Source organism: Catellatospora aurea, assembly GCF_042663325.1.
In the GTDB taxonomy this organism is placed as follows: domain Bacteria; phylum Actinomycetota; class Actinomycetes; order Mycobacteriales; family Micromonosporaceae; genus Catellatospora; species Catellatospora aurea.
This window is the reverse complement of record NZ_JBHTAC010000032.1, coordinates 1-55,212: the sequence shown is the minus strand read 5'-3', so window position 1 is coordinate 55,212 and position 55,212 is coordinate 1. Positions and strand designations below refer to the sequence as shown.

Below are 55,212 nucleotides of genomic sequence, written 5' to 3'. Positions count from 1 at the left end.
CAGCGATCAGCCACCACATCCAGAACACCAGCCCCAGCGACGCGATCAGGGCGGCGAGCGCGATGCCGAACGGCCAGTAGCTGCCGGGACTGAAGAAGCCGATCTCGCCCGCGCCTTCGGCGATGTCGCCGTCGAGCCGGTCCTCGGGGCGCAGTTCGATGCGGCGGGAGACGAACCAGAAGTAGCCGCCGCACATCAGGCACAGCAGGCCGCTGAGGGTCAGCGCGGTGGTGCCGATCCAGTCGTACTGCGGCAGCGCCGCCCCGCTCCAGAACCAGTACACGACCGCGGTCACGAACAGGAACGCGGCCACCCCGAGGAACAGCCGGTACTCGGTCTTCATCGCGGGTCCCCCGGAAGGCTTGCGGAAACGCTGAGGCGGGCGTGGGGGGCGAGTGCAAACTAGCACCGGTCCCATCACGCCCGCCCGGGTTCCGGCGGTTCGGCGTGTCAGCCGACGAACAGCTGCTCGGACTGCTCCTTGTTGTGGCTGAGCTGGCGGCGCAGCGAGGCGACCGCCTCGTCCACCGGGTGCCCGCGCAGCAGCTCCGCGACCGCGAAGCCGGCCAGCGCGCCGATCCCGGCGGCCGCCACCACCCATCCCCAGCGCATCGGAGCAGGCCTGCCCGCGAGCGCGTCCAGGGCCAGCGAGGCCCGGTGCCGCGCCTCGGAGCCGGTGTCGGACAGCGTGCTGCGCATGCTCCCCGCCTTCTCCTTCGCCCGTTCGGCTGCCACGTCACGGGTGCTGCCCAACCCGTGCAGGAACTCGTTCCAGGTGGCCGAGGCGACACTGTCGTTGTTCCGGGTACGGAGGAACATCATGATCTCCTGACGTCAGACGTCGTGCGACATCGTGTCGATACCCCGGCCGGCGCCCTGCGAAACGGGCGTTCGGGCCGGTGGGGCCGCTTCCAGCTGATAGACGCTGTAGGCCTGACGGATCACCGGGTGCGCCACGTTGCGCACGCGTACCCCGCCCGGGGTCACCCCGCGCTCCACGCCCGCGTGCGCGTGCCCGTGCACGGCCAGCGAAGTGGGGGCCGAGTCGATCGCCTGGCCCAGCAGGTACGAGCCCAGGAACGGGTAGATCTCCAGCGGCTCACCCAGCAGCGTGTCCGGCACCGGCGCGTAGTGCGTCAGCGCGACGAGCACGTCGGCGTCCAGCGACAGCAGGGCGGCCTGCAGGCGGGTGGCGGCCTTCTCGGTCGTCCGCACGAAGTCCTTGATCTCCTGCTCGCCGAACATGGACGCGCAGCGCCCCGCGAAGCCGCCGCCGAAGCCCTTGATCCCGGCCACGCCGAACTTCACGTCCCGGCAGCTGATGGTGATGCCCTCGCCCTCCAGCACGGTGATGCCGCCGGCGGCCAGCACCTTGGTGACCTCGCGCTGCTGGTCGCTGTGGTAGTCGTGGTTGCCCAGCACTGCCACGACCGGCACCGGCAGGTCGCCGAACTCGCGGGCCACGCACTCGGCCTCGTTGACGGTGCCGTGCCGGGTCAGGTCACCGGCCAGCAGCAGCACGTCGGCGCGCTCGCCGAGCTGCTCCAGGGACGGGCGGTACCGGCCGAGCACGTCCACGTCCATGTGCACGTCGCCGACCGCCGCCACCCGGATCACGTGATCACCTCGGGCTCGGCCGGATCGGCGACCGCGGTCACCACGATGTCGTTGTGCACGTGCTTGTCCGGGAACATCGCCGCCACCCGCTCCCCGATCGCGTCGCGCCGGTGCGCCGTCTCAACCTGGCCGCGCAGCAGCACCGCGCCGTCCCGGCGGATCACCTCGATGCCCTGCTCGCAGATCGTGCCGTCCTCGGTCAGCATGCGGTGCACCTCGGCGTCGGCGTACTCGTCGACCACTCTGGGCTCGCTCACCATGCCCCCGTCCTGTCCGCTCCGGCAGGCACCGACGCCTGCGTGGGTCGCTCGTGCTGCTCGTGCGCGCCGCCCTCGGCCGCCGGCGGGATGATCTCCAGCAGGCTCAGCAGGTAGAGGCACGCCTCGGCGTACACCGAGTGGGCCGTGTCGCGGCGCACCTGCTCCCAGTCGATCTGCTCGCGCAGCGAGCGGGCCAGCGGCAGCGCCCGGGAGTAGTCGCAGTGGTGCTGGGAGAACGTCAGCAGCTTGTGCTCCATCAGCATGGTCGCCGACAGCACGGGGATGTGCAGCGCGCCGACCGGCACGATCGAGCTCTCCGCCAGCACCTCCTCGGTCACCTGACGCTGCACCGGCCGGAAGATCAGATCCACCAGCCGGTCCTCGTCGTACACCTTCACCAGCCAGTCCTCGGGGGGACGCTCGGTCCGGAAGCCCTCCTCGGCGTACGCCTGCAGGGTCCGCTCGACGTCCTCCTCACGGATGACGAAGTCCACGTCATGCTCGCTGGAGGTGCCGCCACGGGCGTAGACCGCGAAACCGCCCGCCAGTGCGAAGGGCACCTCGGCGCGGCGTAGCACGCTGGCCGCACGCTTCATCGTCTCCAGGAGCTCTGCACTGATCTCGCTGAGCATGGGGTCGCTATACCCCAACCCCCCTCCCCTCACACCTGACGAAGGAAGGGCACCTTCTTATCGCCGGTAGAGCAAGGGCACCTTCTTAACCCTGCACCGCCGCTGACCGGCCGTGAGTGGCATGATCGCTTGCTGTGGCGGTCGAGATACGGCAACGGCGGGACGAAGACCTCGACGGGTGCGTGGCGGCGCTGTCCGCGGTGCACCACGGCGGCGGCGGGTACCCGACGCGCTGGCCGGACAGCCCGCACCGGTGGCTCAGCCCGCACGACGCGGCGCGAATCTGGGTCGCCGTCGACGGCTCGGCGATCGTCGGGCACATCATGGTCCGCGTCGGCGAGCACGGCGGCGCGGAGATCAGCCGCCTGTTCGTCGCCCCCGCCGCGCAGGGCGCGGGACTGGCCAAGGCGCTGCTCGCCGAGGCACGGGCGTACTCCGACGAGCGCGGCCTGGCCCTCACTCTCCAGGTGACCACCGGGCAGGACGCAGCCATCGCGCTGTACGAGCGCACCGGCTGGCGCCGCACCGGCACCGTCTTCGGCTGGACCACCCCCTCCGGCGAGGTGTACCTGCACCAGTACACCGCCTGACCGGTACACCGGCTGACTGGCGCGCTCCGCACCACCCGGGCCGGGCCGCCGCCGCCTGGACCGGCGGAGAGTGTCGGACCCGCGTGTTTGACTGGCGCGATGGCCACCGAGACACCGACGCTGACCTTCGCCGACGCCGCCGCCTTCGAGCAGTGGCTCGCCGCCGAGCCCGCCGGCAGCGCCGGCGTCTGGCTCAAGCTGGCGAAGAAGGGCTCCGGGGTGCCGTCGGTGGACTACCCGCAGGCGCTCGACGTGGCGCTGTGCCACGGCTGGATCGACGGGCCGAAAGCCGGCGTCGACGACGTGTACTGGTTGCAGAAGTTCACCCCGCGCCGGGCCCGCAGCCGCTGGTCGAAGATCAACCGCGACAAGGCGGCTGCGCTGATCGCGTCGGGCCGGATGCGTCCGGCGGGGCTGGCCGAGATCGAACGAGCGCAGGCCGACGGGCGCTGGGACGCCGCCTACGACAGCATGCGCACGGCCGAGGTCCCCGACGACCTCGCCCAGGCGCTCGCCGCGAATCCGGCTGCGCAGGACTTCTTCGCCACCGTCGACCGGCAGAACCGGTACGCGATCCTGTACCGCGTCCAGGACGCCAAGCGACCGGAGACCCGGGCCAGGCGGATCGCCCAGTACGTCGAGATGCTCGCGGAGGGCCGCAAGATCTACCCATGACCACCGGCGCCCGGTGGGCCGCGGGCCAAGCGCACCGGGGCCGCGGGCTCGCCGGTAGCATGGCGATCATGGCAACGGTAAGGGTCGAACGCACCGACGACGGTTTCATCGCCACCAACGAGCGCGGGGCCTCGGTCGCCGTGGGCAGTTCCGATCAGGATGGCGTGTTCTCGCCGGTCGAGCTACTGCTCGTGGCCCTGGGCGGCTGCGAGATCGTCACCGTCGAGCCGCTGACCGCCAAGCGCGGCCACCGCCTGGTCAAGCTGGCGGTGCGCGTCGACGCCGAGAAGGTCGCGCCGACGAAGCTCGGGCCGATCACGGCGACGTACGAGATCGAGCTGCCGCCCGGCGACGACAAGGCCGCCGAGGTCTTCGAGTCCGTGGCCCACCGGGTGCACGAGAACCACTGCACCGTCGGCCGCGCCCTGCGCGAGGGCACCGAGACGATCCAGATCCTCCCGCCCCGCGCCGCCTGACTGCGCGGGCCCGCCCGCGCCGTTTGATCGTCGGACTTGCCCGGCACCTGTGCGTATCTTGAGCGCTCATACCCACGACTGCCTGGCAAGTCCGACGATCAAGGCGGGGCGCGGCGTAGCGTGAGGGCACACAAGGGACCGGTGGGGGCGGTCGATGGAGCAACCGTGGGGCCAGGCCGCGCTGGCCGACCTGGTCGATCTGCTGGTCACGCTGGTCGAGGCGGCCGGCGCGATCGTCATCTTCATCGGCGCGAGCGTCGCGTTCGTCCAGTTCGTCGGCTCGGCGATCCGCGGGCGGCACACCGTCGACTTCGTACCGATCCGGCTGGGACTCGGCCGCTTCCTCACCCTCGGCCTGGAGTTCCAGCTCGCCGGCGACATCCTGCGCACCGCGGTCTCGCCGACCCTGCGCGAGATCGCCGAACTGGCCGCGATCGCCACGATCCGCACCGCGCTGAACTACTTCCTCACCAAGGAGATCCAGGAGGCCCGCGCCGAGCTGAGCGGCCGCGTCGACGTCACCGCGCCCGGCCCGGCGCGGGGCACGCCGTGACCCTGCTGCCGGAAGAGATGGTACGCGGCGCGGCACAGCTCTGCGTGGCGGCGGGTTTCGCGGCCGGGGCGCTGATGTTCGCGCGCTGCCGATCCGGCCGGATGGCCCTGGCGGTGGCGCTGGACTTCTGGCTGGCGGCGGGACTGCTCAACCTGTCCGTGGCCACGACGTGGACGGTGATCCTGGCCGCGACGGCGATCGTGGGGCTGCGCCGCCTGCTCAAGGTGGCCCTCGCGCAGAACGCATCCGCCGCCGCCGGAGACCGGCCGGGCTGAGCCGACCGGGTGCTCTCGACGAGGTCGCCGGAGCGGCGCGCACCACGCCGTGGCATCCGGCGGGCGCCGCGGGGACGAGGACTGACGGGGGTCGCCGGTACGGTGCCTCGCATGCGTGATGAGGACCTGCTGCGGCAGATACGGGACGAGCAGTGGATCGCCGAACTGCTCGTCCGGTTCGACTTCGACCTTCGGCGGGCCGCGCACGGGCCGGTCGAGGCGGTGCGGCTGGCCGACGGCGGTGCTCTGGAGATGATCGCCGGTGACGCGTCCGGCGGCGCGTTCCTGCTGGCCGGGCCGCCGGCCGACAACCGGCCGGTGGTCTACGCGGGCTCCGAGGGCGAGGGCGGGCTGATCGCCGCGGATCTGCGTACGGCGCTGGCGCTGGTGGTCGGGCTGCCCAGCCTGCACGACGCCACCTCGATGCCGCACGGCGACGGCGCTGCGCTGCGCGAGTGGCTCGCGTTCGCCGACGACGAGATCCGCGAGGACTGGCCCGACCTGGACGACGACCGGGCCCGGTTGCGTGAAGCGCTGGGCCTGCCCGAGGCGGCCGGCCTGCTGGCGGGGCTGCACGCCGCGGCGGCCGACGAGCGCTACCTGCCGGTCAGCGACCTCGGCGACGTGTACGAGCCGCTGACCGCCTGACCCCGGCCGGCCCGCGTTCTCGAACCCGCACCCGCAGGCCACAGCCTTAATCGGTTAGGAAGGGCACCTTCTACATCGCTACGCGATGTAGAAGGTGCCCTTCCTTTCGCACATTCCGGGGGTGCGTCCGGACGCGACGTGACACGATCCGGAAAGGGCCGTGACCTGCCGCGCGACGGCGCTCGGCCGGATGGCGACCGCGGCCCGCCCCCGTCGCCTGGCTGTCCTGATCGGGAGGTCCTGTGGGCAGTGTCGAGTCGCAGCCGGTGCTGACGGGCATCACCGAGGCCGCCGTGTTCCTGGTCGTCACCGTGCGCGACGGGGCCGAGGACGACGTCCGGGACCTGCTCGGCGATGTGGCGAGCCTGGCCCGCGCGGTCGGGTTCCGGGTGCCGGACGGGCAGTTGCAGTGCGTGGTCGGCATCGGGTCGCTGCTGTGGGACCGGTTGTTCAGCGGACCGCGGCCGGCGGGCCTGCATCCGTTCCAGGAGCTCACCGGGCCGCGCCACGTCGCCGTCGCCACCCCGGGCGATCTGCTGTTCCACCTGCGGGCCCGGCGCATGGACCTGTGCTTCGAGCTGGCCAAGCAGTTCATGGCCCGGTTGGACGGGCGGGTCGACGTGGCCGACGAGACGCACGGCTTCAAGTACTTCGACGAGCGCGACCTGCTCGGCTTCGTCGACGGCACGGAGAACCCGACCGGCCTGGCCGCCGCCAGGGCCGCCCTGATCGGCGACGAGGATCCGGACTTCACCGGCGGCAGTTACGTCATCGTGCAGAAGTACCTGCACGACATGGCCGCCTGGAACGCGATCTCGGTGACCGAGCAGGAACGGGTCATCGGCCGGACCAAGCTCGACGACATCGAGTTCCCCGACGAGGCCAAACCGGCCGACTCGCACCTGACCCTGAACACGATCACCGACGCCGACGGCACCGAGCGCAAGATCGTGCGGGACAACATGCCGTTCGGTTCGCCCGGCACGGGCGAGTTCGGCACCTACTTCATCGGGTACGCGGCCACGCCCGAGGTCACCGAGCAGATGCTGCGCAACATGTTCCTCGGCGACCCGCCCGGGACCACCGACCGCATCCTCGACTTCTCCACCGCGGTGACGGGCGGCCTGTTCTTCGTGCCGTCGGCGGACCTGCTCGACGACCTGCCCCCGTCCGTCTCGGCCGAGCCCGGCCAGGCGGCGGACGCGGCCCCGGCGGTGGAACTCGGGCCGGTGGGTGTGCCCGGCGCGCTGGCCGTCGCCCGGGGCACGGCGGCGACGGCGGAACAGGCGGAGCCGGGCGACACCTCGCTGGGCATCGGGAGTCTGAAGGGAAGCCGGGCATGAACAACCTGCATCGCGAACTCGCCCCGATCTCGGACGAGGCGTGGGAGGACCTGGAGGCCGAGGCGCGGCGCACCTTCACCCGGCACGTGGCGGGCCGCCGCGCCGTCGACGTGATCGGGCCGGGTGGGCTGGCGCAGGCCGCGGTCGGCACCGGGCATCTGCGCCCGGCCGGCGGCTCCGGCGGCGCGGTGCAGGCACGGGTACGCGAGGCCCGGCCGCTGGTCGAGTTCCGGGTGCCGTTCACGGTGAGCCGACAGGCGGTCGACGACGTGGCCCGCGGGGCGAAGGACCCGGACTGGCAGCCGGTCAAGGACGCCGCGAAGCAGATCGCGTTCGCCGAGGACGGCATGGTCTTCGACGGCTTCGCCGACGCCGGGGTGATCGGCATCCGGCAGGCGGCGTCGAACCCGCCGATCGCGCTGCCCGCCGACGCCGCGATGTACCCGGACGCGGTCGCCCAGGCGATGACGGAGCTGCGCCTGGCGGGGGTGGCCGGGCCGTACACGCTGCTGCTCAGCGCGGACGCGTACACGGCGGTCGCGGAGACCACCGACCACGGCTACCCGATCCGGGACCACATCTCGCGAGCCCTGGGCAAGGAGAGCCACATCATCTGGGCTCCGGCGCTCACCGGCGGCCTGCTGCTGTCCGCCCGCGGCGGCGACTACGAGCTGCACCTGGGCCAGGACCTGTCGATCGGCTACCTGTCCCACGACGCGTCTGAGGTCCAGCTGTACTTCCAGGAGTCCCTGACCTTCTTCACCCAGACCACCGAAGCCGGCGTCGAACTCACCCCGGCCTGACCACCCCCTGCCGCAACTCTTAAAGACTTGCGGTCTCACGGGGCGCTCGAGACCGCGCCTTTTTAAGAGTTGCGGCAGGTGGGGGGCGGCGGACGTGGCACGATTCCGGTGAGGAGGCGTGTGGTGACGCGCCGCCCGCGTGAGGGGATTGAGGATGATGCTCTCCGGCAAACGCGCCCTGGTCTTCGCCGCCGACGAGCGGCTCGCCGAGACCGTGGCCCGGCACCTGGGCAAGCTGGGCGCCGAGGTGTGGGTCAGCGGGCTGGACACCGAGGCCGTCGAGGCGCTCGCCGAGAAGATCCATGCCGACGGCGGTGAGGCGCACCCGGCCACCGTCGATCCCTGCGACCCGCACCACGTGCGCGAATACGTCACCGCCGTCGCGTCGAAGGGCCCGGTCGACGTGTGCTTCAACGGCTTCGAGCTGCCCGCGCACGCCGCGGGCGTCGGCGTGCCCTACCGCGACCTGGACCCGGCCGTGCTCACCGGGGCCCTCGGCGAGGTGATCGGCGGGCAGTTCCTGACCGCGCGGGAGGCGGCCCGGGTGATGGTCCCGGCCGGACGCGGTTCGATCATCACGGTCGGCTCGACCAACGGCAGCAGCGGCCGCCCGCACACCGGCGCGCTCGGCGCGGTGGCCGGCGCGCTGGAGGCGCTGTCGCGCAGCATGGCCAGCGAGTACGGCCCGGCCGGCGTGCGGGTCAACCACGTGCGGGCCACCCGGCTGTCCGGCGGCCCGATGTACTACGAGAACGCGCTGGGTCGGCCGGTGACCGTGGACGAGGTCGCCGGGGCGGTGGCCTGGCTGTCGTCCGACGCGTCCGGCGGCGTGACCGGACAGGTGATCGAGGTCAGCGGTGGGGAGCACGGGCTCAGCGAGGCCGTGGCCGCCCGCGGGCCGAGGAGGGAGCGCCATGTCGAACTCGATCTACCATGACGAATACGGCACGATAAGCCGCGACGACGGCCGTTCGCTGCTGGAGCTGACCTGGTCGGCGGCCACCGACCACATCAGCGAGGCCGAGTTCAAGGCGCTGATGTCGCGCTTCGCGCAGACCGCCGAGCAGCTGCCCACCCGCTACGCGGTGGTCGACGCGCGCGAGCTGCACCACCGGCCCGACGCCGACTTCGACAGCTGGTACGACCAGCACGTCGTGCCCTCGTTCGACCGGGCCGGGCTGGCGAAACTCGCGTACCTGACGCGTCCCGCCGAGGCGGCCGAGGCCGAGCCGGTGCCCGAGGGACCGGCCTCGTTCCCGACCGGGTACTTCGACTCGATGCAGTCCGTGGAGGATTGGCTCAAGACCGGCTGAGAACTTCTCCGCTGACGCTGCAACAGGCGGCCTCCGTCCGGCGTAGTTACCGGGTGGAGGTGGCGACTGGTGCCGGATCATTCGTTCGACGACTTCGTCCATGCCGCCCTGCCCGCGCTCAGCCGCTACGCGTACGCCCTGACCGGCGAACGGGTGGCCGGCGAGGACCTGATCCAGGACACCCTGGTCAAGGTCGCCGGAGCGTGGCGGCGGGTGCACCGCGACGGCAGCGCGCTGGCGTACGCGCGCACGACGATGCTCAACACGTACCTGAGCGCGTGGCGGATCCGCCGCAGGCGGCCCGCGAGCGTGCCGTTGGAGGTCGACTGGCCTGGGCCTGACGCGTACGGCCCGGTCGATGTGCGTGATCAGTTGCGGCGGGCGCTGGACGCGCTGCCGCGGGCCCAGCGGGCGGTGCTGGTGCTCGGTTTTCTCGACGATCTGTCCGATGAGGAGATCGCCGCGATGCTGGACCGCCGCCCGGCCACGGTGCGCTCACTGCGCCACCGGGGCCTGGCGGCGCTGCGCCGGCAGCTCGACAACGACCAGGTGGAGGGCGGCTCGTATGCACGACGTTGAACAGCTGCTGCGCGACGAGCTGCACCGGCGCTCGGCGCTGCCCGCCCCGTCCGGGGCCGCGGTGGTCACCGCGGTGCACGGCCTGCGCCGCCGGCGGCGGATCACTGCGGTGGCGGCGCTGGGCGCGGTCGCGGTGCTGGCCACGCTGGCCGGGACGATCTCCGCGTTGCGGCCCACTGCGGGCTCGGTGCCACCGGCGTTCCCGCCGTCGTCACCGGCCGCCGAGGTGTCGCTGACCGAGTCGCCGGAGGTCTGGTTCGCCGACGCCGACCACGGGTTCGCGCTCGCCCGTGCTTGCCCGGCGGACCCCTGCCAGCTCTATCTCGCGCGGACGGAGGACGGCGGCGTGTCCTGGCAGCGGCACGCCGTGCCGGGCGAGACGATGCCCGCCGAGCAGCGCAGCCCGCTGCTCAACCTGCGTGTGCTCAGCGCCACCACGGTCGCGCTGGACAGCTACGACGGCACGCGCCGCAGGTTCACCACCGACGGCGGCCGGACCTGGACCTCGCCGCCGATGGAGCCGCAGGGCACGGTGACGGAGATCCCGGAGGGCGGGCTCGCCGAGGTGCGGTCGAACACGGGCAGGCCCATCGACATCGTGGTGCTGCGACCGGACGGAAGCTCCGCGCTGCTCGCGACGCCACCGCTGACCAGGCCGCTGACCTCGATGTGGACCAAGGTGGTGCGCGGCGACGACGGCAGCGCCTGGGTGCACGGCGGGGACGACACCAAGACCTGGCTGTGGGTCAGCCGTGACCGTGGCCGCACCTGGCGGGACGTGCCGCTGCCGGGCGACGCCGCGCGGGCGGGCACGGGCCAGCGGCCCTATATCGATCACGGCCGGATCCTGTACGTCGTCGAGCCGTCACCGGTGCGCCGGGTGTGGCGCACCACCGACGACGGCGCGCACTGGGCGGACCTGGGCAAGGACCTGCCACCGGACCCCACCGGCGACGCCGGGCTGGGCGCGGTGGTCTGCTTCGACGGCACCCTGCTGGTGTACGAGCCGCTTTCGGGCGCGGTCTACCGGGCCATGCCGTCCGAGGCGACGCTGGGCAGGGTGGGCGACGCGCCGCTCTGGGACCGGTTCGGCGCCCGCTACCTGCGGGGCGCCGGGCGCAAGACGTTCGAGCCGCCCTTCGAGCACTCCCTCGACGGGCTGACCTGGACCGAGCTCAAGCTGTAGCCGGGCACCGATCAAGGCTCCGTTCACGCCGCTCACCCGGCGGGGACGGAGCCTTGGTCATGTCCGGGGGCGGCCGCACCCTAGCAGAGCAGGATCACCACTTCCAGACCTTTCGTTCATACCACTTGAACACTAAGAATTAGTGCGAACCGGACACACCGGCGGGAAGACTCCCGCCGGTTCGTACTACCAGAGGTGGGTGATGGTGGTGTCTGTGGATTCCTCCGCGGAAGTCGAGAGTGGACAGGCACGATCGAGTCTGGCCACGGCCGCGGCTCGCAACCTGGCGACGACGACGAAGTCGGCGCCGCAGATGCAGGAGATCTCGTCCCGGTGGCTGCTGCGCATGCTGCCGTGGGTGCAGGTCAAGGGCGGCACCTACCGGGTCAACCGGCGGCTGAGCTACGCCGTCGGCGACGGCCGGGTCAGCTTCACGACGGTCGGCGCGCAGGTCAAGGTCGTGCCGCCGGAGCTGTGCGAGCTGCCGCTGCTGCGCGACTTCGAGGACCTCGGCGTGCTGGGCGCGCTGGCCGACCGCTTCACGCAGGCGGAGTACGCCCCCGGCGACGTCATCGTGGAGGCCGGCCGCCCCGCCGACCAGGTGCACCTGATCGCGCACGGCAAGGTCAACAAGATGGGCACCGGCAAGTACGGCGACCGCATCGTGCTCGGCGTGCTTGCCGACGGCGAGTACTTCGGCGACCAGTCGCTGACCAAGCTCGGCAGCACCTGGGACGTCACCGTCAAGGCAGTGACCAGCTGCATCGTGATGTCCATGACCCGGGCGGCGTTCGACGAGGTCGTCGGCCAATCCGAGCTGCTGCGCGACCACGTGCGGCGCTTCCAGGCCTACCCGGTGCCGCCGCAGAACAAGCACGGCGAGGCCGCGATCGAGATCTCGGCCGGCCACGTCGGCGAGGCGCAGCTGCCCGGCACGTTCGTCGACTACGAGCTGACGCCCCGGGAGTACGAGCTCAGCGTCGCGCAGACCGTGCTCCAGGTGCACACCCGCGTCGCCGACCTCTACAACGAGCCGATGAACCAGATCGAGCAGCAGCTCCGGCTGACCATCGAGGCTCTCAAGGAGCGCCAGGAGCACGAGCTGATCAACCACCGGGAGTTCGGCCTGCTCCACAACGCCGACCTCAAGCAGCGCATACACACCAGGTCCGGGCCGCCGACCCCCGACGACCTGGACGAGCTGCTCAGCCGCCGCCGCAGCTCGCACCTGTTCCTGGCGCACCCGCAGGCCATCGCCGCCTTCGGCCGCGAGTGCACCCGCCGCGGCATCTACCCGCAGGGCGTGGAGATAAACGGCAGCACCGTGCCCGCCTGGCGCGGCGTGCCGCTGCTCCCGTGCAACAAGATCCCGGTGAGCCCGACCCGGACCACCTCGATCCTGGTCATGCGCCTCGGCGAGGCCGAACAGGGCGTCATCGGCCTGCACCAGACCGGCCTGCCCGACGAGTACCAGCCGAGCCTGTCCGTGCGTTTCATGGGCATCAACGACAAGGCCATCCTGTCGTACCTGGTCAGCGCCTACTACTCGGCCGCAGTGCTGGTCCCCGACGCGCTCGGGGTGCTGGAGAACGTGGAACTCGGCCACTGATCCGCCGCCGGGCACCTTGCGGGCGTGTGCGCACGTTGGACAGGGTGCCCGGCGTTTTCCTGTCGTAAGCCTTTCGGAGAGGTGGTAGCACCATGAGCACAGTGGAGATGGCACGCGGTCAGTCCGCACGGGACGTGCTGGCGTGGAGCCGCACCCTCGTCGACCCCGCGTTAAGAACCGCGGTCGGCACGCTGCGGCCCTCGATGCGCCGCATCTCGGGGTATCACTTCGGCTGGTGGGACGCCGACGGCACCCCGGCCAGCGGTGACGCCGGCAAGGCGATCCGGCCCGCGCTGGCGCTGGTGGCGGCCGAGGCGGTGGGCGCCGACGCGGCCCAGGCGGTGCCCGCGGCGGTGGCGGTGGAGTTGATCCACAACTTCTCGCTGCTGCACGACGACATCATGGACGGCGACGTCACCCGTCGGCACCGGCCCACCGCGTGGACGGTGTTCGGGCAGGCCCCGGCCATCCTCGCCGGGGACGCGCTGCTGGCGCTCGGCTTCGACGTGCTCGCCGGCTGCGGGCACCCGGCCGTGCCCGAGGCCGGTCGGCTGCTCAACGTCGCGGTCCAGGAGCTGCTCGACGGCCAGAGCGCCGACCTGGAGTTCGAGGAACGCGACGACGTACGCCTGGCCGAGTGCCTGTCGATGGCCGAGGCGAAGACGGCCGCGCTGCTGGGCGGGGCGTGCGCACTCGGCGCCCTGCTCGGCGGCGGCAACGCCGACCAGGTCGCGGCGCTGACCGAGTTCGGCCGCCGGACGGGGCTGGCCTTCCAGTTCGTCGACGACCTGCTCGGCATCTGGGGCGACCCCGCGGTCACCGGCAAACCGGTGCACTCCGACCTGGCCAGCCGCAAGAAGTCGCTGCCGGTCGTCGCCGCGCTCACCTCCGGCACCCCCGCCGGCCACGAGCTGGCCCTGCTGTACCAGCGCCAGGGCCCGCTCGACGGCCCGGACCTCACCCGCGCGGCGGAACTGGTCGACGCCGCCGGCGCCCGCGCCTGGGCCCGCGCCCGCGCCGACGCCCTGCTCGCCCAGGCCCTGCGCCGCCTGCACGCCGCCGACCTGGCCCTGGCCCCGGCATCGCAGCTGCACGCCCTGGCCCGCCTCGCCACCCACCGCCACCACTGACCACCCGGACCGCCCCCACCGTGCCCGCGGTGGGGGCGCGCTCAGGTGAGGAGGGCGGCGAGTTTGCTGACGGTGTTCCAGTTGCGGGCGGTGGCGACGGTGACGCCGAGGCGCTTCTGGAAGAGCAGATGGGTGAGTTTGGTCTCGGCCGCGCCGTCGGGCAGCCACATGTGGACCTCGCGCTCCCCTGCCGCGAGCCGCTCCCCCGGTTTGGCCAGCGCTTCGACCTCGGTCAGCTTCGCCGGGTCCACGGGGCCGGACAGGAACACCACGAATTGGCGGGACGGGTTGTCGGCGATCTCGCCGAGCGGGTTGGCCGTGATGATCCGGTCCAGGTCGGCACCGTCGCGCACGAGGCAGCCGACGGACAGACCCAGCTCGGCCTCGATGGCCCGTTCCAGCTCCGCGGCCAGGGCGGCCTGGTCCGAGGAGTCACTGCCGAACACCACGTTGCCGCTCTGCAGCAACGTCTTCACGTCCGCGTGGCCCAAACCCTCGACCAGCTTGCGCAGGTCGGCCATGGCGATCTTCTTGTTGCCGCCCACGTTGATCCCGCGCAGCAATCCGGCGTACCGCGTCACGCCGCTCCCTTCTGACACGTCGCGCACCAGTACGAATTGCGTCCGGCCAGCTCCCCGCGGCTTACCTCGGTGCCGCAGGCCAGGCACGGCAGGCCGGGACGGCGGTACACGTAGACCTCGCCGCCGTGCCGGTCGACCCGGGGCGGGCGTCTCATCGCCTGCGGCTCGTGCTCCGGGCGTACCGTGTCGATCCGGCCGCTGACCACGGCCTTGCCCATCAGGTCGACCAGGTCGGCCCACAACTCCCGCCACCCGTCGGGGGTGAGCCTGCGGCCGGGCGTGGTCGGGGCCAGCCCGGCCCGGAACAGCGCCTCCAGCACGAAGATCAGGCCGGTGCCCGCCACCACCGACTGGTCGAGCAGCAGCGCGGCGAGGGCCTGGTCACTGCGGCGGATGCGCTCGTACGCCTGCTCGGGTTTGGCGTCGGGGCGCAGCGGGTCGGCGCCCAGCCGGGCCCGCAGCGCGTCGACCTCGGGCGGGTCGAGCAGCTCGCAGGCGGTCGGGCCGCGCAGGTCGAGCCAGTGCCGGGTGTTGGCCATACGCAGCCGGATCTGGCCGACGGGCGGCGGCACGGGCAGGTCGCCGTCGGCGAACTTGCCGTAGAGCCCCAGGTGCACGTGCAGGCTGACGTCGCCGTAGTGGTGCAGCAGGTGCTTGCCGTACGCCTCGGTGTCGAGCAGGACCGCGCCGCTGATGCGGGCCGCGCCCTCGGCGAACCTGCCCTGCGGGCTGGTGACGGCGACCGGCGCCCCCGCGAACAGCTCGCGGTGCCGCTCGGCGAGCCTGCGTACGGTGTGACCCTCGGGCATCGGTACACGATATCCGGGGGCGGATCAGGGCCGCAGATGCGCCCGCATCCGGGTGTACGCCGCGCGGATGTGCTCCTGTTCGGCCTGGCTGAGGTGGTCGAACATGTGCTCGCGCACCGCGCCGACGTGGCCGGGCGCGGCGGCGGCGAGCTTGGCCGCGCCCGCCTCGGTCAGCTCGGCGTGCATGCCGCGCCGGTCGGCGTCGCACTCGACGCGGCGCACCCAGCCGGCGTCCTCCAGCCTGGTCACCGCGCGGGTCACCCCGCTGCGGGAGGTGAAGCTGGCGTCGGCCAGATCACGCATGCGCAGCCGGTGGCCGGGTGCTTCGGAGAGCAGGACGAGCAGCTCGTAATCGGCGAAAGAGACCCCGGAGTCCGTTTCGAGCTGCCGGTCCAGCGCGTGGATCAGCAGCCGGGTGCCCTCCAGGTACGCCCGCCAGGTCGCCTGCTCATCGTCGTCCAGCCAGCGCGTCTCAGCCATGCCTGCAGTCTACCGGGAATAGTTGACCGCGCAACAATGTCATGTATGCTGCACTCGTTGACAACGCAACGACCCGATCGAAAGGCACGGCCGTGAAGACCTCCACCGCCAAGCCCCGCCGCGAGCTCATCGACGTCCGGTACGCCGACGAGCGGGCCAAGACCCGCATCGGCTGGCTGGACTCCAAGCACTCGTTCTCGTTCGGTCGCCACTACGACCCGCGCAACACCCACCACGGGCTGCTGCTGGTCAACAACGACGACATCGTCAAGCCCGGCATGGGCTTCGAGACGCACCCGCACCGCGACATGGAGATCGTGACCTGGGTGCTGCGCGGCTCGCTGGTGCACCAGGACTCCACCGGGCACTCCGGCGTCATCTACCCGGGCCTGGCCCAGCGGATGAGCGCGGGCAAGGGCATCCTGCACTCGGAGAAGAACGACTCCTGGCGGCTGGAGGGCAGCAAGCACGCCGACCCGGTGCACTTCATCCAGATGTGGGTGGTCCCGGACACCGACGGCATCAAGCCCGGCTACGAGCAGCTGGAGATCGACGACGAGCTGCTGCGCGGCGGCCTGGTCACGGTGGCCTCCGGCATGAAGCAGCACGACGGCGCGGCCGCGATCCGGATCAAGAACCGGCACGCCGCGCTGCACGTCGCGCGGCTGGAGGCGGGCGGCAGCGTCGAACTGCCGAACGCGCCGTACCTGCACCTGTTCGTGGCACGCGGCTCGGTGACCATGGAGCAGGCCGGCCCACTGGCCCAGGGCGACGCCGTACGCCTGACCGGCAGCGGCGGCCAGCGCATCACCGCGAGCGGACCCGCCGAGGTGATGATCTGGGAGATGCACGCCGCCATCGCCGGCTGACGGCCCCACAGCTGCCGGATCTCCGACCCTGCGCCCCAACGCGGCCGGAGGTCCGGCCTCCACCCCGGATCGGGTGATCGACGTATTGACGTACGTGCGATGACCGGTCTTTGATGACCTCCTACCCGGACATCGCGCGACGTGGTGCGGCGTCCCCCCTGGAAGGTCGATGTCCGTGGCCAATCCCTCGCAGCGGCGCGTCGTCGTCGCGGCCGCCGTGCTCGTCGCCACCGCGCTCACCCTGGCCGTCGCGTGGGGCCGGTCCGGCTCGCCGGCCGAGGCGGCGCCCGGCGAGGGCTGGGTGGGCACGTGGGCGGCCGCGCTGGCCCCGGCCGGAGGCGGCATCGCCGGCAAGGGCTTCACCAATCAGACGGTACGCATGACGCTGCGCACCTCGGTCGGCGGCGACGAGACCCGCATCCGCCTGTCGAACGCGTACGGCACGCAGCCGCTGACGGTCGGCCGGGCGACGCTGGCACTGCCGGTCGCCAACGACACCCCGCAGATCCAGCCGGCCACCCTGCGCGAGCTGACGTTCGACGGCCGCCAGCAGGTCACCGTGCCCAAGGGCGGCCAGGTGCTCAGCGACCCGGTGCCGATGCCCGTGCAGGCGCTGCAGGAGCTGACCGTCAGCGTGTTCCTGCCGGTGGCGACCGGCCCGGTGACGTTCCAGTTCAACGCGCGCGAGCCGGCGTACATCGGCGCGGGCGACCAGGCCGCGAAGGCCGAGTACACGGTCACCGACAGCCGCAACTACTGGTTCTTCCTCAGCGGCGTCGACGTGCGCACCCGGCACGCGGCCGGGTCCGTGGCAGTCCTCGGCGACTCGCTCACCGCGGGCAACGGTTCCACGCTCGGCCTGCACCGGCGCTGGACCGACTACCTGGCGACCCGCCTGCACGACGACACGGGCGAGGCCGACCCGGCCGTGCTCAACCTCGGCCTGGCCGGCAACGCGCTGACCCACGACGGCTCCGAGATCGGCTTCCCCGAACTCGGTGTCAACGGCCTGGCCCGCTTCCTGCGCGACGCCCCCGGCCAGACCGGCGTGCACACGGTCGTCATCGCGCTGGGCATCAACGACATCCAGATCTACGACGACTCCCCCGAGCGCATCATCTTCGGCCTGCGCCAACTCGCCACCCAGGCCCGCCAGCTCGGGCTGCGCGTGCTGGCCTGCACGCTGGGGCCGTTCCAGGGGTTCAGCTCGTGGACACCCGGCAAGGAGAACACCCGCCTCGCGGTGAACGCGTACCTGCGCGACAGCGACCAGTTCGACGACGTCATCGACCTCGACGCCGTGCTCCGCGACCCCGACGCGTCCGGCAAACTGCGCGCGGCCTTCGACAGCGGCGACCACATCCACCCCAACGACGCGGGCAACGAGGCGATCGCGAAGGCCGTGCCACTGGATCTGTTGACCGGATCGTAATCAATCTAAATATAGAGTTGCTTGACACTTTGTTGCGGGGGCAGGAAGCTGAGTCCACGCACGTCAGGCAGTCCTCGGAAAGGTGGTGTTCGCCATGTCCGCATTGGAGTTCGCTCTCGAGTACGCACTGGAGTTCGCACTCGAGTAGGCCGCTCAGGGCCTCTGACACAACGGCGGCGGCGCACCCCCTCGGGGCTGCGCCGCCACTGCATGAAGGAAGGGCACCTTCCCATCGTTTTTCGTAGAGGAAGGGCACCTTCTTATCTCCTCGCCTGCGGTGAGCTGCGTGCTTGCGCCCCCACGGCGGGCGGGCGACGCGGTACCGTGCGGCGTCGCGACGGAGCAGACGGGGAGACCATGACGGAGTTGGAAAGCCTGCAGGAGCGAGCGCTGCAGATCTGCGGGATGTACGACGAACTCAACCTGCGCACCACGGGCCGGGCGTGGACCCGGGAAGACCTGATGCTCGGCTTCGTCGGCGACGTCGGCGACCTGGCCAAGCAGGTGATGGCCGCCGAGGGCCGGCGCGAGCTGCCCGGCGGGCGGGAGGCGCTCGCGCACGAGCTGGCCGACTGCCTGTGGTCGGTGCTGGTACTGGCCCGGCGGTGCGACTTCGACCTCGCCGCCGAGTTCACCCGCACCATGGCCGGCGTCGAGCGGCGCGTGGCCGCCCGCTTGGACGCGCTCCCCCCTGCGGACTGACTGCGCGAACACCCCGTCGTCGGTGGCTCCGACGACGCCATGTCCGAAGATGTTGCTCGACGCGCCCGGCTCCGCGAATTCACCGCGCCCGTGAAGATCTGTTTTGTGGACGATGGACGCTGCCCTGACGACGTCCATCGTCCATAAAAACAGATCTTGCGCCGGCGAAGACGGCGCGACGCGCGGCCGCCTACCTGCGACCGCGCGCCTGCCCTCCCCCGCGCCGCCCACGCCCTACCCACCAGCGGCGTGCTTCCACCGCAGCCCAGCAGGCATGCCACGTTAAGAAGGTGCCCTTCCTCTACCTATGGCGATGTGAAGGTGCCCTTCCTTTCCACGAGGTGGTGGCCAGGGGTGAGGGGGATGGTGCGGTCGGAGAGGGCGAGGGTGATGGGGCCGTCGGTGTCGATGGTCAACGTCAGGTCGTCGGCGATGAGGGTGACGCGGGTGTCGGCGAGGCGGAGGTTGCGGATGCCGGTGCGGCCGGGGAGGTGGGGGCGGTAGTGGAGGGTGCGGGTGAGGGCGTCGACGCGGAAGCCGAGGACGTGTTCGATGAGCATGGAGATCGGGGCCAGGGCTGACCAGCCGCAGAAGTCGGGGCGTACGGGAGTGCGGTCGTCCTTGGCCGTGGAGGGGGCCGGGCGGGTGGGTGAGTAGGCCTCCCAGATCGTCGGGGGCGAGTAGGACGACCAGGTGGCGGCCATGTGCCGGATCAGGTCGAGGGACGCGCGGTGGGCGACGTCGTGGTGGCCGGAGTCGGCCAGCGCACGGGCACTGGCATAGGCGACGGGGACCCAGACCCCTCCCCGCCAGTACATGCCGTCGGGGCGGAACTCCGGGTCGTCGCGGGCCACCGACGGCCAGGGCACCGTGCCGCCGAAGCAGGTCGGGTCGGCGAGCGCGGTGGCCAGCGCGGCGGCCTGCTCGGCGTCGCACGCGCCCGCCAGCAGGGGCCAGTACACGGCGGGCGTGCGTACCCGGTGGAAGTTGTGGGGCTCCTCGGCGAAGCGGTCGAAATAGAACCCGTGCTCGGCCGACCAGAAGTCGTCGACCAGCGCGACGAGCCGCGCGTGATGCGCGTCGTACTCCTCGGCGAGGGCCGAATCCCCGATGAGCCGGGCGAGCGTGGCGATGGAGCGGGCCGACAACGCCTGCTGGGCGGCCACGTCGAACCACAGGATGCCGCCGGAGGTGCCGTGTTCGCCCTGGATCGGGGCGCGGGGCGTGTTGTCCATGCCGCTGGTCACGCCCTCCCACAGGTAGCCGCGCGGGACGCGCTCGACGGTGGTGGGAATGTTGCTGTGCGGGAAGCGGCTGCCGGCCGGGGTCCCCTCCATGAACGCGAAGTGCTGCTGCAGGTAACGCTTGTCGCGCAGCAGCCGGCGGACCCGGTCCAGGTCGCCGGTGTGGCGGACGTACTCCTCCTCGGACCAGGCGAACAGCGGCGGGTTGTCCGGGTGATGGATCTTCAACGAGGTCGGCGAACCGTCGTACATCGGCCGGTAGAAGTTGTCGAAGCTCTCCACCCCGGGGAACAGGTCGGGGGCGTACTTGCAGAAGTGCGCCATGAAGCACGTGTCCCAGATCCAGATCGTGTCCGGATCGAACCCCTCGTCCATGTACGGCGAGCGCGGCGCCCCCTCCCGCGTCACGACGTGCTGGTACGCCAGCTCCCACGCGGCCCAGTACAGCTCGACCAGCTCGGGTTCGGCGTCGAGGACGGGCGCGGGCAGGGCCGAGCGGTCCAACGGAACCAGAGCGGCGACGGGCTGAGGGGCATTCATTTGATCTCCGCGATGGCGACGCCCTTGTCGATGTACTTCTGCCCGAGGGCGTACAGGACGACGGGTGGGATGAGCGAGATGACGATGGCGGCCATCAGCATGGGCAGCGACGAGCCGAACGGCGAGGTGAAGTACAGCAGCCCCAGTGGCAGGGTGCGGTTCTCCTCCCCGGTGAGGTAGATCAGCGGACCGAACAGCTCCCGCCAGCTGCCCAGGAACGTGAACACGGCGACGACGATGATCACCGGCTTGGACTGCGGCAGGATGATGTGCCACCAGGTGCGCAGGGTGCCGCAGCCGTCGATGCGGGCGGCCTCGTCGATCTCGCGGGGCAGGCTGAGGAAGAACTGCCGGAACAGGAAGATCTCGAACGCGGCCCCGAACAGTTTCGGGACCAGCAGCGGGTAGAAGGTGTCGATCCAGCCGATGTCGCGGTAGAAGCGGTACAGCGAGATCGTCATGACCTGGCCGGGCAGCATCATCGTGGCGAGCACGACCATGAACAGCGCGTTGCGGCCGGGGAAGCGGAACCGGGAGAAGCCGTACGCGACGAACGACGACGACAGGATGTTGACCACGACGGCGTAGACGGCCAGCCACAGGCTGTTGCCGATGTAGTGCAGGAACTCGTACTTGAAGATGACGTCGGTGAAGTTCTCCCAGCGCAACGGGCTGGGGATCCACTCGAACGGCACGGCGAAGTACTGGTTGGTGTCCTTGAGGGACTGCGACACCAGCCACACGAACGGGAACAGCAGCAGCAGGCAGAACAGGCTCAGCGCGGTGATCCGCGCGGTCAGCTCCCAGCGCGTGCGGCTGTTGCGGCGGCGCTTGACCGGGTTCGCGGCGGGCGGGGCGGGCGTCGTGGCGGCGGGGCGCTCCAACACGTCGTGCATGACAGTCCTCCGGGATCAGTTCTGGTCGGCGTCGCCGTACGCGGTGAAGCGCCGGGCCAGCCAGAGCACCAGGCCGGTCAGCAGCAGGGTCGCGGCGAACATGATGAACGCCAGCGCCGAGGCGTAGCCCATGTCCTGGTAGACGAAGCCCTTGACGTACAGGTAGGTGACGAAGGTGCCGAGGCTGTTCTCGTAGCCGAGCGGGTTGCCGGTGGCGACGCCGCCGCTGTTGGCGAACGCGAGCGGGGTCTCGAAGACCTGGATGTGCCCGATCAGCGCCATGACGGTGTTGAAGACGATGACCGGCGACAGCAGCGGCAGGGTGACCTTGCGGAACATCTGCCACGGCCCGGCCCCGTCGACGCGGGCGGCCTCGAAGTAGCTGGCCGGGATGCCCTTGAGCCCGGCGAGGAAGATCAGCATGGTGCCGCCGGCGAACCACACGTTGACCAGGATCAGCGCGACCAGCGCGAGCCAGGGCTTGTCGGAGTCGCCGAGCCAGTTCACCGGCTCGGTGCCGAACAGGCTGAGGAACATGTTGGCCAGGCCGACCTCGCCGCCCCGGAACACCTGCTTGAACAGGTACGCGGTGGCGATGCCGACGAGCAGGCTGGGCACGTAGATCAGGGTGCGGAAGACGTGGTTGCCGCGGAAGTCCTTGAACAGCAGCAGCGCCAGGATCAGGCCGAGGCCGATCGAGATGACCGTCGAGCCGATCACGTAGATCAGCATGTTCCCGGCGATGGTGGCGAACACCGGGTCGTTCGTGAGGATCTTCTCGTAGTTGTCGGTGCCCACGAACCGGATCGTGCGGAACACGTTGGCCTTGGACAGGCTGGTCATGAACGCGGCGATGAGCGGCGCGACGCCGAACATCAGGAAGCCCAGCAGCCACGGGCTGATGTAGAGGTATCCCTGCACCCCCTCCCGCCGCCACCAGCGGCGCTTGGGCCGCTGCGGGTTAAGAGCCATGGTCATGCGGTACGCCTCCGGTCGGGACCTGCGGGAACGGGCGCGGATGGGGTCGGGCGGGGTGGGCCCGGCCGCCCCCGTGGCGGCCGGGCCCGGGCGGCGACGCCCCGCGCGTGTGGGGCGTCGCCGCAGGGATGGGTCACTGCGACAGCAGCGCGTTGCCCTTCTTCTCGATCTCGGCGGCGGCCTGCTCGGGGGTGAGCTTGCCGCGGCCCAGGTCGTCGATGATCAGGCCGACGTCCTTGCCCAGCTCCTCCTTGACGGTCAGCAGACCGGGGCGGAAGGCCGGCACGGAGGCCAGCAGGGTCGGCGCGAAGTCCTTCGGGGTGATGAAGTCGGGCAGCTTCTTCAGCGCCTCGACGTCGACCGGCACGTCGCTGAACTTGGCGAACTCGACCTGGTTCTCGGTCTTGAGCATCCACTTCAGGAACGCCCAGGCCTCCTTGGGGTGCTCGCTCTCGGCGGAGATCGCGTACCCGTTGGCGCCGGAGTAGAGGACCAGGCTGTCGCCGACCTTCGGCAGCGGGAACACGCCGATGTTCGGGGACTTGGCGGCGATGTCGGCGAAGTTCCAGGGACCGACCCGGGCCATGGCGACCTTGCCGGTGCGCAGGCTGTCCAGGTCGCCGTTGAGCCACTGGTTCTCGCGCTGCTCGTCGATCGGCGGCACGATCTTGTCGGTGAACAGGCCGGCGTAGTCGGCCAGGCCGGCGATGCCCTGCGGGGTGTTGATGGTGACCTTGCTCGGGCTGACGAAGTTGTCGTACATCGAGCCGCCGCGCATCGCGATCAGCGACTCCCAGAAGTTCAGGCTGCCCGGGTGCAGGGCGTACTGGGTGACCTTGCCGGAGCCGTTGACCTTGGTGAGCTTCTTCGCCATCTCCTTGAAGGCGTCCAGGGTCATCGGCACGGCCGGGTCGGGCTCGGCGACGCCCGCGGCCTTGAACAGGTCCTTGTTGTAGCCGACCAGCGGCACGGAGATGCCGACGGGCATCGCGTACTGCTTGTCCTGCCAGCCGAAGACGCCGACCGGGCCGGGCTGGGCGCCCTTGACGGCGTCGGCGTAGCCGTCCATCTTCTTGAGGTCGGCGAAGACCTCGTTGTCGAAGTACGACGCCGCGAAGCAGGAGCACAGGCCGACCACGTCGTACGCGTTGCCGCCGGCGGTGGTGGTCTTCACCTTGTCCCAGTACGCGTCCCAGGGCAGGAACTCGGACTTGATTTTGATGTTGGGGTTGGCGGCCTCGAAGCCGTCGAGCCACTTGCGGTAGAGCGCGTCCTTCTCGGGGGTGTTGCTCCACCAGCCCCAGCTGATGGTGACCGGGCCGTCGGCGGCCTCGGGCTCGTCGCCGCCGCCGCAGGCCGCCGTGACGAGCGACGCGGCCAGCAGCAGCGCGCTCAGGACGACGCCGGGCCTCCGGCGGGACTTCCTGGATCGAGCATGCTCCATAGTGAACTCCTGTGAGGTGCGATGCGCGTGGAGAGGTGCGGAAGCTTTGCGTCCGGCCGGCATCGGGCGGGCCCCCGGAGCGGAGCCCCGGCGGTCCTGTCGCGATCCATCTAGACGCGATGGCGAACTAAATCGAAACAGTGACCGGGACCATAGCCCGCCCCCACAGGTACGTCAACACCGTGTTACGCCGGAAACTTTTCCGCCACATCCCCAGAGGAGCATCACCGCAGATGAGCAGACATCTCCAGCGGTTCAACGGATCCCGCCGGGCGGCGGCCGGATCGACCGGGGTCTTCCGCGCGACGGAGCGCGCTGCTACTGTCCCGGTCCGTAACAAAATCGGTTTAGTGCCAACGACCAGGGAGCTGCCCATGCGGAACGGAGGACGGCCGTGAAGCGCCCCACCATCGCCGACATCGCCGGCCGTGCCGGAGTCTCCCGGTCGGCGGTCTCGTTCGCGCTCAACGACCAGCCCGGCGTCTCCGAGGAGACCCGCCAGCGGGTGCTGGCCGTGGCGTCCGAACTGGGCTGGCGGCCGCACAGCGCGGCCCGTGCCCTGCGCGGCGGCCGGGCCGGCGCGATCGGCCTGGCCCTGCAGCGCCCCGCGCGGCTGCTCGGGGCCGAGCCGTTCACCATGGAGCTGATCAGCGGTCTGGAGTCCGAGCTGTCGGCCCGCTCCTGCGGGCTCAACCTGCAGGTCGTCGAGGACACCGAGGCCGAGATCGCGACCTACCGCCGCTGGTGGGCCGAGCACCGCGTCGACGGCGTCATCGTGCTCAACCTGCGCGACGACGACCCGCGCGTCGGCGTACTCGAAGACCTGCACCTGCCCGCCGTCGTCATCGGCGGCCCCGTCGGCACGGGCTCGCTGCCGAGCATCTGGTCGCAGGACGCGGCCGGCATGACCGACGTCGTCGAGTACCTGGCCGCGCTCGGCCACCGCCGGCTCGCCCACGTCGCGGGCGACCCCGACATGCGCCACATCGTCGACCGCACCACCGCCCTGCACGAGGTGTGCCGCCTGCGCGGCCTGCCCGAACCGGTGACGGTGCGCGCGGACTACTCCGACGAGGACAGCGCCCAGGCCACCCGGCGGCTGCTGGCCTCCCCGGACCGGCCGACGGCGATCATCTACCACACCGACCTGACCGCGGTGACCGGCCTGGAGGTCGCGCTGGAGATGGGGCTGTCCGTTCCGGACGAGCTGTCCCTGGTCGCGTTCAACGACTCCCGGCTGTGCCGGCTGGTCAACCCGAAGCTGACCGCGCTGGCCCACGACATCCCGGGCCGGGGCGCGCAGGCGGCGCGCATGCTCTTCGCCGCCATCGACGGCGGGCCGGGGGCCGACTCCCAGCCCGCCGAGCCCTACCGGCTGCTGCCCCGCGGCAGTACTGGGAAATACCGCACGTCCTGACCGCCCTGACCAGCAAGGAGTGCCGCCGATGACCGCCCCAACGGAGACCGCGCCCGACCGCCGCCACGCCCCGCCGGAGTTCCCCGCGGGCTTCCGCTGGGGCGCGGCGACGGCGGCGTTCCAGGTCGAGGGCGCCCTGGACGCCGACGGGCGCACGCCCTCGGTCTGGGACACCTTCACCGCAGTCCCCGGGCGGGTGGACAACGGCGACCGGGCCGACCTGGCCGTCGACCACTACCGCCGCTACCGCGACGACGTGGCGCTGATGGCGCAGCTGGGCCTGAACACGTACCGCTTCTCCGTGTCCTGGCCGCGGGTGCAGCCGGACGGGCGCGGCGCGGCCAACCCCAAGGGGCTGGACTTCTACTCGCGGCTGGTGGACGAGTTGCTGGCCAACGGGATCGAGCCGATGCTGACGCTCTACCACTGGGACCACCCGCAGGTGCTGCAGGACGCGGGCGGCTGGGCGAACCGGGACATGACCGAGCGCTTCGCCGACTACGCGTCGCTGGTCGCGGCGCGGCTGGGCGACCGGGTGCCGCTGTGGGTGACCCTCAACGAGCCGTGGTGCACGGCGTTCCTCGGGCACGCCTCGGGCATCCACGCCCCGGGCGTCGCCGACGACGCCACCACGCTGACCGTGGCGCACCACCTCAACCTCGCCCACGGCCTGGGCGTGCAGGCGCTGCGGGCCGCGCTGCCGGGCACCGCCCAGGTCTCGATCGCGCTCAACCCCGCCCCGGTCCGCACGCCGGTGGACACCCCGGAAAACCAGGACGCGGTACGCCGCGCCGACGCCCTCCGCAACAGGATCTTCCTCGACCCGCTGCTGCGCGGGCAGTACCCGGCCGACCTGATCGCCGACACGGCGCACATCACCGACTGGGGTTTCGTGCGCGACGGGGACCTGGCCACCGCCACCGCGCCGATCGACGTGCTGGGCGTGAACTACTACACGCCGCTGTACGTCGCCGCCGGTCCCGGCCCCGCCGACCCGTACAACCGGTGGGTCGGCAGCGACGGCCTGGTGCACATCGCGCCCGCCGACGGCCCGTCCACCATCCACGGCGTCGTCGACGCGGCCGCGCTGCGCGAGCTGCTCAACCGCATCCGGCACGACTACGGCCCGGTGCCGATCGTCATCGCCGAGAACGGCGTCGCCTCCCCCGACATCGTCGGCCCGGACGGGCGCGTCGACGACGCGGGCCGGGTCGCCTACCTGCACGCGCACCTGGCCGCCCTGCACGACGCCATCACCGACGGCGTGGACGTGCGCGGCTACGTGATGTGGTCACTGATCGACAACTTCGAGTGGGTGTACGGCTACAGCCAGCGCTTCGGCCTGATCCACGTCGACCGCGACACCCAGCGCCGCACCGTCAAGGACAGCGGCCACTGGTTCCGGCAGGTCATCGCCGCGAACGCCATCCCTCCACTGGACCCGCCCGCAGCCGGCTGACGGGCGTCGCTAGAACCGAACGCGGGGACGCCTGTGTCCGGCTTGTTTGAAAGATGCGCATTAATCGAAGCACGTCGCGTTCGGGGCGCCCGGCCCCGGACGCGGCGCTCCCCCAGAGCACCAGGAGAGACACAGGTAGGAGACCTGGCATGAAAGCTCTTCGGCTCAACCGGCTCACCATCCCGCTCATGATTGCGATGGTCCTCGCCGTGGCGTTACCCCTGCTCGTCGGCAACAAGGCGAACGCCGCCCCCGGCTTCGTCACCACCTCCGGCACCAAGTTCATGCTCGACGGCAAGCCGTTCTACGTCGCGGGCACCAACAGCCACTACCTCGGCTGGGGCACCCGTGCCGAGGTCGACTCGATGCTCGGCTACGCCGACGCGAGCAACTACAACGTCGTACGCGGCATCCTGCACTCGGTCATCGGGTCGCTGGACGGCACCACCAAGCCGCACATCTGGAACCCGGCCAGCACCGGCGACGCGTCCAACATGGGCATGCACGGCACGTACCTGATCTACTGGGACACCGCCACCAACACCTACGCGTTCAACCCGAGCACCACCAACGGGCTCGGCCGCTGGGACTACGTCATCGCCAGGGCCGGGCAACTCGGCCTGAAGCTCAACATCGCGATGATGGACTTCTGGCAGTGGGCGGGCGGCACCCAGCAGATCAACTCGTGGTACATCCCCGGCTACAACGGGTCGAACCACGCGCAGCGCTACACGTTCTTCTACAGCGACTCGCGCACCAAGCAGCTGTACAAGGACTGGGTGAGCTTCGTGCTCAACCGCACCAACAGCATCACGGGTGTGAAGTACAAGGACGACCCGACCATCTTCGCGTGGGACCTGATGAACGAGCCCGAGGTCAGCTCGGTGTCGCTGGCGCAGGGCTGGTACCAGGAGATGGCGTCCTACATCAAGGCGCAGGGCGCCCAGCAGCTGGTCACCACCGGCAGTGAGGGCTTCTACGGCGGGCAGGCGGGCTCCGACCCGAACACCGAGGCCGCCAACGTGCCGGCGATCGACTTCCAGACCTGGCACACCTACCCGACGTACCACAACATCTCCCCCGCGCAGGTCAACAACCTGATCACCCAGCACTGCGCGACGGCGGTGGCCTCCGGCAAGCCGGTCCTCATGCAGGAGTTCGCCTACCCGGCCCGCAGCGCGGCGGAGAAGGTCACCCGGTCCGGCATCTACAGCGGCTGGGCCGACACGATCTACAACAACAACGACTGCGCCGGCTGGCTGTCCTGGCGGGTCGAAGGCAAGGTCGTGCCCCCGGCGACCAGGCCGCACCCGCAGGACGACACCGTCGACCCGGCCACGTTCATCTGGCCGCCCGACAACGGCGAGGGCTTCTCCATCTACGGCGAACCCGACACGTCCAAGGCGCAGTACGACCCGGCGTACCAGATGTTCGCGACCCAGGCCGCGCGCCTGATCGCCAAGAACGGCGGCGTCCTGCCGTCGTCGCCGCCGCCGTCTCCCCCGGCCTCGCCGTCGCCGTCGCCCAGCGCGTCGCCGCAGCCGCCGGGCACCGTCAACATCGACGACTCGGTCCAGGGCACCGGCCAGAACCAGTGGAACTACAGCGGCTGGGTCCACTGCACCGCCTGCAACGAGACCGCCCCGGCGGTGTTCTACAACGCCAGCCAGAGCTGGAGCCTCAATGCCGGCGAGACCGCGACCCTGGCCTTCAACGGCACCCGGGTCGTCTACCGGGCCGTCACCGGCTCGACCCACGGCATCGCCGCGGTGTCGATCGACGGCGGCACCGAGGTGAACGTCGACCTCTACGCCGCCACCAAGACCGGCGACGTGGCGGTCTGGACCAGCCCGGTGCTGGCCTCGGGCAACCACACGCTGCGGATCCGCACCACCGGCACCAAGAACGCCAGCGCCTCCGGCACGGTCGTCACCCTCGACCGGGCCGTGGTCACCGGCGGGTCCACCACCTCCCCGTCGCCGTCCGCACCGCCCGCCTCGCCGTCCCCGTCCACGCCGCCGGCCACCGGATTCGTCAAGGGGATCAACCTCAACGGGCCGGCGGTCGTCATCGAGGGCAACCAGTGGGTCAGCCAGACCACGGCCCAGTCCACCGGGTTCACCGTGTCCGGCGGCACCGCCCACACCAACACCGTCACGCCCAGCCCGCTGCCCGATGCGGCCACCGTGGACATGCTCCACACCGGCCTGATCGGCACGGACCTGGGCACGATCTCGATGTCGCAGACCGTCGCCAACGGCACCTACCAGGTGTACGTCTGGGAGATGGAGTCGGTGCAGGGCAACACGCGCCGGTTCAACGTCACTCTGGAGGGCATCCTCAAGGCCAGCAACCTCGGTGACCTGGCGCTGAGCCACTGGCGGGAGAACGGCGCGTACACCGTGACGGTGTCCGACGGCGTCCTCAACATCAACGTCACCGGCGCGTACGGCAAGCCCGCCATCATGGGCCTGGCCATCTACCGCATCTGACCCGCCGGCCCGCCCACGTCCCACCTTCCCCCGGGCCGTGGGCGGGCCGGCCGGGCGAAGATCGCCGTTTCCGGTCACATCCTGAGGTCCGGCCTCATCTTCCGACCGGAAACGGCGATCTTCACCGTTCCAGGGCCGCCAGCCAGTCGCGGATGGCGGCGAAGTCTGCGGCCTCCAGGCCCCGGCGGGGGTCCACCCGGTGCAGCAGCGCCCGGCCCTCGTGGTGCGCCGCCACCCAGTCACGGTCGTGGTCTGTCAGCTCGTCGTCCACCCAGACAAACGCCCGCCCCGCGGCCCAGGCGACCAGCCCACGGGTCTTCCAGTGCACGCGGCCCGGCGAGTCGTCCTCGTCGTCCGGCCAGTCCACGACCGGCAGCCGCGGCAGCCCGAGCCGCGGCGCGATCACCTCGTTGGCGTCGTCCAGCCACGTCGTGGCCCACACGAGGTCGCACGGCAGCGCGGCGAGCAGGCGGCCGTGTCCAGGATCGAGCCGCGCCAGCAGCGGATGTGCGTCGTCCAGCGGCGGCTCCGTAGTGGCGGCCGGCACCGGGATGCCGAACGGGATCAGCGGCCCGTCGACGTCGAGAAAGAGCAGCGGCCGGTCCGTGGAACCCGTCATCGGCGCAGAATAGCCGCCACGCGCGCACCGGTGGGGCGTCGGCCGTGCCGGAACCGGGCCGCCGGGCGGGTGCCCGGGATTAGGCTGGATATCGGTCCGCGGCAGGCGGCGTGGCATGGCGGGATGTGATGGCTCCCCGGCTCGGCAAAGGTGTCATCGAGGACGTGGCGCAGGTCGCGGCCGGCTGCGACTCGGTGGCGCGGGCCTGCAACGCCGCGGTGTCGGTGCTGCACGGCCACACCGGTGCGGCCGTCGACGTGCTGCTGCTCGGTCCGGGCCAGCTGGCGGTGGTCGCGTTCAGCGGCGCGTGGCAGGCCCCCGCGGCGGTGCCGAGCCACTACGGGGTCGTCGGCCACGTGCTGGCCACGGGCCGCCCGGCGGCGATCGACGACGCCTCGATCGCGTACTCGGGCCTGCATGCCGGACGCCCCGTCGGCTCCGTGGTCTGCGCCCCGCTCAGCGCGCCGCCCGACCCGCCCATCGGCGTGGTCAACATCGAGTTCGACCATGTCGTCACCGACCCCGTGCTGTGGGCGGACGAGCTGGCCGAGGTCGGCCTGCGGCTGCGGCGGCGCATCGACGAACTGGGCGGCCTGCCCGCCGAGTCGCGCGCGGAGCTGCTGCTGCGCCACACCCTCGGTTTCGCCGGCGCGCACAGCGGCGGGCAGCTCGCCGAGCTGGCCTGCCGGGCCGCCGTCGAACTCACCGGCCTGGGCGGCGCGACGGTGCTGACAAGGCGCGCCACACCCCGTGGCGAGCCGCGGCATCCGCTGCGGCAGACCGCCGTGTACACCGCCGCCGGGGCAGCCGACCTGCCCACACGCGTCGCCGAGCTGCCGCCCGACGTGCTGTCGGCGCTCGTGGACGCGGTCTGCCGGCACGGGGCCTCGCACACCCTCGGCGACCCGTCCGGCGAGGACGTACGCGGCTTCGAACCGCTCGTCCAGGCCGGCGTGCGTACGCTGCTCGCCTTCCCCGTACGCGGAACGGCCCCCGACCCGCGGCTGGAGGTGGCGATGCTGGTCATGGACGAGCTGCGGGTGCGCGTCGACGCGGGCACGGTCACCGTGCTGGAGCTGCTGATGGCCAACGCCGCCGAGTGCTACGACCGCCTCGGGGCCCTGCACCAGATGCAGGCCCTGGCCGAGACCGACCCGCTGACGGGGCTGCGCCACGTCGGCCCGTTCACCGAGCGGCTCGCCGCCGCGCGGGCCGGCCGCACCGCGCTGCTGGTCATCGACGTGGACAACTTCAAACAGGTCAACGACCGGCTCGGGCACGCCGCGGGCGACCGGCTGCTCGTGGACCTGGCCACGGGCATGCGCGACTGCCTGCGCCAGCGCGACGAGCTGTTCCGGGTCGGCGGCGACGAGTTCGTCGCGGTCCTGGAGGTACGCGACGACGCCGAGGCGATCCGGGTCGCCGACCGGCTCGTGGCCGCCGCGCGGGACAGCGGCAGCGCGGTCAGCGTCGGCGTCGCGCTGCGCCGCCCCGACGAGCCCGCCGAGGCGACGCTGCGCCGCGCCGACCTGGCCATGTACACGGCCAAACAGGACCCGCAGTACGCGGTGTGGCCGGCCGGGTGACCGTGGAGACTGGACGCATGCCCGGCATACCGTCCCCGACGTTCTACCACCGCTGGCTGGGCTGGCACGCCCCCGCGCTGCGGCGCGCGGCCGTCGTCGCCTGCCTCGGGCTGCTGGCGGGGGCGGGGCTGGCGATGACCACGACCTGGGAACTGGCGGCGATCGGCGGCTGGAACGTGATGGCGCTGACGTTCCTCGCCGCGACCTGGCCGATGATCCTGCGGGCGAACGGCACGACGACCCGCAAGCTCGCGGTCCGGGAGGACGAGAGCCGCGGCTCCGCCACGCTGCTGCTGCTCGCGGCCAGCGTGGCCAGCCTGACCGGGGTGTTCGTCGCGCTGCGCCTGGCCGGGCTGTCCAGCGGCTCGCTGCGCGGGCTGTACGTCGCGATCGCCGGGTCGACGGTGCTGGTGTCGTGGGTGGTGGTCAACACGGTGTTCACGCTGCGCTACGCGCACCTGTACTTCCGCTCGCCGGGCGGCGCGATCCAGTTCGGCTCGGAGCAGTCCGACCAGCCCGACTACCGCGACTTCGCCTACGTGGCGTTCACGATCGGGATGACGTACCAGGTGTCGGACACGACGTTGCGCGACCGGCGGGTACGGCGGACGGTGCTGGTGCACGCGCTGGTGGCGTACCTGTTCGGGGTGGTCATCGTGGCGGGCGCCATCAACCTCATCGCCGGCCTGGTCCGCTGACCACCCCGGCGGTCAGCCCCAGATCGCCGTCGCCCACTCCGGGTGGTCGATGAACGGGTTGCGGTTGCCCTGCCAGCTGTCGAAGATGACCTGGTTGCGGCGCTTCTCGAAGGCGTCCGGCGGGTCCTGCAGGTTCCACTGCAGCAGCACCGACAACTTGCCGATGTACGGCACCGAACCGTTGCTGGTCGAGTTGTTCAGCTCCAGGTTCGGCCAGCCGTCCTCACCCTCGTACCGGATGGCCATGTACATCAGCATCCGGGCGACGTCGCCCTTGACCGCGTTGCGCGGCTCCCACGAGTCGGTGTCGGTGTAGTTGCCGGGCGCCTCGCCCACCGCGGAGCCACCGAGGTCGAAGTCCTTGTTGCCGCGGGTGGAGTTGACCGTCACGTCCTCGGGCCGCAGGTGGTGCAGGTCGGTGCCGGGGCCGGTCGCGGTGCCGAAGTCGCCGTGCGACTGCGCCCACACGTGCTCGCGGTTCCAGTCGTTGACCCCGCCGCCGTTGGTGGTCTTGCTCTGCGAGCGCCCGCTGTAGATGAGGATGACGTTGTCGGCGTTGTTGGGGTCCTGGTCGGTGGCCTTCAGACCGTCCCACACCTGCGCGTACGTGATCTTCGTCTGCACCTTGATGATGTCGTGCAGCGCGGTGCGCAGCGCCGGGCCGGTCTTGCCGAGCGCGCTCGCGTAGTACGTCGGGTCGTACGGTCCGCTCGACGCGCTGGGCGCGGGCGACGGCGTCGAGCCGCCGCCGAGGCTCATCGCGGTCGGGTCCTTGAGCCCGCCGTGGGAGAAGTACGCCGTCAGCGTCCCGGTGACGGTCACCTGCCGGCCCATCAGCCCGGGGTTGCTCTGCAGCCCGAAGGCACTGCGGTAGGCGGCGGTGACCTGCACGTACAGCATGCGCGAGGTGCTCGACTCGGCGGCCGAGTCGGCGATCGCGATCGCGGTGTCGCCGGTGAACCCGGACTTGATCACCGTGTTCGTCGCGGTGGGCTGCCCGACGATGTAGCCGAGCACGGTGGCGGAGCGTCCGTCCTGTGCGGACAGTGCCGCCGCCACGGTCAGCGGAGCCGCCGCCGAAGCCGACATGGTGGCGACGCCCGTGGCGACGGCGACCGCGGCGGCCAGCGCGACGGCGAGCCGCTTGCCGCCGACGGAAGTCAGCTTCGACATATTCATGGCCAGAATGCTATGGGTCGCGGCGCACGGGCAGAAGAGCCGAGCTGTCGCATCAAGACAGTTCACTCTCCCGGACCGCGTTCGCACTGGTCCGGGGACCATTCCAGTTTGGTCATAGCGTGATGAGGGGCCGCACGATGCCCCCACCTTGCCGGGCAGGTGCACGGGATGACGAACAGGATCAGGCACCGCTGACGCGGTGGCGGCTCCATACGCCGGTGACCAGGTCGAACGGGCCGCTCTGCTCGGTCATCGGCGGGCACCCGCGGCGAAGGCCGACGACCGCTGCTCGTGTTGCCGGCCGTTCCTATGCTGACGCGCCGCGCCCGCCTGCTTGAGCCGGTGCAGCTTAGGCGCGCATCCTGGGCGCGTGACGCCGCCGTCTCGCCACGACGGCCACCCGGCGGCGGCCGATCAGGCCCCCCGATCGGCCGGTCGCGGAGACAATGGTGCCGGAGGGGAGTGATCGTGTCGATCGGGCAGGGAACGCTGCGGGTGACGCTGGCCCACCCGCACCTCACTCGGGTATACCGGACGAGCACGCCGCGGTTGAGCATCGACGGGGTGGACCAGCTCGTCCGGAGCTGGGGCATCCACACCGTGGCCGTCGCCGCCGGGCCGCACCGGGTCGAAGTGCGGGTGGTCCACAGGAACGGCGAGCCCTTCGGCCAGGCCGAGGCGAGCGCCGTCGTCGAGCTGGGCGGGCAGACGGTCGTGGAGTACCGCGCACCCCGCTTCCGCCGCCACGGCAGGATCATGATCGTCAGACCGGTGTCGCCGCCTTGACACCATGAGTAGTGATCACCATGGTCACGGTTCGAGGAGGTCGGGCCTCGGACCGTACACCGTGCCGCGGCTTCTCCGGGCCAGCCACAGCCGCCAGGCATAGGGCGGATGGGTGATCGACGGCCAGGCGGTCGACGTGAAGGTACGTTTCACCCACGACGCCATCTGCCCAGGACCGTGGAGCGTCACCGCGATGTGGTCGCTGCCGAGTTCGGCCGTCCAGTTGTTCACCACCCGGTGCAGGAGGATGCTCGCGGCGGCGACGCCCCAGATCCACGGCGTGAAGGTGAGGACGGCGGGCAGGATGAGGCTGCGCTCCCGCCAGCGGGCGGCCGCGCCCCGGGCCGGGTCCTTGCGCAGCAGGTGGGCGAGTTCGCGCGCGATCACGTAGCCGGATTCGGCGGGCCGGTGGAAGACCTCGCGCGAGACGCCGATGCGCGCCCAGGAGCCGATGCGGATCGCGTGGTCGTCGAGGCGGTAGTCGTCGCGAAGCCAGATCGCGCAGCACGCCCTCGTGCTTGAGCCGATGAGAGTGCCCGAAGGCCGCGTCGAGCAACGCCTTCGCATCGGCGGTGTAGGGCACCGCGCCCTTGCGTTCGGCCGGGTGGCTCGGCGGACAGCGGGACTGCAGCTCCCGCGTACCGCCTCGAAGGTGATGCCCTGCTGCGCCAGCGCCCGGATCGCGGCGTCGGCGTGGTCGGTGAGCAGGCCGAGGAGCAGTGTGCCGCTGTCGAGGCTGTCGTAGCGCAGGCCGCGTGCCGCCTGCTGCGCCATCACCAGCGCCTGGCGCGCCTCCTCGGTCAAACGGTTGAGCATGGCCCCGCCCCTGGGTCCCGCGCATCCTGCCACAGTCGCGAAAGGCCCGGGGGGTAGGCGTGGGCCGGCCACCGTCACCGGCGGCCGGCCCGCGACGCGACTACTTGGCGTCGGTCAGGTCGACGATGGCCCGGGCAGCGCGGAAGTACGGGCTGCGGCCCAGCTCGCCGATCGTCTTGACGCCCAGGGCGTCCTTGATCGCGGCGGCGGCACGCTCGCTCACACCCGCGAGCGCGGCGACCGGCGCGTTGACGATCTCCTCCAGGGGCTTGTCCTGGTACTCCTTGTCCAGCAGCTTGGCGAGGTCGGCGGAAACCGGCATGGCAACTCCTTCGTCGTCAGTGGTCCGATGGGGAGCCGGACCCACCCCGAGATCCTTTCACTACCGTCGACAGGGCTGCCGATCGGCCCGGAATGGATGGCGCACCACAGCGACGCGCAATGCGACGCAACCCGCTGACCTGCCACAACGCCGAATGGGACGCGATCTGACAAGCGCCTATGCAGCAGAATCCGGGATCACACCATGCCAGAATCGATCTCAGGAGGGAGGTTCATATGTATGCGACCGTACGTCGTTACGAAGGAGTGACCGACCCCCGTGAGGCGGCACGACGCGTGGCGGAGGGGTTCGTTCCGATCATCAGCGCCGTTCCGGGTCTGCTCGCCTACTACTGGGTCGACGCCGGAAACGGCGTGATGGTCTCGACGAGCGTCTTCGCGAGCCGGGACGGCGCGGACGAGTCGAACCGGATGGCGGCCGACTGGGTGAAGGACAACCTGGCGTCACTGCTGCCGAACCCGCCCCAGATCAGCGCTGGGGAGGTCGTGGCTCACCGGGCGCAGTGAGTTCGGGGGCCGGATACCCGACGTCCAGCCTGGCGAGTCTCGCCTGCGCGTCGGCGAGCAGTGCCCGCAGCCGGTCGGTTTCCGCCTGGGCCTGCTCGCGCTCGCCCGCGACGATGCGCTCCGCGGCGGCGTACGCCTCGGGGACGTCCAGCGCACCCACGGTGCGCAGCGCCGCGGCCGTGTCGAGTTCGCGCGGCGCGGCCAGCTCCGTCCGCCCTCGGGTCGCCAGGACCCGCCAGGTCCCGCCGGCGTATGCCAGCGTCACCGTCAACGGCGGCACCGTCTCCGGCACGTCGAACGCAGTGCTGGTGTCGTCGAGCTGCTTCCACGTCCGGTACCCGAACACCGGGCTCAACGTCGCGGCCAGCAGCACGAGCCCGCACACCACCAAGCCGGCGGTCAGCCCCGCCCCCTGCGCGAGCCACCCGCCGACCAGGCTCCCGACCGGCAGCCCCGCGTACGCGAACGCCGCCGCCAGCCCGAACACCCGCGCCTGGTAAGCCGCCGGGACCCGCTGGTACAGCACCGCCCCGATGATCGGGTTCACCGCCGCCAGCCCGACGCCCGACAGGAACAGCACCGTCACCACCACGGGCAGCTCGTCGGCGAACGCCAGCACCAACATCCGCGGCGCGCCACCGACCAGGTATCCCGCCGTCAGCGTCAGGTAGCGGGGCAGCCGCTTGGCCATGGCGGTGAACGCGATGTTGCCGACCACGGCCCCGAGCGCGAACGACCCGAACACCACGCCCAGCCCGGCCGGTGTCCCCAGTCGCTGGCTGACCCACAGCGGCACGAACACCACCTGATGCGCCTGCGTGGCCAGGTTGCTGACGAACAGCATCACCAGCACGCCCAGGATCAGCCGGTCGTGCCCGAGGTAGCCGAACCCGCCGCGCAGCGACTCCAGGTACGGCTCCCGCGGGCCGGGTTCGTCCGCAGCGGCCACCGGCGGCGGCATCCGCACCAGTGCCGCGACGATCAGCCCGGACGCCGCGAACGTGGCCGCGTCCAGGCCCATCACGGTCAGCGGGTCCGTCCACGCGATGAGCAGCCCGCCGACCGGTGCCCCGATCAGCGTGGTCAACCGGCCGATGCCGTCGTACAGGCCGGTGATCCGGGTCGTCTCCGCCCCGGCCTGCTCAATCATCGGCCGCAGCAGCACGGCCCGCGCCCGGTCGCTGAGCCCGCGCAGCGCGCCCGCGACGGCGACGAGCACCAGCAGCGCCGCGAACCCGAGGTCGCGGTAGCCGAGCACGAGGCCCATCAGCGCGACCGCGCTGAGCAGGTCGGCATCGACGGTGACCCGCCACGCGCCGAGCCGGTCGATCCACGGCGCGCCGAGCACGCCGACGGCCACGTACGGGACCATCTCCGCGGCGGCGACCAGGCCCATCATGGTGGGGCTGCCGGTCTCGACGAGCACGAGCCACGGCAGCGCCACGAAGGTCATCTTCGTGCCGACCTGCGAGATCGTCTCGGCGAGCAGGACGCCGACGAGGCCGCCGCGGCGGCGCGGGACGGCCTCGGCGGTCACGCCGTCGCCGGGGCCGTGGCCAGGTAACGGGCCCGCAGCTCCTTCTTGTCGATCTTGCCCATTGCCGTGAGCGGCAGGCTGTCCACGAATTCGACGGTGCGCGGCGCCCACATCTCGTTGAGTTCGGCGATGACGAAGTCACGCACTTCGTCGGGGGTGACGCCGGAGCCGGGTTCGACGACGGCGTACGCGTGCACGGCCTCGCCGGTGTCGTCGGCGGGCACGCCGATGACGGCCGCCGCGCGGACCTGCGGGTGCGCGACGAGCGCGTCCTCGACGGGGCGGGTGTAGATGTTCGTGGACCCGTACCCGGTGATGATCATGTCTTTGAGGCGGTCGACCAGGAACAGGTAGCCGTCGGCGTCGAGGCGGCCGACGTCGCCGGTGCGCAGCCAGCCGCCGGACAGGGTCTGCGCGGTCAGACCGGGCTCGCCGAAGTAGCCGTCCATCATCAGGCTGCCGCTGATCCAGACCTCGCCGGTCTCCCCGGCGGGCAGAACCGTGCCGTCGGCGGCGCGGATCTCGACGCGCATGTCGCCGAACGGCAGGCCGCAGGAGCCGAGCCGTTCCGGGTGCGCCGGGTCGACGGTGAGGTTGGGCTGGGCGGTGATGAAGGGCGCCTCGGTCATGCCGTACACCGGGCGCAGCACCGGCCCGAAGCGCTCGACGGCCTGGGCGAGCCGGGCCGGCGCGGCGGCGCTGCCGCCACACGAGATCATCTGCAGCGTGCTGGTGTCGGTGTCGGCCAGCCGCGGGTCGTCGAGCAGCTGGTAGAGCAGCGGCGGCGGGAGCAGGATGCTGGTGATCCGGTCCCGGGTGATCGCGTCGAGGAACGGCTGCGTGTCGTACCGGTCGTGCATGACAAGGGTGCCGCCGGTGAACAGCGTCATCAGCACCGGCACCTGCGCGCTGACGTGCCAGAACGCCGACACAGCGAGGTGGCGCAGGTGGTGCCCGCCGGAGGCGGTCCAGTGGTCGGAGAACAGCATCAGGGTCTGGAAGAACGAGTGCCGGTGCAGCACCAGCTTCGGTGTGCCGGTCGTGCCGCCGGTCTGGAACAGCGAGTGCGGCTCGGCGTCCGGGCCGTCCCGGCCGATCGGCGGGGCGTCGACCGGCGGGCGGGCGAGCAGGTCGGGCCCGAGGCCGCCGCCGCCGAAGCACAGCACCGACAGGTGCGGCACCTCGGCCAGCAGCTCGCGGCCGAGCTGATCGTGGGTGCGGGCGTCGTAGACGAACACGTCCGCCTCGGCCAGGCGCAGGAACTCGACCCGGTGCCGGTGCGGCGCCGACGGGATCATCCACACCGAACGGCAGCCCAGCAGGTGCAGGCCCAGCTGCAGGAAGATCGCCTCGTGCGGGTTGCCGACCAGGATCGCCACCGACGTGCCCGCGTGCACCCCCTGCTCGTGCAGGGCGTTCGCCATGGTCAGCACGGCGGTGCGCAGCTCCTGATAGGTCAGGGTGCGGCCGGGGGCGCAGATGGCCTCGGCGTCTCCGTAACCGGCGAACTGGTCCAGCGCACGCCACACATAACTGCGGGCTGCCACGTCGTTGTCCACAGCCGAGGCCCCTTCTGCGAGGTCAGAAAGGTCACACTAACGGCGGTGAGTCAGCGCGTCTAGATCTTTCGATGTCACTGCGGCGACAGCTCGGAGCCGGCGGCGCGGTCGGCCGGGCGACCGACGAGCGCGGCGAAGTCGGCCTCGTTGCGTTCGGCCAGCCGGGTGTAGACCAGGCCGGCCCCGGCCAGGAACGGGAACGACACGACGCCCAGCAGCAGCCAGGGCAGCGGCATCCCGGCCACCGACACGTGGGTGCCGGCGGGCCACAGGCTGAACAGCAGCGGCAGGCCGCCGAGCGCGACCGCGACGACCGCGGCCAGCCGCAGCGCGAGGCCGAGCTGCACCCGCATCAGTTCCCGCACCAGCGCGTCGCCCATCGGGGTCTGCTCGACCAGCTCGTCATGCGCCCCGGGGCGCGGCCGGACGCGGCGGTGCGCGGCGAGGTCGACCCGTACCCGATCACCCACGGCAGCCACGCTACAACCGCGATGTTTCGGATTCGCGCTGCGTCTGCGGGGTGTGCAGGGTCTCCGGCGCGTGCAGCCGCAGCAGCATCGCCCCGACCGCCCCGGGCACCCGCCGCCGGGTCGCCAGCGACACCGACACCATCACCGCGAACGCCAGCGGCACCGTCCACGCGGCGGGCTGCGCCAGCAGGTCCGCGGCCAGGCCCGGCGCGGGCGGCAGGAAGATCGTCCACAGTACGGCCACGACGGCGCTGCCGCCCCCGGCCAGGATGCCCGCGGCCGCACCCGCCGCGGTCAGCCCCCGCCACCAGATGCCGAGCACCAGCATCGGGCAGAAACTGGACGCGGCCACGGCGAACGCCAGCCCGACGACCTGCGACACGTTCAGCCCGTGCACGGCCAGCGCCAGGCCCATCGGCACCGCGCCCGCGAACAGCGCCGCGGCCCGGAACAGCGGCAGCGGCCCCCAGACCGCCAGCCGCCCCCGGCCGAGCACGTCGTTGGCGAGCACTCCGGCGACGCTGGTGAGCAGCCCGTTCGAGGTGGACAGGAACGCGGCGAACGCACCCGCCGCGACCAGCGCGCCGAGCGCGTCGGCAGCCAGACCCGGCCCGAGCGCGGCCGCCGGGAGCAGCAGCACGACGGTGTCGTTGCGCCCGGTGGCCAGCTCGGGCGTGTAGACCCGGCCGAGCACCCCGTACACGGTGGGGAACAGGTAGAAAAGCCCGACCAGGCCGAGCACGATGGTGGTCGTGCGCCGGGCGGAGCCGCCGTCGGGGTTGGTGTAGAACCTGGCCAGCACGTGCGGCAGCCCCATGGTGCCCAGGAACGTCGCCAGGATCAGCGAATACGTGGCGACCATGCCGCCGGACGGGGCCAGCCACGCGTCGTCGACCGGGATCGCCGGCCGCCCGTCGTCGTTCCACCGGGCCAGCAGGAAGAACGCGGGCACCGCGATCGCCGTCAGCTTCAGCCAGTACTGGAACGCCTGCACGTACGTCGCCGAGCGCATCCCGCCGAACGCGACGTTGCCGGTCACCACCGCGCCGACCAGCACCACCCCGACCCAGCTCGGCGCACCGGTCACGATCCGGAACGTCAGCCCCGCCCCCTGCAGCTGCGGCAGCAGGTAGAACCACCCGATGAACAGCACGAACGCCGTCGCCAGCCGCCGCAGCCGGGGCGAGGCCAGCCGCGCCTCGCAGAAGTCCGGCAGGGTGAACGCCCCCGACCGCCGCAGCGGCGCGGCCACGAACAGCAGCAGCGCCAGGTACCCCGCCGCGAACCCGACCGGATACCAGAGCATCTGCGCGCCGTACGCCAGGATCAGCCCGGCAACCCCGAGGAAGCTCGCCGCCGACAGGTACTCCCCGCCGATCGCCGCCGCGTTCTGCGTAGGACTCACCATGCGCGACGCCACGAGCAGATCCGACGTGCCCCGCACCAGCCGTATCCCCCACGCGCCGATGGCGACCGTCGCCACGGTGACGGTCGCGATCGCGAACAGGGCGTAGGCATTCACAGCCGCAGCATCCTACCGACCCCCACCCCGCCCCACCAGCTCCCGAACGAAGGAAGGGCACCTTACCAACCAGATACGTGAAGGAAGGGCACCTTCTTAACGCTGCGGCCGTTTGAGCTGCGGGTATGCCGAGATCAAGAGGAAAGGCGGGTGCGCAGCCAGCGCAGCGTGGCCTCGCCCTGAGCGCGCTGGAAGGCACGGACCGTCGGCAGGCCGGGCGGTGGGGGTTGGCGGCAGGCGTCGAGGAAGTAGCCGGTCATCCCGGCCAGCAGCGCGGTCACCTCGGCCGGGTCCGCGCCGAGCGGCACGGCGTACGCGGTCAGCAGCGCATCGACGTCGTGGCCGCCGAACAGGTTCACGTTCACCATGAGCATCGCGGTGTCCAGCCAGGCCGGGCCGACGCATGCCCACGGCCAGTCGACGACGGTGACCGCGCCGTCCGGCCCGACCAGCAGGTTGTCGGCGCGCAGGTCGGTGTGCGCGACGGTGTCGCCCGCCAGCGCCGCCACCCCCGCGGCCCCGAGTGCGACCAGTTCCGGCAGGCGCGCCGCGGCCCACGGGTCGAGGTCGTCGGGCCGGTCGGCCGCGAGCCGCTCCCAGCCGGACAGGTCCTTGCCCAGCGACACCGCCGCCGCCGGCAACTCGGGCATCGGGCACGGTGTCGTGCCGTCGGCCAGCATCCGCAGCGTGCCGAGTACGGCGTCGAGTTCGGCCGCCGTCCAGGGGGTGACCGGGTGCCTGCCTTCGACGTCCTGCAGCACCAGCGCGACCCATTCACCGTCGTCATGCCAGCCGAGCAGGCGCGGAGCGGGTATGCCCGCGGGCAGCGCCCCCGCTACCAGCGCCTCCCGACGCAGCAGCTGCACCGAGCGCTCGTTCTGCGCAGGGCTGACGGCCTTCACGAAGGCCCGGCCGCCGGACGCGGTGCGCACCCGGTCGGCGGTGCCGGGCGAGAACCCGCCGCGCTGCGAGTACGCGGACACGACTCGGTCGCCGAGGATCGACTCCACCCGCGCCTGAACGTGCTCCGGCACGTCCGCCCAGCCGATACGCACTCCGCTCGCCACCACCATCGCTGGATCGTCGCATCGGCGAGTCCACGGCCGCAGCCCGTTATCCCTCGGTCGGTGGACGGCGGCTGATCGCCTCTCAAGATCACTCGACTTGCCAGGCATACGGGCGTATCGCGGTCCAAGATACGCACGGGTGCCTGGCAAGTCGGATGATCGAGCGGGGGTCGGGCCGGGGGTGGAGCGGGGCGGCGGGGCGTGGCACGATCGCTGCCATGTACCCAGCGCTGGGCGCCGCCGCCGTGGCAGCCGTCATCGCCGCGACCGCGGTGGTGATGATGCGCGGGCGGCGCAGGGTCGTCACCCCGGAGGAGCGCGCCACGTACCAGGTGCTGCACCTGGCGACGCTGGCCAGCGAACCCCTGCGGCAGGGCCTGCGCGACGAGACGGCAGCCGCCGCGCTGCGGCACCTGCGCACCCTGGTCGGCGCGGCCGGGCTGGCCCTGGCCGACGGCAGCGGTTTCCTGGCCCACGACGGCGCGGGCAGCCACCACCGCGAGGCGCTGCTGGCCGCGGCGCAGCGGGCCCTGTCCAGCGGGCGGCCGGTACTGCTGCGGCCGCAGGAGCTGACGTGCGTGCGCCTGGACTGCCCGGTGCGCGGTGCGGTCGCCGCCCCGGTCTCCAAACCCGACGGGGGTACCGGTGCCGCGCTGATCGCCGTCACCGAGGCGCGGCCCACACCCGGCCTGGTCCGCGTGGTCCTCGAAACCGCGCACTGGGCCGGGCTGCAACTGGAACTGGCCGAACTCCAGGAGGAGCGGGCCCGGTCCGCCCGCGCCGAGGTGCGGGCGCTGCGCGCGCAGATCAGCCCGCACTTCGTCTACAACGCCCTGACCGCGATCGCGTCGTTCGTGCGCACCGACCCCGAGCGCGCCCGCGAGCTGATCCTGGAGTTCGCCGAGTTCACCCGGTACTCCTTCCGCGCGCACGGCGAGTTCACCACGCTGGCCGAGGAGCTGCGCTCGATCGACCGCTACCTGACCATCGAACGGGCCCGCTTCGGCGAACGCCTCCAGGTGCGGCTGCGCGTCGCGCCCGAGGTGCTGCCGGTCGAGGTGCCGTTCCTGTGCCTGCAGCCCCTGGTGGAGAACGCGGTCCGGCACGGGCTGCACCCCAAGCCCGGGGTCGGCACGATCCGGATCATCGCCGCCGACGCGGGCGCGGACTGCGAGATCATCGTGGAGGACGACGGCGTGGGCATGGACCCGGCGGTGCTGCTCGACGGCGACGGCACCGCGGACGGCGACGGCGGCCAGCACGTCGGCCTGGGCAACGTCGACGACCGGCTGCGCGCGGTGTTCGGCGACGCGTACGGCCTGGTCGTCGAAACCGCGCCGCAGGCCGGCACTCGGGTCAGCCTGCGTATCCCGAAGTTCCGCGGCGGCGCCGTGATGAGCGAGCCGACGATCGCGCCGGGCGGCCGGCCCGCCGCCGGGCGCGACGGGCGGCGGGCATGACCGGCCGGCCCGCGAACCCGCCGCGGCTGCGGGTGCTGGCCGTCGACGACGAGCCGCCGGCCCTCGACGAGCTGCTCTACCTGCTGCGCAACGACCCGCGTGTCGAGTACGTGCACAGCGCCGCCGACGCCGCCGAAGCGTTGCGGGTGCTGCACGAGAACGACGTCGACGTGGCGTTCCTCGACATCCGCATGCCCGGCCTGGACGGCATGGACCTGGCCCGGGTCCTGCAGCGCTTCGCCCGCTCCCCCGCGGTCGTCTTCGTCACCGCGTACGACGACCGGGCCGCGGACGCCTTCGACCTGGGCGTGGTCGACTACGTGCGCAAACCGGTGCGCGCCGAGCGCATCGCCGAATCGCTGCGCCGCGTGCTGTCCGAACGCGCCGCCGTCGAGGACCGGCCCGCCGCGCCGCCCGAGGCCGCGCCCGCGGGCGGGGATCCGATGATCCCGGTCGAGCTGGGCGGCGTGGTGCGGCTGCTGCCCCGCTCGTCGGTGTGCTGGGTGGAGGCGCAGGGCGACTACGCCCGCCTGCACACCACCGACGGCTCGCATCTGGTGCGCGTCTCGCTCACCCAACTGGAGGAGCGCTGGACCGACGCCGGTTTCCTGCGCATCCACCGCTCCTACCTGGTACGCCTGGACCTGGTCACCGAACTGCGCCTGACCGGTTCCGGCTACGTCGTCTCCGTCGGCGGACACCAGCTGCCGGTGGCCCGGCGGCACACCCGCGTGCTCAAGGACCGCCTCATCCGCCCGGCCAAGCAGCACTGGGGCTAACCCGTCTCCGCACGAACACCGCCACCTCAGCCACGGACGAGGACGATCCCCTCGTTGCGTGGCAGCAGCCCATTTGTCCGCCATTCGGCCAGGTAAGTCATTGCAAGATTGTCGTATAGGTACCAGTCCACTGGCTTACGCTGCCAATTCCGGCGGCGGATCCGATCAGCCAACGTTCGCCTGGCTTCGCTCGGCACATCCGAGATGGCAGCCCAGTGCGTAGTTCGCAGGTAGGCGCGCACGACTGTGGACGTGGTGTCGAGCCCTTGCGCTTCAGCCAGGAAACACTGCACAAGATCGGATATTCGAAGTCCGCCGGCCGCCTCGGGCCATGATCCCATCTCGGCAAACACACGTTCAACTGCTATCGCGAGCTGCGGCATCCCCTGCGCATAAGGAGTGAGGTCGTGGGCTTCGGTGTGCAACGGGACATTCGCATTCGGGTCGACAGCATTCACCACAGTATCGAACCACGCGCGAAATGCTGCCTTTCTGGCTTTCGCATGGCCTGAACCGCCTTCTGCCGCTTTCTTCAAGTCCTCCGAGGCTGCCTCGAGATAGGTAAGAAAAATCTGGTCGAATACCTCGTCGCTCCCGAAAAAACGACCTCCGACAAATAGACCCAGTCCAGCGGCGTCGATCGGCGAGATCGATTCGCTAAGTACGATTGAATCCTTGATGATCTGGTCAGTGAGCCACTTTGCGACAAGCTCGCGCTTTAGCTGTTCGGCCCCTACGTTCAGAAGACCCGACAAGGAACATCTCAGCTCCGAGTCGAGCTGCCAGAAGCGTGTCATTGGCGGGGAGAGGACACGCCGCCAGTCGTCGACCGCGAGATCCCCAGGCGCCGGCAGTCGCGCTTCAACTCCCAGCGCCTTTACCCAATCGGCAAACTGCAGAGCCGCCACGGGCCCCACACCACTCACGGGGGAAGTCTGATCTCCAGCGATCTGTTCGGCCCAGTTGCCGGGTTCGATATATGGCGTGCCCCCGTCGGCCAGAAAGAAGCCGAACTCCTCAACGGTCACCGGCTCGGCACACACGAAGACCCCGGTTCTGGCGCGGACCACGCGGCGGAGCTTGCGATCGAGGTGGACTTGAGCGGCGAGCCGCCTACGGGCGGAGTCACCTATCCATGAACGCCATGACAATGCCTCAATGATTTGCCGCTTTGCCGCTGCCTCGACCTCACGTGCCTGGTCGACACAGTCCGCGGCCAACGACAGCATCTGGATCGATGGCGGGTCGGCGTCCAGCGCTGCGCGCACGATCGGCGTAGCGTCGGCGTTGGCAACCCGCAACAGGATGACTTCACGCCACCAGGAATCGAGCAGATTGTCGACCAGGTAGCCGATCGTCTCGGATTCGGCTAGGTGCAGCGCAGTCAAGTACTCCTGAAACGTATGGTGAGCGAATGCGTAAACGCCGTTTTCGCGTTCCAAGAGTAGGCCCGTGACCTGCTCGATCTCAGCGAGAAACTCTGCTGGGGTACGGCCATAGCCGACCTTTTCCAGCGCCGGAGCGATGATCGTCGCGGCCGTCGTCGCGGAGATGTCGCGGATACGCCGCTCCATCATGACGAAGGCGAGTGTACGCAGTACCACCATCTTCTGATCGATGGACAGGTCGCTGGGCAGTTCCTTAGCCTCCTGCCGCTTGCCCAGAAAAACCTGGAGGATCTCGCGGTACAACTCTGCCCGGCTACCCGGAAGCGCGCTGCGATATTTGTGCACTGACGCGATCATCGTCAGCAGCAACGGGTTGGTGGCCAGGCCCAGCAGCGCTGGGGAGGCATACACGCGGGCGAGGAGCTTGCCTGATCCCTCGTCAGCTCGGGCGCGCACGCCGACATCGTCACGATTGGCGCTACGCTTCTCGACAGCCAGGTACCAGCCGCGGACGAACGTTTCGACCTGCACGTCAGTGAACTGGCGGACCTGCACGACGGTCGCCGAGGCGAGCGGGAAGTTCTCGAAGCCGAACGGCCGGGAGGTCAGCAGGTAGCGATTGCGCGGGTACTGGTCAATCTGCTGACGCACCCACCGCATCACGACGATGCGGTCCTCGGGGCTGGCCACTTCATCAAGTCCGTCGAACATGACGACGCACCGACCCATGTCCAACTGCCGCTCGAGCCAGCCGCTGGGTTCGGTTTTCGTGAGGCGCGTCAACGTGCGCCGAACCACATCGGCCAGGTCGATCTGCGGCTCGGACAGAATCACGGCGACATGTTCCCGCAGGAAAAGCAGCATCGGAACTTTGTGCCGCCAGGCACGAGGAAGTCTGCGGCGCCTACGGGTGCCGCAGAGGGCCAGGGTGACATGGCGCAGCAGGGTGGTCTTACCGCTTCCGGGCGGCCCCAGGATCGCCAACGGCACGTCGGGGTAGCGGTCCAGCGTCTCCCAGATCGACCGGCGGACATTGTCAGCCGACGTTTCCATCTCCTCATCGAGGGCTGCCCGTTCGAACTCGTGCTCGTCCATCGGCCCGGCTGGCACCCGATGGACGGCCTGCGGACGCAACGATAGGTCGACGAAAACCTCTTCCATCGCGAGCGCGTGCACGCCCCAGGTGCTCAGGCCTCGCAGGTCGACGTCGTGGTGCATGCGAGACAGGAAGTAGCGGTACTGGCGGGGGTACCGGCTGACCATCCGGTGGAGAGCGGCGTCGATCCACCCTGCCAGCCGGTCGACCCAGCGTTCCTCGAGCTTGCCGAAGACTTTGGCGAACAACCCGCCGATGAGCAGAAGAAGTTCCCAACTGATTAGGCCGACGAGCAGGGCAACCGGGTGCCGGACGGCGAAGTCACGGAAGAACGCGGCCACCGCTGCCAACGGTGCGACAGCCAAGGCGGCTCCGACGATGCGGAGCAGTCTTGGGTTCAGCGACATCGGAACTCCCGCAGCATGTGACGGTCACGCAACTCAGGGTGAGAACGTTACCGTCGAACCGGTTAGTGTCGACATTGTCCATAAGGGCAACAGCTGCAGCGCTGAGACATCGGAAGTTGGATGTGCGTTTCACGCCTACCCCTGGCGAGGTTCCATAGCACCCGGGTTCAGCCGGTGGGGACGGAGACGTGAATGGAACGTCAGGCCCGAAAGTTGCCCGCCCCAAGGCTGGCCATGCTAGTCGCGGGGCTGCGCCATCCCGCACCGCGCATCGGCCCGACCGAGGTAGGCGGTGGCGAGTGCCGGCCGGCAGGCGCACACCTCGGTGATCGTGGTCGCCGATTGGCGGCGCATTCAGTTGCGCGACGCTGAAGATCCGAACCTGTGCAGCTATGAAACTGCCGACGCATGCCTTCGGAAACGCGTGATCGATGGGAAAGTCATTCCCGCGTCAGCAGCTCGTCATTGAGCAGTCGTACGTGCCACCTCACAGCACGTACGCAATCCTCACCGACTGTCCCTCAAGCGGCGATCAGGCTGTTTTTCTCGAAATGAGCGATACCTTGGGCGCGGTAGACCGACGGCCGGGCAGCACACAGCGGTGGAGCGCGGTGCGGTGGCGGTATAGGGTGCCATCCATGAGCGGGGAGGTACGGGCCGATCCCGTCGAGCTGGCGCGGGTCGCGCAGTCCTGTCTGGACGGCTCGCAGGATCTCGCGGCGGCGCTGCGCGCCGTCCGGGCCGACGCGGTGCTGTCCACGTCCGACTTCGGCAACGTGTCGAACGCGGGCAAGCAGAGCGAGGCCTACCACGGCGTCGAGGGCAGCGCGGGCACGGCGACGGAGCGGCTGGTCACGGTGCTCGAGGTGGACAACGAGAGCCTGCTCCGGGTGGCCTTCGCCTACCAGCAGGCCGACGAGGAAGCCGAGCGCAAGCTGCGGCAGAAGCACCGCAACATTCCGATCTGACCAGGGGGAGGTCGCCGATGGGGATTCCACCGGAGGACCAGGAGCACTTCCCGCCGATCACGGCGGCCGAATCGACCTGGCAGCTGCACGCCAACCCGGGGCGCATCGACAATGCCGCGTCGGCGTGGCGGCGGTTCGCCAAGTCGGCCACGGCCCTCGGCGACGACATCGACGCCGATGCCAAGAAGCTGGTCGGCTCCCAGTGGTCGGGCCCGGCCCGCGACAGCTACGTCAACCACAAGACGAAGCTGACGGCCGGTGTGGACGCGCTGCAGACGAACGCGGACAAGCTGGCCGGCCAGCTCGAGGGCGTCGCCGACCTGCTGCAGCGCTACCAAGGGCTGCTCGACGCCGAGTACGCCAAGGTGAAGTTCCGCGACGTCGGGGGCACGTTCTACCCGCGCAGCGAGGAGGAGCAGAAGCTGATCAGCGGCGCCGTGGCCGAGGCCGCGACGCTGCGCAAGGAGCTGGAGCAGGCGCTCGCCCAGCAGCTCAGCGGCTTCGACAAGTCGGGCTGGGACACCGTCGCCGCCGACTGGAGCGCGATCGCCACGGGCAACACCGACCCGTTCACGCTGCCCGCGGAGGCGACCGACGGCGTTTCGGTGATCATGGTGGACGGCCGGGCGGTCGTGAACACCGGCACCGGAAACGACGACGTCAAGGTCAGGATCGACCCTAAGACCGGCGACGTCATCGTCTCGGTCAACGGCGCGGACTACTGGTACCCGCCGGGCACGCCCGTCACCATCCGCGGCGGTGAGGGCAACGACACCATCGAGGTGCCGAAGGGCTCCAACATCCGCGTGACGCTGCTCGGCGGCGCGGGCGACGACACCATCCGCGGCGGTGACGGCGCCGAGCAGATCTTCGGCGGGCGCGGAACGGACGACCTCTACGGCGGCCGCAACGACGACTACGTCTCCGGTGGCGCCGGCATCGACTACATCGACGGCCAGGACGGCAACGACGTGCTGGCCGGCGGCGCGGGCCAGGACACGCTGTACGGCCTGGGCGGTGACGACCAACTGTCCGGCGGCGAGGACGACGACTACCTCGAAGGCGCGAAGGGTAACGACTCGCTGCACGGCGGCGCGGGCAACGATGTCGTGTCAGGCGGCCACGGCGACGACAGACTCGCCGGAGGCACCGGCGACGACGTCTACTACGGCGGGCACGGCAAGGACAGCATCACCGCGGGCGGCGGCCGGGACACCGCGTACCGGCAGGACGAGGACACCGTCGACGGCGTCGCCTCCGACGTCAAGGTCGAGATCAGCGACAAGGCGCAGTTCATCAAGATCGAAGGCTCCGACGAGTTCAAGGAGCGGGTGCTCGCCGACCTGGACATGTACCGCGCCTCGCCGACCGGCCAGCAGATGCTGGACAACCTCCAGGACAAGCGCGACCCGAACTTCTGGCTCGGCGAGAACACGCTGACCATCAAGGAGCTCGACGACGAGAACGGCTACGCCAGCAAGGGCCACAAGCTCGCCAACTCCGACTCGGTCATCCAGTACAACCCGGCCTTCACCTTCGACGCCGAGCGCGGCCGGCCGTCGGTGGTGCTCTACCACGAGCTCGGGCACGTGTACGACTACTGGAACGACACCTTCGAATCCGACCTGATCGCGGGCGGGCCCGACGACGGCATCAAGAAGGGCGAGCGGCAGGCGACGGGGCTGCCCTTCGACCACGACGACGACTCCTCGACGCCGGACCAGCTCGACCCCGACCACCCGATCCAGTACACCGAGAACGGGCTGCGCCGGGAGATGGGCATGCGCGAGCGGGACACCTACGCCACCTACTCCGGGGACGGCTGGTGACCGGTCTCCGCCGCGTCGCCGGACTGCTGCTCGTCACGGCGGCGCTGGCCGCCTGCTCGGGCGACCCGGACCTGGAGCTGACGGTGCGGACCTCGGTCGCCGGCGGCGACGTCGCGGTCGAGTACACGCTGGCCAACCGGTCCGATACGCCGATGGTGGTCTACGACGGGGGTTGGACCGATCCGGAGCGGCCCGGCTGGTCGCGGGGGCCGGTGGAGGTCAGTGTCCGCGAGGACGGGGTGATCGAGCTGTCGAAGCGCATCATCCACCCCTGCCAGACCCCGGACACCAGCGACTGCGGCGGCGTACGGCTGCCCACCGTGCGGATCCGCGGCTCCGTGCTCGAACCGGGCGCCGACAGGTCGGACGGTTTCCGGGTGCCGCTTCAGGTGGAGCCCGATCATCCGGCGTCCGCCCAGGGCACGCCGATCCCGCTGAGCGGCCGGACCGTGGTCTTCTGCGTCGGGTTCACCGAGGTGACCGGCGACGACCCGCCCGCGGCGGACGGGCTCTACCCGCCCGCCAGCCCGCAGACCATCGTCTGCGGCGAGCCGTTCACGGTGCCGTGAGACCGTGGTGACGGGCCGGTCGGCACGTCACCGCTGACGGGCCGGGAACGGTGGCCGTACTGTGGCGCGGCTTGACGGCGGCTGGCACACTCGCGGCGTGCGCCGCTTTCACCTGTTCTTCGCCGCCGCCGTCGCGCTGGACCTCACCGCGGTGGCGCTGATCCTGTTGGCTTTCGCCGATCACGCGGGCACGTCCATCCCGCCGCAGGACGCCACCCCGGCCGTGGCTGCGGCACACGCGGCCGCTGTCGAGCAGACGTCCGCGCACCTGCTCCAAGCCGTTGTCGCCAGCGCGGTGCTCGGCGCGGTCGCCACTATGTTCATCGTGCTGGGGACACGTGCACGGCGGCGCGAACGCGAGGCGGCGGCCGACAGCGTGGGGACCGTGCTGCAGCGTCAGTGAGCGCCCGCCCCCGCCGCTCGGATCCGCTCCACGCCGGCAGACCCGTGACGCCGCCGCGGCGTCCTTGCCGAGACGGCGTCGGCGGGGCACCCGGACCGGCCGGGGGTCAGCCGGTCGGGTGCCCCGTCCAGGTCAGGCGCGCTTGGTGAACGTGGAGCGTGCCCACAGGTAGCCGACGAGCGCGATCGCCACGCACCAGGCGACGGCCACGGCCGCGTCGGTGGTGTCGGGTGCGCTGTTCAGCAGCCCGCGCATGGTTTCGATGATCGGGGTGAAGGGCTGGTATTCGGCGAACTGCCGCAGGCCGGGGCCCATCTTCTCGGCCGGGACGATCGCGCTGCTGAAGAACGGCAGCATGACCAGCGGCACGGCGGCCATGCCCGCGGTCTCCGGCGACTTCGCCGACAGTCCCAGCGCGACCGTGAACCAGCCCGCCGCGAACGCGAGCAGCACGGCCACCCCGGCCACGCCGAGCCATTCGAGCGGGCTCGCGGCGGGGCTGAAGCCCAGCAGGAAGGCCACCCCGACCAGGGCCGCGATGGCGATCAGGTTGGTCAGCACGCTGGCCACGACGTGGCCGGTGAGCACCGCGCCGCGGGACACGTCCATGACCTTGAACCGGTTGATGACGCCCTTGGTCATGTCCGAGTTCACCGAGGTCGCGGTGCTGCCCAGCCCGTAGCAGACGGCCAGCAGGATCAGGCCTGGTGTCGCGTAGTCGATGTAGTCCACCCCGACGTCGAAGGCGTCGCCGAACATGTACACGAACATCAGCATGATGATGATCGGCATCAGCACGGCGTTGAACACCGACGTCGGATTCCTGGTGATGTGCTTGAAGTTGCGGCGCAGCATGACCAGCGACTGCGGTTTGGCGCTCATTTCGCGTCCACCTCCGTGGTGTGGCCCGTCAGGGCGAGGAAGACATCGTCGAGGTCCGGGGTGTGCACGGTGCACTCCTCGGCGTTGAGGGAGTGGTCGTCGAGGCGGTCCAGCAGGACTCGCAGCGACTTGGTGCCGCCGTCGCCGGGCACCCGCAGGGCCAGGGCCTCGTCGTCGCGGGTGGCGTCGGGGAAGGCCCGCGCGGCGGCGTCGAGCTCCGTGACGGTGGTGAACCGCAGCCGGATGTGGGTGCCGGGGATCTGGCGCTTGAGCTCGTCGGGCGTGCCCTGGGCGACCAGGCGGCCCTGGTCGAGCACCGCGACGCGGTCGGCGAGCTGGTCGGCCTCCTCCAGGTACTGCGTGGTGAGGAAGACGGTGACCCCGTCGGCGACCAGGTCCCGCACGATCGACCACATCGTGCGGCGGCTGCGCGGGTCCAGGCCGGTGGTCGGCTCGTCGAGGAAGATGATGCGCGGGTTGCCGACCAGGGTCATCGCCAGGTCGAGCTTGCGGCGCATACCCCCGGAGTAGGTCGAAGCGGCCTTGTCCGCCGACTCCGTCAGCTCGAACCGCTCCAGCAGCTCGGCGACGATCCGCTCGCCGTCACCGGTGACCGCACGGTGGAGGTCCGCCATCAGCCGCAGATTCTCCTGCCCGGTGAGCAGCTCGTCGACGGCGGCGAACTGGCCGGTGACGCCGATCGCGGCGCGCACCGCTTTGGCCTCGGTCGCGATGTCGTGGCCGGCGACGCGGACCGTGCCGCCGTCGGCCCGCATCAGCGTTGTCAGCACGTTGACCGTGGTGGTCTTGCCCGCCCCGTTCGGGCCGAGCAGCGAGAACACCGTGCCCGCACCGACCTCGAAGTCGATGCCGTCGAGCACGACCTTGTCCTTGTACGCCTTCCGCAGTCCCGAGACCTCGATCGCCGGGATCGTCATGCGGTCACCTCCGATGCCGCCGGAGCGGCGTCGAGAGCCGCGATGATCTTGTTGGTCATGTCGGACACGGTGGGGCTGGGCCCACCACGCCGGACGGCCGCTTCGAGTGCGACGACGACCGTACGGCGAAAGTTGCCGGCCTCGGCCGGCGCCTGCTCCTGCAGCAGGCGCATCGCCTCCGTCAGCGCGGGCAGCACCCGGTCGGCGATCGCGGCCACCGACTTGCCGCCCAGGTCGACGGCGCCGGGCTTCTCGGCGAGCACGTGCCCGATCAGGCCGGTGGCCGAGGACAGGGCGATGGACCCGTCGGTGGCGATCCGGTGGGGCGAGCCGCTGGCGGCCCCGGCCGCCGACAGCAGCGCGACGGCACCGTACGCGGCGGTCCGCAACGTGAGTTTGTCCTGGTCAGAGAAAGTGACGGACATGAGGGGTGGACTCCTTGGATACATGTGTGAACAGGACTGGTCGCAACAGTTCGGTGGGTGGTCGCTTGTCGGTGCCGTGCGGAGGTCCCCTGGCTCCGGCTGGACCGCTGCAGATTCGCCGAGCTGCCTGACTTTTCATGACAAACCTCCTCATGGCGGCACGGATTGGCTCCGGGTGCCGCCCGTTCTATGGGTCGGATCGGGTCGGGGTCAGGGCAGGGCGAGCTCGTAGAGCCGGGTTCGCCGAAGGTGGCGGAAGCCGAGGTGGCGGTGTAAAGCGAGCAGACCGGGGTCGTCCTCGCCCGTGCGCGCCTCGATCTCGTCGACGTGCGGGTGGATCTCACGCAGTCGCTGGATCAGGGCGGCGCTGACCCACAGCCCCAGCCCCTGCCCGCGATGGCCGGCGAGCACGGACGGTCCGTACTGCCGGACACGGCGCTGTGGCAGCCCGCCCACGGCCGCCACGGCGTACGCCACCAGGCCGCCGTCCGCCTCCGCGGCGCTCAGCACCGCGTTGCCGGGGCGGCTCGGGTGTCGCAGCAGCTCCTCGACCCGGGTGGCGTCGGCCAGTTCTCCGGTCCAGTGGTTCAGCCGGTATCCGGGGTGTTCGACGTCGACCAGCTCACCCAGCCAGGCATGGTGCACATCGCAGTAGGTGAGCAGGTCGTGCCGCCGGGATCCGGTGCGCCGGAAGCCGTGCCGGGCACAGAACGCCTCCCCGGCGGAACCGGCGACCACCTCCGCGACCAGGTGCCGCCGCGCGGTGTCCGCGCCGACGGCCGCCAGCAGCCGCGACCCGATCCCGCGCCGCCGCCACTGCGGTTCCACGTACAGGCTCAGCTCGACCGCGTCCGGCCGGGTCGCCGGCTCCGACGGCAGCGAACCGTGCTCGATCGGGTTGATCGGTCGCAGGCCGGCCGCCCCGGCCACCAGGCCCGGTGCCGCCATCGCCTGCCAGCCCGCGATCCCGAGGTGGTCCGGTACCGTCACGATGTCGATCAAGCGCTCGCTCATGGCACCACGATCGCCCAGCCCGCCATTGCCGAACAACGCCGAAGAACGCACCGCCGCATAAGCCACCGGTTATCGTTCGACTCCGCGGGCCGGGACCCTTCCCGTTGATCACCTGATCCATCCTGTCGAGCACGCAGGACGGTCAGAAGCAGCGAAAACGCCGCTGTCCGCTAAGATCCCGCCATGCGTACGCCGGTGGCGCTGGAGACCCGCGCCCGACACCGGCCCGCATGCCGCAACGAGAGGGATCGTGCCCGGTGGAGCTGCGTGATATCGAGATCTTCCTGGCGCTGGCCGAGGAGCTCCACTTCGGGCGTACGGCCGAACGCCTGCACGTGTCCCAGGCGCGGGTGAGCCAGTCGATCAAACAGCAGGAGCGCCGGATCGGTGGCGCCCTGTTCGAGCGGACCAGCCGCAGCGTCCGGCTCACCCCGCTCGGCGAGCGGCTGCGCGACCGGCTCCGCACCGGCTACGACGAGATCATGTCGGGCATCGACGAGGCCGCCGCCACGGCGCGCGGGCACACCGGGGTGCTGACGGTCGGCACGATGGCCACCCACTACCAGGCGATCACCGCCGTGCTCGACCTGTTCCGGCAGCGGCATCCGCAGTGCGAGCTGCGCCTGCGCGAGATCCTGCCGACCGACCCGCTCCGGGAACTGCGGGCCGGCCGGGTCGACATCGGCCTGCTCTGGCTGCCCGTCCGCGAACCTGACCTGGTCGTCGGTCCGGTGGTGCACACCGAGAAGATGGTGCTGGCCGTCGCCGCCGGCCATCGGCTGGCCGAGCGAGACAGCGTCGAGCTGGAGGACCTCGGCGATCACCCGGTGGTGGTTCCGGACGGCCCCATCCCCGACTACATGTGGCAGGAGCACACCCCGGCCGTGACACCGGCCGGCCGGCCCATCCCGCGCGGATTGCTGGTGGCCACCCTGGAGGAGGCCTTCCGAGCGATCGCCGGCGGTGGCGTCGTGTCCCCGATCGGGTCGGACGTGGCCGCCACCCGGCAGCGAGGTGACATCACCTTCCTGCCCATCACCGACGGACCGGTGCTGCGGTACGCCCCGGTGTGGCGCAGCGGTGGAGAGACTCCCCTGGTCCGCGCCTTCGTCCAAGCCGCTGCCGACGCATAGGGCGCCGCTAGACGCCCCGCCGCCGGGGCGCGTTCACGGCCGCCGTCTCTGTGCCGGCCTCGCCCGGATTAAGCCCGTCGGAAACCAGGTCCAGGACCTGCTCCATGTACGACTCGGGCAGCGGCCGGGCCTGCAGCAGCCGTGCGTGGTATAGCGGTCCGACGCCGACCTCGGCGGCGAGGTCGAGGTCGGCGTCGGGCA

General features: G+C 71.0%; 58 protein-coding genes and 1 pseudogene (1 of these 59 only partly in view). 32 read left to right on the top strand and 27 right to left on the bottom strand.

The annotated features are described in order from the left end of the window. From ACFQO7_RS26085 to ACFQO7_RS26065, 5 genes are all read right to left on the bottom strand, one after another. On the bottom strand, positions 1–343 hold the 5' portion of the coding sequence (locus ACFQO7_RS26085) for a cytochrome c oxidase subunit 4 (protein WP_376808832.1). It extends 83 nt beyond the left edge of the window; only the first 343 of its 426 coding nucleotides appear in the window; the start codon lies at positions 341–343; its stop codon lies off the left edge, out of view. 107 nt (positions 344–450) lie between these two features. Further along, entirely contained in the window at positions 451–819 is a 369-nt protein-coding gene (locus tag ACFQO7_RS26080) for a hypothetical protein (protein ID WP_376808831.1), read from the bottom strand. A 15-nt stretch (positions 820–834) separates the two neighbouring features. Next, complete coding sequence (locus ACFQO7_RS26075; protein WP_376808830.1) at positions 835–1,617, bottom strand: metallophosphoesterase family protein; 783 nt, start codon at positions 1,615–1,617, stop codon at positions 835–837. Continuing rightward, entirely contained in the window at positions 1,614–1,874 is a 261-nt protein-coding gene (locus ACFQO7_RS26070; RefSeq protein WP_376808829.1) for a BON domain-containing protein, read from the bottom strand. The genes ACFQO7_RS26075 and ACFQO7_RS26070 overlap by 4 nt, the downstream gene beginning before the upstream one ends. Further along, positions 1,871–2,509 (bottom strand): nucleotidyltransferase family protein, encoded by a 639-nt coding sequence (locus ACFQO7_RS26065; RefSeq protein WP_360534824.1) that lies wholly within the window; start codon positions 2,507–2,509, stop codon positions 1,871–1,873. The genes ACFQO7_RS26070 and ACFQO7_RS26065 overlap by 4 nt, the downstream gene beginning before the upstream one ends. Positions 2,510–2,643: 134 nt before the next feature. Between ACFQO7_RS26065 and ACFQO7_RS26060 the strand changes: the two genes are divergently transcribed. From ACFQO7_RS26060 to ACFQO7_RS25995, 14 genes are all read left to right on the top strand, one after another. Continuing rightward, on the top strand, positions 2,644–3,099 hold the full coding sequence (locus ACFQO7_RS26060) for a GNAT family N-acetyltransferase (protein WP_376808828.1): 456 nt from the start codon (positions 2,644–2,646) through the stop codon (positions 3,097–3,099). A gap of 99 nt (positions 3,100–3,198) precedes the next feature. After that, a complete protein-coding gene (locus ACFQO7_RS26055; RefSeq protein ID WP_376808827.1) occupies positions 3,199–3,774 on the top strand; it encodes a YdeI/OmpD-associated family protein in 576 nt (191 codons plus the stop codon). 68 nt (positions 3,775–3,842) lie between these two features. Then, a complete protein-coding gene (locus tag ACFQO7_RS26050) occupies positions 3,843–4,250 on the top strand; it encodes an OsmC family protein (RefSeq protein WP_360534830.1) in 408 nt (135 codons plus the stop codon). Positions 4,251–4,404: 154 nt separating this feature from the next. Then, positions 4,405–4,803 carry a DUF1622 domain-containing protein gene (locus tag ACFQO7_RS26045; protein ID WP_376808826.1) on the top strand — a complete coding sequence of 133 codons (399 nt, stop codon included), beginning with the start codon at positions 4,405–4,407 and terminating at the stop codon, positions 4,801–4,803. Further along, on the top strand, positions 4,800–5,078 hold the full coding sequence (locus ACFQO7_RS26040; RefSeq protein ID WP_376808825.1) for a hypothetical protein: 279 nt from the start codon (positions 4,800–4,802) through the stop codon (positions 5,076–5,078). The genes ACFQO7_RS26045 and ACFQO7_RS26040 overlap by 4 nt, the downstream gene beginning before the upstream one ends. 111 nt (positions 5,079–5,189) lie before the next feature. Beyond that, entirely contained in the window at positions 5,190–5,726 is a 537-nt protein-coding gene (locus ACFQO7_RS26035) for a hypothetical protein (RefSeq protein ID WP_376808824.1), read from the top strand. Between the two features lie 242 nt (positions 5,727–5,968). Then, on the top strand, positions 5,969–7,069 hold the full coding sequence (locus ACFQO7_RS26030; protein WP_376808823.1) for a Dyp-type peroxidase: 1,101 nt from the start codon (positions 5,969–5,971) through the stop codon (positions 7,067–7,069). After that, a complete protein-coding gene (locus ACFQO7_RS26025) occupies positions 7,066–7,872 on the top strand; it encodes a family 1 encapsulin nanocompartment shell protein (protein ID WP_376808822.1) in 807 nt (268 codons plus the stop codon). Before ACFQO7_RS26030 ends, ACFQO7_RS26025 begins: the two co-directional genes overlap by 4 nt. A 154-nt stretch (positions 7,873–8,026) precedes the next feature. Continuing rightward, a complete protein-coding gene (locus ACFQO7_RS26020; RefSeq protein WP_376808821.1) occupies positions 8,027–8,809 on the top strand; it encodes an SDR family NAD(P)-dependent oxidoreductase in 783 nt (260 codons plus the stop codon). Next, positions 8,787–9,185: a hypothetical protein gene (locus ACFQO7_RS26015; RefSeq protein ID WP_376808820.1), complete on the top strand. Its 399-nt coding sequence runs from the start codon at positions 8,787–8,789 to the stop codon at positions 9,183–9,185. Before ACFQO7_RS26020 ends, ACFQO7_RS26015 begins: the two co-directional genes overlap by 23 nt. Before the next feature lie 69 nt (positions 9,186–9,254). Then, entirely contained in the window at positions 9,255–9,764 is a 510-nt protein-coding gene (locus ACFQO7_RS26010) for a SigE family RNA polymerase sigma factor (protein ID WP_203694885.1), read from the top strand. Further along, positions 9,751–10,950: a WD40/YVTN/BNR-like repeat-containing protein gene (locus ACFQO7_RS26005; RefSeq protein ID WP_376808819.1), complete on the top strand. Its 1,200-nt coding sequence runs from the start codon at positions 9,751–9,753 to the stop codon at positions 10,948–10,950. Before ACFQO7_RS26010 ends, ACFQO7_RS26005 begins: the two co-directional genes overlap by 14 nt. A 202-nt stretch (positions 10,951–11,152) precedes the next feature. Next, positions 11,153–12,559, top strand: coding sequence for a family 2B encapsulin nanocompartment shell protein (locus ACFQO7_RS26000; protein ID WP_376808818.1), 1,407 nt, complete (start codon positions 11,153–11,155; stop codon positions 12,557–12,559). Positions 12,560–12,651: 92 nt separating this feature from the next. Beyond that, entirely contained in the window at positions 12,652–13,689 is a 1,038-nt protein-coding gene (locus ACFQO7_RS25995) for a family 2 encapsulin nanocompartment cargo protein polyprenyl transferase (protein WP_376808817.1), read from the top strand. Positions 13,690–13,730: 41 nt separating this feature from the next. Here ACFQO7_RS25995 and ACFQO7_RS25990 read toward each other — a convergent pair whose 3' ends face one another. The 3 genes from ACFQO7_RS25990 to ACFQO7_RS25980 are packed head-to-tail and all read right to left on the bottom strand — an operon-like array spanning position 13,731 to position 15,559. After that, the gene (locus ACFQO7_RS25990; RefSeq protein ID WP_376808816.1) at positions 13,731–14,270 is read right to left on the bottom strand and encodes a DUF1697 domain-containing protein; all 540 of its coding nucleotides are present in this window, start codon (positions 14,268–14,270) and stop codon (positions 13,731–13,733) included. After that, entirely contained in the window at positions 14,267–15,079 is an 813-nt protein-coding gene (locus tag ACFQO7_RS25985; protein ID WP_376808815.1) for an Fpg/Nei family DNA glycosylase, read from the bottom strand. Before ACFQO7_RS25985 ends, ACFQO7_RS25990 begins: the two co-directional genes overlap by 4 nt. 24 nt (positions 15,080–15,103) lie before the next feature. Continuing rightward, complete coding sequence (locus tag ACFQO7_RS25980; RefSeq protein ID WP_376808814.1) at positions 15,104–15,559, bottom strand: MarR family winged helix-turn-helix transcriptional regulator; 456 nt, start codon at positions 15,557–15,559, stop codon at positions 15,104–15,106. Between the two features lie 92 nt (positions 15,560–15,651). On the opposite strand from ACFQO7_RS25980, the gene ACFQO7_RS25975 reads away from it, so the two are divergent. The 3 genes from ACFQO7_RS25975 (at position 15,652) to ACFQO7_RS25965 (ending at position 18,562) form a co-directional block, all read left to right on the top strand. Further along, the gene (locus tag ACFQO7_RS25975) at positions 15,652–16,428 is read left to right on the top strand and encodes a pirin family protein (RefSeq protein WP_376808813.1); all 777 of its coding nucleotides are present in this window, start codon (positions 15,652–15,654) and stop codon (positions 16,426–16,428) included. A gap of 175 nt (positions 16,429–16,603) precedes the next feature. After that, positions 16,604–17,860, top strand: a complete 1,257-nt coding sequence (locus ACFQO7_RS25970; protein ID WP_376808812.1) for a GDSL-type esterase/lipase family protein — start codon at positions 16,604–16,606, stop codon at positions 17,858–17,860. Between the two features lie 357 nt (positions 17,861–18,217). Beyond that, positions 18,218–18,562 (top strand): MazG nucleotide pyrophosphohydrolase domain-containing protein, encoded by a 345-nt coding sequence (locus ACFQO7_RS25965; RefSeq protein WP_376808811.1) that lies wholly within the window; start codon positions 18,218–18,220, stop codon positions 18,560–18,562. Between the two features lie 305 nt (positions 18,563–18,867). Here the strand turns inward: ACFQO7_RS25965 and ACFQO7_RS25960 are convergent, their stop codons facing one another. The 4 genes from ACFQO7_RS25960 to ACFQO7_RS25945 form a co-directional block, all read right to left on the bottom strand. Beyond that, positions 18,868–20,346, bottom strand: coding sequence for an MGH1-like glycoside hydrolase domain-containing protein (locus ACFQO7_RS25960; RefSeq protein WP_376808810.1), 1,479 nt, complete (start codon positions 20,344–20,346; stop codon positions 18,868–18,870). Further along, positions 20,343–21,242 (bottom strand): carbohydrate ABC transporter permease, encoded by a 900-nt coding sequence (locus ACFQO7_RS25955; protein ID WP_376808809.1) that lies wholly within the window; start codon positions 21,240–21,242, stop codon positions 20,343–20,345. The genes ACFQO7_RS25960 and ACFQO7_RS25955 overlap by 4 nt, the downstream gene beginning before the upstream one ends. Positions 21,243–21,257: 15 nt before the next feature. Then, positions 21,258–22,220 carry a carbohydrate ABC transporter permease gene (locus ACFQO7_RS25950; protein WP_360534868.1) on the bottom strand — a complete coding sequence of 321 codons (963 nt, stop codon included), beginning with the start codon at positions 22,218–22,220 and terminating at the stop codon, positions 21,258–21,260. 133 nt (positions 22,221–22,353) lie between these two features. Beyond that, on the bottom strand, positions 22,354–23,664 hold the full coding sequence (locus tag ACFQO7_RS25945) for an ABC transporter substrate-binding protein (RefSeq protein WP_376808808.1): 1,311 nt from the start codon (positions 23,662–23,664) through the stop codon (positions 22,354–22,356). Between the two features lie 394 nt (positions 23,665–24,058). Between ACFQO7_RS25945 and ACFQO7_RS25940 the strand changes: the two genes are divergently transcribed. From ACFQO7_RS25940 to ACFQO7_RS25930, 3 genes are all read left to right on the top strand, one after another. After that, positions 24,059–25,081, top strand: coding sequence for a LacI family DNA-binding transcriptional regulator (locus tag ACFQO7_RS25940; RefSeq protein ID WP_360534872.1), 1,023 nt, complete (start codon positions 24,059–24,061; stop codon positions 25,079–25,081). 28 nt (positions 25,082–25,109) lie between these two features. After that, on the top strand, positions 25,110–26,540 hold the full coding sequence (locus ACFQO7_RS25935) for a GH1 family beta-glucosidase (RefSeq protein ID WP_376808807.1): 1,431 nt from the start codon (positions 25,110–25,112) through the stop codon (positions 26,538–26,540). Positions 26,541–26,689: 149 nt separating this feature from the next. Next, positions 26,690–29,032 (top strand): glycoside hydrolase 5 family protein, encoded by a 2,343-nt coding sequence (locus ACFQO7_RS25930; protein ID WP_376808806.1) that lies wholly within the window; start codon positions 26,690–26,692, stop codon positions 29,030–29,032. A 121-nt stretch (positions 29,033–29,153) separates the two neighbouring features. Here ACFQO7_RS25930 and ACFQO7_RS25925 read toward each other — a convergent pair whose 3' ends face one another. Continuing rightward, complete coding sequence (locus ACFQO7_RS25925) at positions 29,154–29,651, bottom strand: HAD domain-containing protein (protein ID WP_376808805.1); 498 nt, start codon at positions 29,649–29,651, stop codon at positions 29,154–29,156. Positions 29,652–29,761: 110 nt separating this feature from the next. Between ACFQO7_RS25925 and ACFQO7_RS25920 the strand changes: the two genes are divergently transcribed. Beyond that, on the top strand, positions 29,762–31,237 hold the full coding sequence (locus ACFQO7_RS25920) for a GGDEF domain-containing protein (protein WP_376808804.1): 1,476 nt from the start codon (positions 29,762–29,764) through the stop codon (positions 31,235–31,237). A gap of 17 nt (positions 31,238–31,254) precedes the next feature. Continuing rightward, positions 31,255–31,935: a DUF1345 domain-containing protein gene (locus tag ACFQO7_RS25915; RefSeq protein ID WP_376808803.1), complete on the top strand. Its 681-nt coding sequence runs from the start codon at positions 31,255–31,257 to the stop codon at positions 31,933–31,935. A gap of 12 nt (positions 31,936–31,947) precedes the next feature. Here the strand turns inward: ACFQO7_RS25915 and ACFQO7_RS25910 are convergent, their stop codons facing one another. Beyond that, entirely contained in the window at positions 31,948–33,114 is a 1,167-nt protein-coding gene (locus ACFQO7_RS25910; RefSeq protein WP_376808802.1) for an endonuclease, read from the bottom strand. A gap of 468 nt (positions 33,115–33,582) precedes the next feature. Between ACFQO7_RS25910 and ACFQO7_RS25905 the strand changes: the two genes are divergently transcribed. Further along, positions 33,583–33,900 (top strand): hypothetical protein, encoded by a 318-nt coding sequence (locus ACFQO7_RS25905; RefSeq protein ID WP_376808801.1) that lies wholly within the window; start codon positions 33,583–33,585, stop codon positions 33,898–33,900. A 24-nt stretch (positions 33,901–33,924) separates the two neighbouring features. Here the strand turns inward: ACFQO7_RS25905 and ACFQO7_RS25900 are convergent, their stop codons facing one another. Together ACFQO7_RS25900 and ACFQO7_RS25895 are read right to left on the bottom strand one after the other, a co-directional pair. Further along, positions 33,925–34,716 carry a Clp protease N-terminal domain-containing protein gene (locus ACFQO7_RS25900; RefSeq protein WP_376808800.1) on the bottom strand — a complete coding sequence of 264 codons (792 nt, stop codon included), beginning with the start codon at positions 34,714–34,716 and terminating at the stop codon, positions 33,925–33,927. A gap of 100 nt (positions 34,717–34,816) precedes the next feature. After that, complete coding sequence (locus tag ACFQO7_RS25895) at positions 34,817–35,038, bottom strand: hypothetical protein (protein ID WP_360534892.1); 222 nt, start codon at positions 35,036–35,038, stop codon at positions 34,817–34,819. Positions 35,039–35,334: 296 nt separating this feature from the next. Here ACFQO7_RS25895 and ACFQO7_RS25890 point away from each other — a divergent pair, with 296 nt between their 5' ends. Continuing rightward, positions 35,335–35,565: a hypothetical protein gene (locus tag ACFQO7_RS25890; protein WP_360534894.1), complete on the top strand. Its 231-nt coding sequence runs from the start codon at positions 35,335–35,337 to the stop codon at positions 35,563–35,565. Here ACFQO7_RS25890 and ACFQO7_RS25885 read toward each other — a convergent pair. From ACFQO7_RS25885 to ACFQO7_RS25865, 5 genes are all read right to left on the bottom strand, one after another. Continuing rightward, entirely contained in the window at positions 35,528–37,102 is a 1,575-nt protein-coding gene (locus tag ACFQO7_RS25885) for an MFS transporter (RefSeq protein WP_376808799.1), read from the bottom strand. The genes ACFQO7_RS25890 and ACFQO7_RS25885 overlap by 38 nt on opposite strands. Further along, on the bottom strand, positions 37,099–38,661 hold the full coding sequence (locus ACFQO7_RS25880; RefSeq protein WP_376808798.1) for a class I adenylate-forming enzyme family protein: 1,563 nt from the start codon (positions 38,659–38,661) through the stop codon (positions 37,099–37,101). The genes ACFQO7_RS25885 and ACFQO7_RS25880 overlap by 4 nt, the downstream gene beginning before the upstream one ends. Positions 38,662–38,735: 74 nt before the next feature. Further along, positions 38,736–39,131, bottom strand: coding sequence for a hypothetical protein (locus tag ACFQO7_RS25875; protein ID WP_376808797.1), 396 nt, complete (start codon positions 39,129–39,131; stop codon positions 38,736–38,738). Positions 39,132–39,141: 10 nt separating this feature from the next. Further along, positions 39,142–40,653: a sodium/solute symporter gene (locus tag ACFQO7_RS25870; protein WP_360534902.1), complete on the bottom strand. Its 1,512-nt coding sequence runs from the start codon at positions 40,651–40,653 to the stop codon at positions 39,142–39,144. Between the two features lie 134 nt (positions 40,654–40,787). Beyond that, on the bottom strand, positions 40,788–41,726 hold the full coding sequence (locus ACFQO7_RS25865) for a phosphotransferase (protein ID WP_376808796.1): 939 nt from the start codon (positions 41,724–41,726) through the stop codon (positions 40,788–40,790). A 212-nt stretch (positions 41,727–41,938) separates the two neighbouring features. On the opposite strand from ACFQO7_RS25865, the gene ACFQO7_RS25860 reads away from it, so the two are divergent. Both ACFQO7_RS25860 and ACFQO7_RS25855 read left to right on the top strand, forming a co-directional pair. Then, entirely contained in the window at positions 41,939–43,180 is a 1,242-nt protein-coding gene (locus ACFQO7_RS25860) for a sensor histidine kinase (protein WP_376808795.1), read from the top strand. Then, entirely contained in the window at positions 43,177–43,959 is a 783-nt protein-coding gene (locus ACFQO7_RS25855) for a LytR/AlgR family response regulator transcription factor (RefSeq protein ID WP_376808794.1), read from the top strand. The genes ACFQO7_RS25860 and ACFQO7_RS25855 overlap by 4 nt, the downstream gene beginning before the upstream one ends. 26 nt (positions 43,960–43,985) lie before the next feature. Here the strand turns inward: ACFQO7_RS25855 and ACFQO7_RS25850 are convergent, their stop codons facing one another. After that, the gene (locus ACFQO7_RS25850; protein ID WP_376808793.1) at positions 43,986–46,850 is read right to left on the bottom strand and encodes an NACHT domain-containing protein; all 2,865 of its coding nucleotides are present in this window, start codon (positions 46,848–46,850) and stop codon (positions 43,986–43,988) included. Between the two features lie 292 nt (positions 46,851–47,142). Here ACFQO7_RS25850 and ACFQO7_RS25845 point away from each other — a divergent pair, with 292 nt between their 5' ends. From ACFQO7_RS25845 to ACFQO7_RS25825, 5 genes are all read left to right on the top strand, one after another. After that, a complete protein-coding gene (locus tag ACFQO7_RS25845; RefSeq protein ID WP_376808792.1) occupies positions 47,143–47,319 on the top strand; it encodes a hypothetical protein in 177 nt (58 codons plus the stop codon). 169 nt (positions 47,320–47,488) lie between these two features. Further along, complete coding sequence (locus ACFQO7_RS25840; protein ID WP_360534916.1) at positions 47,489–47,818, top strand: hypothetical protein; 330 nt, start codon at positions 47,489–47,491, stop codon at positions 47,816–47,818. 17 nt (positions 47,819–47,835) lie between these two features. Then, complete coding sequence (locus tag ACFQO7_RS25835) at positions 47,836–49,647, top strand: M91 family zinc metallopeptidase (protein ID WP_376808791.1); 1,812 nt, start codon at positions 47,836–47,838, stop codon at positions 49,645–49,647. Further along, entirely contained in the window at positions 49,644–50,216 is a 573-nt protein-coding gene (locus ACFQO7_RS25830) for a hypothetical protein (protein WP_376808790.1), read from the top strand. The genes ACFQO7_RS25835 and ACFQO7_RS25830 overlap by 4 nt, the downstream gene beginning before the upstream one ends. 97 nt (positions 50,217–50,313) lie before the next feature. Continuing rightward, the gene (locus ACFQO7_RS25825) at positions 50,314–50,619 is read left to right on the top strand and encodes a hypothetical protein (protein ID WP_376808789.1); all 306 of its coding nucleotides are present in this window, start codon (positions 50,314–50,316) and stop codon (positions 50,617–50,619) included. A 132-nt stretch (positions 50,620–50,751) separates the two neighbouring features. On the opposite strand, the gene ACFQO7_RS25820 is transcribed toward ACFQO7_RS25825, so the two are convergent. The 4 genes from ACFQO7_RS25820 to ACFQO7_RS25805 all read right to left on the bottom strand — a co-directional run bounded on the left by ACFQO7_RS25820 (position 50,752) and on the right by ACFQO7_RS25805 (position 53,878). Further along, a complete protein-coding gene (locus ACFQO7_RS25820; RefSeq protein ID WP_376808788.1) occupies positions 50,752–51,501 on the bottom strand; it encodes an ABC transporter permease in 750 nt (249 codons plus the stop codon). After that, positions 51,498–52,439 carry an ATP-binding cassette domain-containing protein gene (locus ACFQO7_RS25815; RefSeq protein WP_376808787.1) on the bottom strand — a complete coding sequence of 314 codons (942 nt, stop codon included), beginning with the start codon at positions 52,437–52,439 and terminating at the stop codon, positions 51,498–51,500. Before ACFQO7_RS25815 ends, ACFQO7_RS25820 begins: the two co-directional genes overlap by 4 nt. Continuing rightward, entirely contained in the window at positions 52,436–52,864 is a 429-nt protein-coding gene (locus ACFQO7_RS25810) for a hypothetical protein (RefSeq protein ID WP_376808786.1), read from the bottom strand. The genes ACFQO7_RS25815 and ACFQO7_RS25810 overlap by 4 nt, the downstream gene beginning before the upstream one ends. 210 nt (positions 52,865–53,074) lie before the next feature. Next, positions 53,075–53,878, bottom strand: a complete 804-nt coding sequence (locus ACFQO7_RS25805) for a GNAT family N-acetyltransferase (RefSeq protein ID WP_376808785.1) — start codon at positions 53,876–53,878, stop codon at positions 53,075–53,077. A 257-nt stretch (positions 53,879–54,135) separates the two neighbouring features. Here ACFQO7_RS25805 and ACFQO7_RS25800 point away from each other — a divergent pair, with 257 nt between their 5' ends. Then, on the top strand, positions 54,136–55,011 hold the full coding sequence (locus ACFQO7_RS25800; RefSeq protein ID WP_376808784.1) for a LysR family transcriptional regulator: 876 nt from the start codon (positions 54,136–54,138) through the stop codon (positions 55,009–55,011). 7 nt (positions 55,012–55,018) lie between these two features. Here ACFQO7_RS25800 and ACFQO7_RS25795 read toward each other — a convergent pair. Next, positions 55,019–55,212, bottom strand: a pseudogene (locus ACFQO7_RS25795) (hypothetical protein); the annotation flags it as partial.

Excerpts from the sequence above, each read along its gene's own strand:
- ACFQO7_RS26080 (WP_376808831.1), bottom strand. The coding sequence starts at position 819 with ATGTTCCTCCGTACCCGGAACAACGACAGTGTCGCCTCGGCCACCTGG.
- ACFQO7_RS26065 (WP_360534824.1), bottom strand. The coding sequence starts at position 2,509 with ATGCTCAGCGAGATCAGTGCAGAGCTCCTGGAGACGATGAAGCGTGCG.
- ACFQO7_RS26055 (WP_376808827.1), top strand. The coding sequence starts at position 3,199 with ATGGCCACCGAGACACCGACGCTGACCTTCGCCGACGCCGCCGCCTTC.
- ACFQO7_RS26050 (WP_360534830.1), top strand. The coding sequence starts at position 3,843 with ATGGCAACGGTAAGGGTCGAACGCACCGACGACGGTTTCATCGCCACC.
- ACFQO7_RS26045 (WP_376808826.1), top strand. The coding sequence starts at position 4,405 with ATGGAGCAACCGTGGGGCCAGGCCGCGCTGGCCGACCTGGTCGATCTG.
- ACFQO7_RS26035 (WP_376808824.1), top strand. The coding sequence starts at position 5,190 with ATGCGTGATGAGGACCTGCTGCGGCAGATACGGGACGAGCAGTGGATC.
- ACFQO7_RS26025 (WP_376808822.1), top strand. The coding sequence starts at position 7,066 with ATGAACAACCTGCATCGCGAACTCGCCCCGATCTCGGACGAGGCGTGG.
- ACFQO7_RS26020 (WP_376808821.1), top strand. The coding sequence starts at position 8,027 with ATGATGCTCTCCGGCAAACGCGCCCTGGTCTTCGCCGCCGACGAGCGG.
- ACFQO7_RS26015 (WP_376808820.1), top strand. The coding sequence starts at position 8,787 with ATGTCGAACTCGATCTACCATGACGAATACGGCACGATAAGCCGCGAC.
- ACFQO7_RS26005 (WP_376808819.1), top strand. The coding sequence starts at position 9,751 with ATGCACGACGTTGAACAGCTGCTGCGCGACGAGCTGCACCGGCGCTCG.
- ACFQO7_RS26000 (WP_376808818.1), top strand. The coding sequence starts at position 11,153 with ATGGTGGTGTCTGTGGATTCCTCCGCGGAAGTCGAGAGTGGACAGGCA.
- ACFQO7_RS25995 (WP_376808817.1), top strand. The coding sequence starts at position 12,652 with ATGAGCACAGTGGAGATGGCACGCGGTCAGTCCGCACGGGACGTGCTG.
- ACFQO7_RS25985 (WP_376808815.1), bottom strand. The coding sequence starts at position 15,079 with ATGCCCGAGGGTCACACCGTACGCAGGCTCGCCGAGCGGCACCGCGAG.
- ACFQO7_RS25980 (WP_376808814.1), bottom strand. The coding sequence starts at position 15,559 with ATGGCTGAGACGCGCTGGCTGGACGACGATGAGCAGGCGACCTGGCGG.
- ACFQO7_RS25965 (WP_376808811.1), top strand. The coding sequence starts at position 18,218 with ATGACGGAGTTGGAAAGCCTGCAGGAGCGAGCGCTGCAGATCTGCGGG.
- ACFQO7_RS25960 (WP_376808810.1), bottom strand. The coding sequence starts at position 20,346 with ATGAATGCCCCTCAGCCCGTCGCCGCTCTGGTTCCGTTGGACCGCTCG.
- ACFQO7_RS25955 (WP_376808809.1), bottom strand. The coding sequence starts at position 21,242 with ATGCACGACGTGTTGGAGCGCCCCGCCGCCACGACGCCCGCCCCGCCC.
- ACFQO7_RS25950 (WP_360534868.1), bottom strand. The coding sequence starts at position 22,220 with ATGACCATGGCTCTTAACCCGCAGCGGCCCAAGCGCCGCTGGTGGCGG.
- ACFQO7_RS25945 (WP_376808808.1), bottom strand. The coding sequence starts at position 23,664 with ATGGAGCATGCTCGATCCAGGAAGTCCCGCCGGAGGCCCGGCGTCGTC.
- ACFQO7_RS25935 (WP_376808807.1), top strand. The coding sequence starts at position 25,110 with ATGACCGCCCCAACGGAGACCGCGCCCGACCGCCGCCACGCCCCGCCG.
- ACFQO7_RS25930 (WP_376808806.1), top strand. The coding sequence starts at position 26,690 with ATGAAAGCTCTTCGGCTCAACCGGCTCACCATCCCGCTCATGATTGCG.
- ACFQO7_RS25925 (WP_376808805.1), bottom strand. The coding sequence starts at position 29,651 with ATGACGGGTTCCACGGACCGGCCGCTGCTCTTTCTCGACGTCGACGGG.
- ACFQO7_RS25915 (WP_376808803.1), top strand. The coding sequence starts at position 31,255 with ATGCCCGGCATACCGTCCCCGACGTTCTACCACCGCTGGCTGGGCTGG.
- ACFQO7_RS25910 (WP_376808802.1), bottom strand. The coding sequence starts at position 33,114 with ATGAATATGTCGAAGCTGACTTCCGTCGGCGGCAAGCGGCTCGCCGTC.
- ACFQO7_RS25900 (WP_376808800.1), bottom strand. The coding sequence starts at position 34,716 with ATGCTCAACCGTTTGACCGAGGAGGCGCGCCAGGCGCTGGTGATGGCG.
- ACFQO7_RS25895 (WP_360534892.1), bottom strand. The coding sequence starts at position 35,038 with ATGCCGGTTTCCGCCGACCTCGCCAAGCTGCTGGACAAGGAGTACCAG.
- ACFQO7_RS25865 (WP_376808796.1), bottom strand. The coding sequence starts at position 41,726 with ATGGTGGTGGCGAGCGGAGTGCGTATCGGCTGGGCGGACGTGCCGGAG.
- ACFQO7_RS25860 (WP_376808795.1), top strand. The coding sequence starts at position 41,939 with ATGTACCCAGCGCTGGGCGCCGCCGCCGTGGCAGCCGTCATCGCCGCG.
- ACFQO7_RS25855 (WP_376808794.1), top strand. The coding sequence starts at position 43,177 with ATGACCGGCCGGCCCGCGAACCCGCCGCGGCTGCGGGTGCTGGCCGTC.
- ACFQO7_RS25850 (WP_376808793.1), bottom strand. The coding sequence starts at position 46,850 with ATGTCGCTGAACCCAAGACTGCTCCGCATCGTCGGAGCCGCCTTGGCT.
- ACFQO7_RS25840 (WP_360534916.1), top strand. The coding sequence starts at position 47,489 with ATGAGCGGGGAGGTACGGGCCGATCCCGTCGAGCTGGCGCGGGTCGCG.
- ACFQO7_RS25835 (WP_376808791.1), top strand. The coding sequence starts at position 47,836 with ATGGGGATTCCACCGGAGGACCAGGAGCACTTCCCGCCGATCACGGCG.
- ACFQO7_RS25820 (WP_376808788.1), bottom strand. The coding sequence starts at position 51,501 with ATGAGCGCCAAACCGCAGTCGCTGGTCATGCTGCGCCGCAACTTCAAG.
- ACFQO7_RS25815 (WP_376808787.1), bottom strand. The coding sequence starts at position 52,439 with ATGACGATCCCGGCGATCGAGGTCTCGGGACTGCGGAAGGCGTACAAG.
- ACFQO7_RS25810 (WP_376808786.1), bottom strand. The coding sequence starts at position 52,864 with ATGTCCGTCACTTTCTCTGACCAGGACAAACTCACGTTGCGGACCGCC.
- ACFQO7_RS25805 (WP_376808785.1), bottom strand. The coding sequence starts at position 53,878 with ATGAGCGAGCGCTTGATCGACATCGTGACGGTACCGGACCACCTCGGG.